The organism is Variovorax humicola (genome assembly GCF_037889915.1).
Taxonomy (GTDB): Bacteria; Pseudomonadota; Gammaproteobacteria; order Burkholderiales; family Burkholderiaceae_C; genus Variovorax; species Variovorax humicola.
Genome location: NZ_JBBKZV010000005.1, coordinates 228,757 through 286,427 on the forward strand (window position 1 = coordinate 228,757; position 57,671 = coordinate 286,427).

Consider the following 57,671-nt stretch of genomic DNA (forward strand, 5'->3'; position numbering starts at 1 on the left):
GTCGCGGTGCCCGTGCCCGGCGTCGAGGCCGCGTTGCAGGACTGCGCCCGCAAGGGCGTGAAGGTGGTGCAGGTCTTCACCGCGGGCTTCGCCGAGGCCGACGCCGCGGGTGCCGAGCTGCAGGCCCGCCTGGTGCGCATTTGTCGCGAGGCCGGCATGCGCATGGTCGGCCCGAATGCGCTGGGGCTGCTCAATCCGGTGGCGAAGTTCTACGCGACCTTCTCGACCGCGCTCAATGGCCTGCGGCCCAAGCCGGGCGTGATCGGCATGGCAACGCAGAGCGGTGCCTTCGGCTCGGCCGCATACGGCATGGCGACCTTGCGTGGCATCGGGCTGAGCCGCGTGATCGCGACCGGCAATGAAGCTGACGTGGACGTGGCCGAATGCATCGACTATCTCGTCGACGACGCCGACACGCGGGTCATCTGCGCCGCGCTGGAAGCCTGCAAGGACGGTGCGCGACTGCGCGCCGCGCTGCGCAAGGCCGCCTCGGCCGGCAAGCCGGTGGTCATCATGAAGATCGGCCGCACCGAGGTCGGCGCTGCCGCTGCCGCGACGCACACCGGTTCACTGGCGGGCAATGACGCGATATACGACGCCGTATTCGCCGAGTGCGGCGCACATCGCGCAGCATCGATCGAGGAGATGCTCGACATCGCGCACCTGTGCGCTGTCACCAACCAGTTGCCGCAGAACGAGCGCATCGGCATCATGACCGGCTCGGGCGGCATCGGCATCCTGATGGCGGACGACGCATCCGACCTGGGCATGGCGCTTCCGCCGCTCACCACCGCATCGGCCGAAGCCCTGCGCGGGTTGCTGCCCTTCGCGGTGCCGGCCAATCCCTACGATACGACCGCGCAGGTGACCTCGGTGCAAGACGGCGTGGCGCGCGTGCTCGATGCGATGCTCTTGCCCGGCTCGCCCTTCGGCACCTTGTTCGCCTACCTGGCCCACGTCGGCCTGTCGCCGTCGCGCTTCGCGTCGACCGAGCGACGGATGATCGAATTGCGCGCGGCACACCCCGACCAGCCCCTGGTGCTGGTAATGCTCTCCGAGCAGGGCGTGACCGAGCGGCTCGAGGCCGCGGGTGTTGTCGTCTTCGCCGACCCGTCTCGCGCGGTCCGTGCGGTCGCCGGTGCGGCACGCATGGCGAGGCTGCGGCGCGAGATGCGCAGCGATGCAGCGCCCGGGAACGGCACGCAGCCCCTGCCGCCAGCCGCGACGGAGGCCGAGGCCAAGGCGCTGCTCGGCGCGGCCGGCATCCCTGTGCTGCCTGAACAGACCTGCACCAGTGCCGAGTCGGCCGTACGCGCTGCGGACGGCATGGGCTATCCGGTGGTCGCGAAAATTGTCTCCGCAGATATACCGCACAAGACCGAGGTCGGCGGCGTCCTGGTCAACCTGCCGGATGCCGGCGCGGTATCTGCGGCCTACGACACGCTGATGTCCCGTGCCGCCGAACGCGCGCCGCAGGCCCGCATCGACGGCGTGCTGATCGCGCCGATGGTGCGCGGTGGCGTGGAGACCATCATCGGCATCCACATGGATCCGGTGTTTGGCCCGATGGTCATGTTCGGCCTGGGCGGCACCGCGGTGGAGCTGTTCAAGGACGTGGCCTTCGCATCCGCGCCGCTCACGCCCGTACAGGCGATGTCGCTGGTCGACGCGGTGCGTTCGTCGGCCCTGCTCAAGGGCTGGCGCGGCGGGCCGGCCTACGACACGCAGGCCCTGGCCGTCGCGCTCAGCCGCCTGTCGGAATTCGCGGTGCGCCATGCCGGTCAACTGGCCGGCATCGACATCAACCCCTTCGTCGTCAATCCCCAGGGGGCGGTTTGTCTGGATGCCCTGATCTCCACGCGCCAAGCCCCCGTCAACCCCAGCCCGAGAGAACACGCATGATGGACCTCAAGACACTTCTCCTGAAGATCGAAGACGGCATCGCCGTCGTCACGCTGAACCGCCCGCCGGTCAATGCGCAGAACGCCGAGATGCGCGCCGAGATCACGGAGCTATTCGACACGCTCAGCGACATGGACGATGTCGCCGCCATCGTTCTGACCGGCACCGGCAAGCTGTTCTCGGCGGGCGCCGACATCCGCGAGCGGCCGAACCTGGCAGCCACGCCGGGCGCTTACGGCCGCCACAACCGGCTGGTGCGCGAGTCCTACTACGCGGTGGTGGAATGCTCCAAGCCCGTGATCGCCGCCATCAACGGTGCCGCGCTCGGCGCGGGCTTCGGGCTCGTGATGGGATCTGACATCTGGGTCGCCTCGGAGGACGCCTATGTCGCCATGCCCGAGATCAACGTGGGCCTGGCCGGCGGCGTCACCTTCCTGCAGAAGTTCTTCAGCCAGTCGCGCGCGCGCCGCATGTTCTACACGGGCATGCAGGTGTCGGGGCAGGAGTTGTACCGACTCGGGCTGGTCGAAGCCTGCGTGCCGGCCGCCGAGCTGATGCCCTATGCGATGGGCATCGCGCGCGAGATTGCTTCCAAGAGCCCGATCGCCGTACGCTTGGCCAAGGAAGCCGCGCGCATGACGCTGACGATGCCGCCGCGCGACGCCTACCGCTACGAACAGGGCAACACGGTGGCACTGTCGAAGACCGAAGACACCAAGGAAGCGCAGCGCGCCTTCTTCGAGAAGCGCAAGCCGGTCTTCACCGGGCGCTGAGCCGAGCGCGCGTCCACTTCCCACAGTCGCATCACCCGCATCGCCATGTCCCCGCGCCGGATTCCTTCATCGCCACCCGCTCGCTCAGTGGCGCCCGGTGTACCGGACACGCGCGAGAACCAGCTGCTGGCGATCGCACGCCGCCTGTTCGCGCGCGACGGCTATGAGCGCACCGCGATGCGGGACATCGCGGAAGCCGCGGAGGTCACCAAGGCCGCGCTGTACTACTACTTCCCGAACAAGGAAGCGCTGTACGAGCGTGTGGTGCTGGAGTCGATGCAGTCCCTGGTGGAGGATGTCTCCGCCGCCGTGGCGGCCGCGGATTCTCCGACGGCACGCATTCGTGCCTTCATGCAGTCCTCGGCCGACGTGTTCGACCTGGCGCGCGACCGTTGGATTGCCGGCTCCCGCGCCTTCCGCGAAGGCGGCAGGGGAGGACAACACCTGGCCGCGATCGCGCTGCGTGACCGCTATGAGAGCCTGTTGCGGCAGTGCATTGCCGAAGGCATCGCCAGCGGCGAAGTGCGCGCCATCGATCCCGCCATCGCGGGCCGCTTCCTGCTCTCCGGCCTAAACCAGATGACCAACTGGCACCGCCCCGATGGGCGCCTGGGCGTCACCGAGGTGATGAAGCAGTTCCTCGACATGGCCCTGCACGGCTTGCTGTCGTCGACGGAGCCGCCGCCGGCCTTGGGCGCGAAGTCGCGCGCGATCTCGCGTCGCCGCGCGGCCGTCCCGACGAGCCCTTGAATCATGAAGATCATGCCCATCATCTCCCGCGGCTTCGATACTGACCGGTCGACAGGTAAGGTGCGTTGCAGCACGGCGTCGACGTGGCGTGCCGCGACCGTGCTGGGTGCTGCCGGCTTGCTGGCCGCGTTGACCGCGCTGTCGCCTCGACCGGCCATGGCGCAAGCCGCGCCGAATGCCCAGAACGCGCCATTTCCCGGCGGGCCTACCACTCTGATCGTCCCCTATGCCGCGGGCGGCCTTACCGACAACCTGGCCCGCGCCTTGGGCCAGCGGCTGGCCGAGCGCTGGGGCCAGCCGGTGGTGGTGGACAACCGCGCAGGCGGCGGCACGGTCATCGGCACGGCGGCCGCGGCCCGCGCGCCGGCGGACGGCCGGACCCTGCTGGTGACCAGCTTCGGCTTCACCACCAACCCGTTCATGATGCCGAACCTGCCCTACAAGCAGAGCGCACTGGCGCCGCTCGCGATGATCGCGGTCGCGCCAGCGATCCTGTTCGTGCATCCCTCCGTGCCCGCCGACGACGTGCCGTCGCTGGTGAAGTACATGAGGACCTCGGGCAAGGCCTTCAGCTTCGCTTCGTCGGGCAACGGATCGAGCCCCCACATCGGTGCGGAACTCTTCGCATCGCAGATCGGCGTCAGCATTGTCCACGTGCCGTATCGCGGCAACGGGCCCGGCCTGAACGACCTGATCGGTGGCCAGGTGCAGGGCATGTTCGATTCGAAGGCCGCGTTGTCCTTCGTGAAGGCCGGCAAGCTCAAGGCGCTCGGCATCAGTTCGCTGAAGCCCTCGTTGCTGGCACCCGAGCTCAAGCCGATCGCGCAATCGGGCGTGCCCGAGCTGGCCAACTTCACGACCGGGAGCTGGTTCGGCGTGCTGGTGCCCGAGGGCACGCCGAAGCCGATCCAGAGCCGGCTCTACGCCGACATCCGCGCCGTGCTCGACACACCGGGCATGCGCGAGGCCATCGACCGCGCGGGCGTCGAGCCGCTGCTCCTGACCCAGGCCGAATTCGCCGCCTACCTGAAGTCGGAGGCCGACCGCTGGGGTCCGGTGATCCGCGACAAGAACATCAAGTCGGATTGACGCCATGCAAGCACACGCACCCCTGGCCCCCGCCGACCTGAAGGTCGACGGACGCCTCAACGGCCGGCGCATCATCGTCACCGGCGGGGCGTCCGGCATCGGCCGCTCGGTGGCAGAAGTGTTCCTGCGCGCCGGTGCCCGCGTCGCGGCGCTGGACCGGCACCGGCCGGCCGACCTGCCCGGCGAGGCGCTGTGCCTCGAGGCGGATGTGACCGATCCCGACGCCGTGGAACGCGCGGTGGCCGAGGCCGTGAACGCCTTCGGCGGCATCGACGGCCTCGTCAACGCCGCCGGCATCGCCAACACCGACTGGGCCGACCAGGTGAGCCTGGCGGACTGGAAGCGGGTGCTGGAGGTCAATCTCACCGGCAGCTTCATCGTCTGCCGCGCCTGCCTGCCCCACCTTCGAGCGGCCGGCAGCGGCACCATCGTCAACTTTGCGTCGGGCCAGGGCCTGGCGCCATTCAAGCAGCGCAGTGCCTACGCGGCCTCGAAGGCCGGAGTGATCTCGCTCACACGCTCGCTCGCGATGGAATGGGCGCCGCAGGTTCGCGTCAACACCGTGTGCCCCGGTGCGGTCGATACGCCGATGGTGCGCGGCGGCTACAGCCCCGAGGTGCTGCGCGAACAGGTCGGACCGCGCTACGCGCTCGGCCGCATCGGCGAGCCCCACGAGATCGCCCTGGCTGCGCTCTACCTGAGCAGCGCCGAATCCTCCTTCGTCACCGGCATCGTGCTGGCGGTGGACGGCGGGCGCAGCTACCACTGAACCGGATCGGACAAAGGACACCCATGAACGGCCTGATGCAACAGCACCCCCTGCTGCTCTCCGGACTCATCGACCATGCCGCCACCTACCACGGCGACCGCGAGATCGTCAGCCACATGGTGGACGGCAGCACCCACCGCAGCGATTGGCGACAGGTGCAGCAACGCGCCAAGCGCCTGGCCAGTGCCCTGACGCGCCTGGGCGTCGGCGCGGGCGACCGGGTCGCCACGTTGGCCTGGAACACGCACCGCCACCTGGAGTTGTACTTCGGCGTGTCGGGCATGCAGGCCATCCTGCACACGGTCAACCCGCGGCTCTTTCCGGAGCAGATCGCCTACATCGTCAATCATGCCGAGGACGGCTATGTCTTCTTCGACACCAGCTTCGCCGCGACCTTGGCCGGGCTGGCGCCGCAGATGGGTCGCGTGAAGGGTTTCGTCGCGCTCTGCGAGCGTTCGCAGATGCCGGACGTCGCGCTGCCCAATCTGCTGTGCTACGAGGAACTGCTGGCCGACGCCTCGCCCGATTTCAATTGGCCGGTGTTTGACGAGAACACCGCCTCGTCGCTGTGCTACACCTCGGGCACCACCGGGAACCCGAAGGGCGTGCTGTACAGCCACCGTTCGACGGTGCTGCATTCCTTCACTGCGTGCACGGCCGACGGCCTGGCCATATCCGCGCGCGACAGCGTGCTCCTGGTGGTGCCGCTGTTTCACGTCAACGCCTGGGGCGTGCCCTATGCGGGCGCAATGTGCGGCGCGAAGCTGGTGCTGCCCGGTCCGCACCTGTCGGGCGAGAACGTCTATCGGCTCCTGCGCGAGGAGCGCTGCAATTTCTCGCTGGGGGTGCCCACGGTCTGGCTGGGCCTGTTCGACTACATCGAGCGCCACCGCGCCTCGCTCGACCTGTCGGAGATCCCGCTCAAGCGGCTGATCGTCGGCGGTTCGGCGGCGCCGCGCGCCATGATCCAGAAGTTCGAGGAGCTGTTCGGCGCCTACGTGATCCATGCCTGGGGCATGTCGGAGACCAGTCCGCTCGCGACCATCGGTACGCTGCTCGACAAGCACCGCGATCTGCCGCTGCCGCAGCGCTACGAGGTGCAGGCCAAACAGGGTCGTGCGATCTATGGTGTGGAGATCGAGATCTTCGGCGAGGACGGTCTGCCGCTGCCGCACGACGGCAAGGCCTTCGGCGACCTGAAGACGCGCGGGCCGTGGGTGGCTTCGGGCTACTACCGCGCCGATGGCGACGCGACCGACGCCGCGGGCTGGTTCCCGACCGGTGACGTGGCCACCCTCGACGCCGACGGCTTCGTGCAGATAACCGACCGTTCGAAGGACGTCATCAAGTCGGGCGGCGAATGGATTTCTTCCATCGACCTCGAGAACGCTGCCATGGGCCATCCCGACGTGCAAGAGGCCGCCGTGATCGGCGTGGCCCACGAGCGCTGGCAGGAGCGGCCGCTGCTGCTGATCGTGCCCAAGCCCGGCACGCACCCCACGCGCGAGGACATCCTGGCCTTCATGGTGGGCAAGGTAGCCAAGTGGTGGATGCCCGACGACGTGGTCTTCGTCGATGCGCTCCCCCATACCGCGACCGGCAAGCTGCAGAAGCTCAAGCTGCGCGAGCAGTTCCGGTCACACCAGCTCCCCACAGTCGAGGCCTCGAACGCCCCCGCCGAGTGAGACGCCCGACTCCTCCGCACCGCCCCAGGACTTCCAACCCATGATGACTCATCTCGACGAAACCCAGACGATGCTGCGCGACAGCGTGCAGGCATTTCATGAGCGACACCCCGGCCCCGCGCGCACGCGCCGCCTTCGCAATGAGGCCATCCCTTTCGACCGGAGCGTCTGGCGCGACATGGCCGAGGCGGGCTGGAGTGGCGTGATGGTGCCCGAATCTCTCGGTGGGCACGGTCTCGGCGCGGCTGAGGCGATGCTGATCGCGTGCGAACTCGGACGGGGTCTCGCACCGGAGCCCTACGTAGCCAGCGGCTTGATGGTGGTGCAGGCCCTCGTACCGATCGCCGCGGACTCGGCGCCCGCCCGTGCATTGCTGGAGCAGGTGCTGGCCGGCCAGACGCTGGTCGCGCTGGCTTGGCAGGAAGCGGCCGGCAAGCTGGCCATCGACGACATCCGCATGCGCGCCGTGCGCAAGGGCGAAGGCTGGCAACTGGAAGGGGCGACCAAGCGCTTCGTGCCCTTGGCCGACGCCGCCGACGGCTTCCTGGTCTATGCGCTGGAAGATGGCAACCCGGTCCTGTTCTGGATCACGCAGTCCGCAGCGATCCGCACGACCCGCACCATCGATGGACTGGACTTCGGCGAGGTGGACTTCGAAGGCCTCACGCTGCCGGCCGACGCCAGGCTCGCGAGCGGCCCGGCCGTACGCGACGCGGTCGCACAGGCCGTCGAACTGGCTCGCATGGCGAGCGCCTTCGAACTCGTGGGCGTGGCCGAACGCGCGCTGGAGGCCACCGTGGCCTACACCTCTCAGCGCGTCCAGTTCGGCAAGCCGATTGCGTCGTTCCAGGCGCTGCAGCACCGCATGGTGGACATGTGGATGCATTGCCAGCTGGCGCGCGCCTCGGCCGAAAACGCGCTACTTGACTGGACGCGCCCGGCTGGCGGCGCCACGTGTACCCAATCACTTCGCGCAGCGCGCGCACGCGCCGGCGCCACGGCGCTGCTGGTCGGCAAGACCTCCATCCACCTGCACGGCGGCATGGGCATCGCCGATGAGACAGACATCGGCCTGTGCTTGAAGCGCGCGCTGGCGTTGTCCGCCTGGCTCGGCAATCCGCTCTGGCAGCGCGGCGAGTTCCTGGACGAACTGATGAAGACCGGCCGCGTGCGCCAGTCCGACGACTCGCCCCTCGTGGTGGCCGACGACGTGGACGTGGCCGAGCTGCCCGACGAGGAGTTCCGCCGCGTGCTGGCGACCTGGATCGCTGCCAACTACCCGCCCGAGAAGCGCTTCATGAAAAAGCGCGCCTACTACGCCGACATTTCCGACTGGTACCAGGCGCTGTCGAGAAAGGGCTGGCTCGCACCCTCCTGGCCCAAGACGGCCGGCGGCATGGGCCTGTCGGCGACCAAGCAGGTGATCTACGCCGAGGAGATCGCGCGCTACGGCTGCGCGCGCATTCCCGACCACGGTCTGGCCATCGGCAAATTGCTGCTCATGCACGGTACGCCCGAGCAGATCGACTATCACCTGCCGCGCGTGCTGAGTGGCGAGATCATGTGGTGCCAGGGCTATTCCGAACCCAACGCGGGCTCCGACCTGGCCAGCCTGCGCACGCGCGCCGAGCGCGACGGCGACTTTCTCGTGGTCAATGGCCAGAAGACCTGGACCACGCTGGGCCCGGGCGCGGACTGGATGTTCGCCCTGGTGCGCACGAGCAAGGTCGACGGCGCCAAGCAGCGTGGCATCACCTTCCTGCTGATCGACCTCAAGACGCCGGGCGTGAAGGTGCGCCCCATCGTCAACCTCAAGGGGGAGGGCGAATTCAGCGAAGTCTTCTTCGATAACGTGCGCGTGCCCGTCTCCAACGTCGTCGGCCGTATCGACGACGGCTGGAGCGTGGCCAACTCCTTCCTTCGCGAGGAGCGCATCTTTTTCGGCACGCCGCGCCAGTGCGAATACGCACTGGCCCAGCTCGATCGGCTGGCCGAGGCCACGAACGCGCTCGCGCGCGGCGATTTCCGCGACCGCTACGCCCAGCTCGTACTCGATGTGCGCGATCTGAAATCCGCGTTCGAGCTTTTCATGGGACGGCTGCGTGGCGGCGAAGAGCTGGGGCCCGAGGTGTCCTACCTCAAGGTCTGGGGCACCGAGACCTACCAGCGCATCACCGACGAACTGGTGCAGCTCGCGGGCGACCACGGCGGCCAGATCGACGACGTGGTCATCGGCGGCATCGCGGTCGACGTGATGAACCAATACCTCGACTCGCGCATGCCCGCCATCTTCGGCGGGTCGAATGAGATCCAGCGCAATATCCTCGCCAAGCAGATCCTCGCGCTGCCTTCGGGCCGTGCCTGATACCCCCGCCAATCCTTTCACGAACGACAGCACAGGAGACACAGCATGAAGTCCTTTCGACACTCCCTCGCGGCCCTGCGTGCCGCGCTCGCCACGGCCGGACTGGCCGCGCTCGCCGGCCTGGCCCAGGCCCAGATCTCGGACGACATGGTGCGCATCGGCCTCATGGGCGACCTGAGCGGACCGTACTCCGGCAACGGCGGGCCCGGCTCGGTGCTCGCCGCCAAAATGGCCATCGAGGACTTCGGCGGCAAAGTCAACGGCAAGCCGGTCGAGTTGCTGACACTGGACGACCAGAACAAGCCCGACGTCGGCCTGAACGGCGCGCGCAAATGGCTGGAGACGGACAAGGTGGACGCGATCGTCGGCGGCTCGGCCTCGTCGATCGCGCTGGGCGTGCAGACCCTGATGAAGGAGAAGCAGAAACCTTACCTGATCGCGGGCACCGTCACGTCCGACCTCACCGGCAAGGCCTGCTCGCCGATGGCCTTCCAGTTCCTGGTCGACACCTATTCGCTGCCCAAGGCCGGCGTGAAGACACTGATCGACAAGGGCATCAAGTCCTTCTTCTTCGTGACCGTGGACTACGCCTTCGGCGCGGCGCTGCAGACCGAGGCCACGCGCTTCATCGAGCAGGCGGGCGGCAAGGTGGTGGGTTCGGTCAAGCATCCGCTGGGCACCACCGACTTCTCGTCCTACCTGCTGCAGGCGCAATCGAGCGGCGCCAAGGCGATCGTGATCCTGAACGCAGGGCTGGACCTGTCCAACTCGCTCAAGCAGGCGGCCGAGTTCCGCATCACCAAGAGCGGCCAGAGCGTGAGCGTGTTCGGCATGACGATCAACAGCGTCGCCGCGATGGGCCTGGAGACTGCGCAGGGCCTGAGCATCACCGTGCCCTTCTACTGGGACCGCGACGAAGCCTCGCGTGCCTGGAGCAAGCGCTTCATGGAGCGTAACAACGGCGTGGTGCCGACCTACATCATGGCGGGTGTCTACAGCGCCGTGACGCACTACCTCAAGAGCGTGCAGGCGGCTGGCACCGACGCGGGCCCGGCGGTGGTGGCGAAGATGAAGGCCACGCCGGTGAACGACTTCATGTCCAAGGACGTGAAGATCCGCGAGGACGGCCAGGTGATGCGCCCGGTCTATCCGGTGGAAGTGAAGACGCCCGCGCAGTCCAAGGGCAAGTACGATTTCTACACGGTCGGCACCGCCATCCCGGGCGAGCAGATCTTCCGTCCGCTGTCCGAAGGCGGCTGCGACTTCGTCAAGAAGTAAGCACGACCGGGGCAGGGTGCCACATGAGCGTACGACACGAGATCATCGGCGACACGCGCGACAGGCTTGGCGAATGCCCGCTGTGGGACGTGCGCGACCAGTCGCTGTACTGGGTCGATTCCAAGGCAAGGCTGGTGCGACGCATGTCGCAGGGCCGGTACAGCGAATGGAGCACGCCGAGCGACGTGGGCTCGATCGCGCTGACGCGCAGCGGTCGGCTCGTGCTGGCGCTGGAGGACGGCTTCCACCTCATGGATCTGTCCACGGGCGCGGTCCGGCGGCTGGCCGAGGTGCGGCACAAGGGCCCGGCCATGCGGATGAACGACGGCCGCACCGACCGGCAGGGCCGCTTCGTCGCCGGCTCGATGGTGATGGGCCGGCACGACACCGATGGCGGCTACTACAGGCTGGAGGCCGACGGCAGCGCGACGCCGCTCTTCGACGGCATCGCGCTGGCCAACGCCACCTGCTTCAGCCCCGACGGCCGACGGCTCTATCACGCGGACAGCCTGAGCGGCAACGTCAGTGTGGTCGACTACGACCCGGTGACCGGCGCTGTCGGGCCGCGCCGCACGCTCTTCAGCACGCGACCGCACGGCTCGGCGCCCGACGGCGCCACGGTGGATGCCGAAGGGTGCCTTTGGATCGCGCTGGTCCAGTGTGGCAAGCTCGCCCGCTTCCTGCCCGACGGCACGCTGCTCACGCTGCTCGACGTGCCGACGCCGTTCCCGACCTGCCCCTGCTTCGGCGGTCCCGACCTGGATGTGCTGTACCTGACCAGCATCCGCAACACCGGCAACCTCCTGCGCAGCGACCATCCGGATGCGGGTGCGCTGTTCGCCTTCCACGGACTGGGCGTGCGCGGCCTGCCCGAGGTTTTCTTCGATGACGGAGGCCTCCAATGACAGTAGAAGCGCGCGCCCCTGATTTCATCCTTCGCACCGAAGGGCTCAGCAAGGAGTTCCTTGGCTTCCATGCCGTGAAAAACGTTTCGCTGAATATCCGCCGCCACAGCATCCATGCGCTGATCGGTCCCAACGGCGCCGGCAAGACCACCTGCTTCAACCTGCTGACCATGTTCATCCCCGCCAGCGCCGGGCGCATCTACTACAACGAGCACGACATCACGAAGAGCGACCCGGCCAGCGTCGCGATCGGCGGCATGGTGCGCTCATTCCAGATCTCCGCGGTGTTCAGCCAAATGAGTGTGCTGGACAACGTGCGTGTGGCGCTGCAGCGCAAGGCGGGCGGGACTTTCGCCTTCTGGCGCAGCGCGCGGGTGCTGGAGCGCTTCACCACGCGCGCGCGCGAGCTGCTGGCCGCGGTCAACCTCGAGCCCTATGCGAACCATGCCGCCGCCGACCTGTCGTACGGCCGCAAGCGCGCGCTGGAGTTGGCGACCACGCTGGCGCTGGAGCCCGAGCTCATCCTGCTCGACGAGCCGATCGCCGGCCTGGGCCACGAGGACATCGGCCCGGTGACGCGCCTGATCGCGCAGGTCGCCAGGGACCGGACCGTGCTGATGGTGGAACACAACATGAAGGTGGTGGCCGAGTTGTGTGACCGCATTACCGTGCTGCAGGCCGGCGAGGTGCTGGCCGAAGGCAGCTACGACGAGGTCTCGAACGACGCGCGGGTGCGCGAAGCCTACGTGGGAGGCGCCCATGCCTGAACAGAACGTGCCCTGCCTGGAGGTGCGCGGCCTCACCGGCTACTACGGCGAGACGCAGGCGCTGCACGGCATCGACTTCGTCGTGCAACCGGGCGAGGCGGTGTGCCTGCTCGGCCGCAACGGTGCCGGCAAGACCACCACGCTGCGTGCGGTGGTAGGCCTTCTCGCCAAGCGCCGGGGCCACATCGCGATCGACGGCCGCTCCACCCAGGGCATGGCGCCCGAGGACATCGCGCGCCTGGGCGTCGCCTATTGTCCCGAGGAGCGCGGCATCTTCGCGAGCCTGGACGTGGAAGAGAACCTGCTGCTGCCCCCGGTGCTGATGCCCGGCGGCATGACGATCGATGAAATCTACACGCTCTTCCCCAACCTCAAGTTGCGTCGCAAGAGCCCCGGCACGCGGCTCTCGGGCGGCGAGCAGCAGATGCTGGCGATCGCCCGCATCCTGCGCACCGGCGCCAAGCTGCTGCTGCTGGACGAGCCCACCGAAGGCCTGGCACCGGTGATCATCGAGAAGATCGGCGAGGCCATCGGCATCCTGCGCCAGCGCGGCTTCACGATCTTGATGGTGGAGCAGAACTTCCGCTTCGCCTCGGGTGTCGGCGACCGGTTCTACGTGGTCGAGGAGGGCAGGGTCGTCGAGCATTTCGACCGGCAGACGCTGGTCACGGACCACGCGCGAATCGAGGCGCTGCTCGGCGTCTGACGCGAACCGACCAAAGAACCAAAGAGAGACACCCTATGCCAGACACCTTGTTTGGATTCCCACTGGCCGCTGTCGCCGGCCAGGTGCTGGTGGGCATGATCAACGGCTCGCTCTACTCGTTGATGAGCCTGGGCCTGGCGATCATCTTCGGGCTGTTGCGCGTGGTGAATTTCGCGCACGGCGCGCAGTACATGCTCGGCGCCTTCGTGGCGTGGGGCCTGCTGGAGTACCTGGGCCTGAACTACTGGTGGGCCCTTGTCCTGGCGCCGCTGGTCGTCGGCCTGAGCGGTGTCGCGCTGGAGCGCACGCTGCTGCGCCGGCTCTATCACATCGACCACGTCTACGCGCTGCTGCTGACCTTCGGCTTCGCGCTGATTCTCGAAGGCGCGTTCCGCTACAAGTTTGGCGCCACCGGCCAGCCCTATCCGAACCCGATCGCGGGCGGGCTGGATACGTCGATGGCCTTCTTCCCGTGGTATCGGCTGTGGGTGATCGCAGCTTCCATGAGCATGTGCATCCTGACCTGGTTCGTCATCGAGCGGACCAAGCTCGGCTCCTACCTGCGTGCCGCCACCGAGAACCCGAACCTGGTGCGGACATTCGGCGTGCGCGTGCCGCGCATGCTGATGCTCACCTACGGCCTGGGCGTGGCGCTGGCGGGATTCAGCGGCGTGATGGCCGCGCCCATCTACCAGGTCAATCCGCTCATGGGCTCGCAGTTGATCATCGTTGTCTTCGCGGTCGTCGTGATCGGCGGCATGGGCTCGATCATGGGCGCGATCGTGGCCGGCTTCGGCTTGGGCGTGATCGAAGGCATCACCAAGCTGGTGTATCCGGACGGTGCCGGCATGGTCGTTTTCGTGGTGATGCTGATCGTGCTTGCCGTGCGTCCGCAGGGCCTGTTCGGCAGTCTGCGCTGAATCGGTCGAAGGAGACAACGTGACCGCAACCCCCTCTTTCTTCGAGCGTCACCGGATGGCCTTGCTGATCGCCGGCGCGCTGGTGCTGCTGCTGGCGCCGGCCGTGGCCTATCCGATCTTCCTGATGAAGCTGATGTGTTTCGCGCTGCTGGCGGCCTCGCTGAACCTGATGATCGGCTACGTCGGGCTGCTGTCCTTCGGCCATGCGATGTTCTTCGGCGCGGCCGGCTATGCGACGGCGCATGCCGTCAAGGTGTGGGGCTTCGAGCCCGCGCTGGGTGTGCTCTTCGGTGCCGCGGTGGCGGCGGCGATTGGCGCCACGACCGGCGTGCTGGCGATCCGTCGCGCGGGCATCGCCTTCTCGATGATCACGTTGGCCTGCGCGCAACTCGTCTACTTCATCGCATTGCGCGTACCTTTCACGGGCGGCGAGGACGGCATCCAGAACGTACCGCGCGGAAAACTGCTCGGCCTGGTGAGCCTGCAGGACAACCTCACGCTCTACTACGTGGTCATGGTCACGGTGGTGGCCGCCTTCTGGCTCATCTGGCGCGTGGTGCATTCGCCCTTCGGCCAGGTGCTGACTGCAATCCGCGACAACGAGCCGCGCGCCATTTCGCTGGGCTACCGGGTCAATCGCTACAAGCTGCTGGCCTTCACGCTCTCCGCCGCGTTGGCCGGATTGGCCGGCGGCATGAAGAGCATCGTGTTCCAGATCGCCACGCTCACCGACGTGAGCTGGGTCACCTCGGGCGAAGCCTTGCTGATGGGCATCGTCGGAGGCCTGCAGACCATGCTTGGCCCGGTGGTGGGCGCGATGGTGGTCGTGACGATGGCCAACCAGCTGTCCGCCTTCGCCGAGGCGGTGCTGATCGTCCAGGGCGCCGTCTTCGTGGTGGTGGTCATGCTCTTCCGCCGCGGCATCGTCGGCGAAATCAACGCCTTCCTGGCCCGACGCGCCAGACTTGTTCAACCTCCAGAAGCGTCGGCGGTGCCTCCTCCGAAACCACGGGCCGGCCAGGACGTTTCCGCGACGGGCCCCAAGGGGATGCCATGACCCTGCGCGCCCCGCGGCATTCATTGGAGCTGCCACTGCCTGAGCGTTCCGTCGGCCCTTTGTTGCAAGGCCGGCTCGCTTTCGTGACCGGCGCCGCCGCCGGCATCGGCCGCGCCATCGCGTTGCGCTATGCACGCGCCGGTGCCCGCGTGGTGCTGGCCGACCTGCGGGCCGAGGATTGCGAGGCCGCCGTGCGCGAGATCATCGAATCGGGCGGCAGCGCCTGGGCCTTCGCGCTGGACATCACCGACGTGCCGGCCTGCGTTGCCCTGGCCGAACGGATCGGCCGCGAGATCGGCGCGGTGGACGTGCTGGTCAACAACGCCGGCATCCTGCTGCGCGAAGGCATCGACACACCCGACGCGCATCGCAAGATCCGCCGCGTATTCGATGTCAACGTGCTGGGCGGCTTCAACGTCCTGCATGCCTTCCTTCCGGCGCTGCGCCAGACGCGGGGCTGCGTCATCAACATCGCCTCGGGCGCCGCGTTCATCGCGCAGGCCGGCTGCATCGGCTACTCGGGCTCCAAGGGCGCGGTCAAGATGCTGACGCAATCGATGGCAGTCGACCTCGCGGCGGATGGCATCCGCGTGAACGCGATCGCACCCGGCGTGATCGAGACGGCAATGACCGATGCCACCCGCGCAGATCCGCAGCGGCTGCACGGCTTCCTGCGCCGCACGCCGCTGGGCCGCGTGGGCCAGCCCGACGAGATCGCCGAGCCGGCGCTGTTCCTGGCCTCTTCGATGGCCAGCTACATCACCGGCGTGACCTTGCCTGTGGATGGCGGCGTGCTGGCCGCATGACGCGAGGACCGATGGACATGACAGCGGTATCTCACGGCATGCGGATCATCCTGACCGGCGCGGCGCGCGGCATCGGGCGGGCGATGGCCGAGCGGCTGGCGCGCGATTCGCTGCAGCGCCATGGCTTGCCGGCACGCATGGTGCTGGCCGATCTTCATCGCGATGAAGTCGAATCGCTGGCCGCGCAGTTGCGCCGGGACGGTGCCGAGGTGCATGCGATCGGCGCCGACATGGCTGACCCGGCGACACCGGCACAGCTGGTTGCGGCCGCGGCGGAATTCGGTGGCCTCGACGCCGTCATCAGCAATGCAGGCGCCGCGATTCCGGCTTCTCTGCTCGAGGCGCGGCTGGAGGACTGGGACAAGGTCTTCGCGTTGCATGTGCGCGCCGCCTGGTTGCTGGGCCGAGCGGCCCATCCCCTGCTCAAGGCCGCGCGGGGCAGCATGGTGGTCACGACGTCGATCTCGGGCAGCCAGCCGACCGCGCCGCTGGCCGCCTACAGCCCGAGCAAGGCCGCGGCGCTCATGCTGGTGCGGCAGATGGCGCTCGAATGGGGACCCGACGGCATCCGCGTGAACGCGCTGTCGCCCGGCATCACCGAAACGCCGGGCACCGCGGCGGTCTACGCGGATGCCCAGTCCCGCGCGCAGCGCGAGGCGTGCGTGCCGCTGCGTCGCATTGCCCGGGCCGAGGACATGGCGAACGCGCTGTCCTTCCTCGTCGGCCCCGACGCCGGCTATGTCAGCGGCACCGACCTGCTGGTCGACGGCGCGCTCTCCAGCGTGCTGATGGGCAGCTTGACCATGTCCGGCTGGAAATCCGGCTGACCCGGCCTCTGCCGGTATGAACCGCCTTGGCGCGGGAACCCTTTTGTTGACCAGAACCTCCATGGAGATGCGCATGAACGTCGAGACATCCAAGAACTCCAACACCGCCCCGGCACCGGCCCGGCCCGGCGCCCGACGCGTAGACGTGCTCGTGGTCGGCGGTGGCTTCGGCGGCATGTATGCCGTCTACCGATTCCGCGAGATGGGCCTCAGGCTTCAGGCTTTCGAGGCCGGCGGCGACGTAGGCGGCGTCTGGTATTGGAACCGCTACCCAGGCGCGCGGGTCGACCTGCCCAGCATCGACTACAGCTACTCCTTCTCGCCCGAGATCGAGCAGGAATGGACTTGGTCCGAGCAGTTCGCGGCCCAGCCCGAACTTCTGCGCTACATCGACTTCGTCGCGAAGAAGCTGAGCCTTCGGCCGCACTTCCAGTTCAACACCCGCGTCAATCGGGCCCATTGGGACGAGGCGCGCTCGCTGTGGGTGCTCGAGACCGATCGCGGCGAGACCTGGGAGGCGCCGTATTGCGTGATGGCGACCGGCCCGCTGTCGATCCCGAAGGAGCCGGACATCCCCGGCGTCCAGCGCTTCAAGGGCCGTCTGCTGCATGCCGCCAAGTGGCCCCACGAACCCGTCAGCTACAAGGGCCAGCGCGTGGGCGTCATTGGGACCGGCTCGACCGGCATCCAGATCGTGCAGGAGGTCGGGCCGAAGGCCGGCGAGCTTTTCGTGTTTCAGCGTACGCCGAGTTTCACCATGCCGATGCGCAACGTCGACCTCGACGCCGAGTACATGGCCGAGGTCAAGCGCAACTACGCGGGTATCCGCGAAGCCGCGCGCAACAGCGCGGTGGGCGGCACGCGGCCGCAATCGACCCGGGCCTTCTTCAGCGTGACCCGGGCACAGCGCCAGGCCTTGCTCGAGGACGCCTGGAAGCAGGGCGGCCTGGCGATGCTGGGCACCTTCTCGGACCTGATGATCAACGAGGAGGCCAACGAGCAGGTGGCCGAATTCGTACGCAACAGGATTCCCGAGATCGTGAAGGACCCGGTGACCGCCGAGAAACTCAAGCCGAAGGGCTACCCGATCTTCGCGCGGCGGCCCTGCCTGGATTCGAGCTATTACGAGACCTACAACCTGCCGAGCGTGCACCTGGTGGATTGCCTCACCGACCCGATTGTCGAGATCACCGAGAAAGGCGTGCGCACCGAATCTGGCGAGATCGAACTCGACATGTTGATCCTGGCCACCGGCTATGACGGACTCACGGGCGCCCTGATGGCCTTTGATGTGATCGGGCGCGACGGCCGCAAGGTCAACGACAAGTGGAAGGACGGCGCGCGTTCGTACCTGGGCCTGATGATGGAAGGCTTCCCGAACCTCTTCATGACCACCGGTCCCAACGGCCCAGCGGCACTCGCCAACATCATCCGCATCAGCGAGCACGACGTGGACTGGATCGCCGGGGCCATCACCCACATGCACAGGAACGGCCTCACAACCATCGAGCCGACCTCCAGGGCCGAGGAGGACTGGATGGGTGTCGTGCGCAACCTGGCCAAGCGTTCGCTGATCAACAAGGCCAAGACGTGGTGGGTGGGCGCCAACGTGAAGGACAAGCCGCAGGGGCTCACGCTCTTCACAGGAGGCTTTCATGCCTATCGCCAGTACTCGGCGGCGGCCGTGCAGGACGGGTATGCCAGCTTCAGCTTCGGACCGCCGAAGGCGCAGCCGCAAGGCGAGCCGCGGTTCGCGGCTGCTGATCCGGTAACGGGAGTCTAGGAACCGATTCCGAAAATGGGTTGCGTGCCCGTACATCCCGACAGCCTCGTTGCTGTGGAGGCCTGCGGTCGCTGGTACAAAAACGGGCCTGCATCAGTCTGATCTCTGGAGAGCCCTGAACCACGTTCTCTGGCTGGGTGCTGCCCGTATGAAATTGCCCCACATCGAGGTGGGTGCGACGCCGGCTACCGGGGCGCACAGCCGCGCAACTTCATAAAGTACGTCTCGCCGGCCGCGTGGTCACATGAGCGACGGCTTCTTTCCATCTGAAGCGTTCCAATCTCCACGCGCGACAGCCTTTGACGTTGCCTCAAGAAAGGACACATATGTTTGCCGACCCCTCCCCCAAGACCCAGGACCTGCTGCAGCGCATGCGGCAGTTCTTCGAGCAGCACATCTACCCCAACGAGGCGCGCTATCACGAGGAGATGGACACGTTCCGCCGCGCCGGCAACGCCTGGCAAGTCTCGCCGTTGATCGAGGAGCTGAAGCCGCTGGCACGCGCGGCCGGCCTGTGGAACATGTTCCTGCCGCATGAGCATCGCGGCGTGCCCGGCATCTCCAACCTCGACTACGCGCCGCTGTGCGAGCTGATGGGTCGGGTGTCATGGTCCGGCGAGGTGTTCAACTGCTCGGCGCCCGACACCGGCAACATGGAGACCATCGAGCGCTACGGCACCGAGGCGCAGAAGGACGAATGGCTCGAGCCCTTGCTGGCCGGCCAGATCCGTTCCGGCTTCCTCATGACCGAGCCGGCCGTCGCGTCGTCGGACGCCACCAACATCCAGTGCACCATCACGCGCGATGGCGACGAGTACGTCATCAACGGCCGCAAGTGGTTCTCCTCGGGCGCCGGCAGCCCGCGCTGCAAGATCTTCATCGTGATGGGCAAGACCGACACCGAGGCGCCGCGCCATGCGCAGCAGTCGATGGTGCTGGTGCCGCGCGACACGCCCGGCGTGAGCGTGCTGCGCCACCTGTCGGTGTTCGGCTATGACGATGCGCCCCATGGCCACATGGAAGTCCTGCTCGAGAACGTGCGCGTTCCGGTGGGCAACATCCTGCTGGGCGAAGGCCGTGGCTTCGAGATCGCGCAAGGCCGCCTTGGCCCGGGGCGCATCCATCATTGCATGCGCTCCATCGGCGCTGCGGAACGTGCGCTCGAACTGATGTGCGACCGCCTGCGTTCGCGCATCGCCTTCGGCAAGCCGCTGGCCGAGCAGTCGGTCTGGCACGAACGCATTGCCGAGTCGCGCTGCATGATCGACCAGGCGCGCCTGCTGACGCTCAACGCGGCCTACAAGATGGACACGGTGGGCAACAAGGAAGCGCGTGCCGAGATCGCGATGATCAAGGTGGTGGCGCCCAACATGTCGTGCAAGGTGGTCGACTGGGCGATCCAGGCGCACGGGGCGGCCGGTGTCAGCCAGGACTTCTGGCTGGCGGAGGCCTATGCGCACCAGCGCACCGTGCGCATCGTCGATGGTCCGGACGAAGTGCACCGCAATGCCATTGCCAAGCTTGAATTGGCCAAGCGGCCTCGAGCGGAACAAGGAAAATGAAGTCAGCCCGAGTCGCGACGATGAACGAGGCGCCTGTGTACTCTTCGTCCCGTAGCAATTAATCTGACCCTTTTGTCGGTGCGATACCCTTAGACCGTTGCATGACCGGCTTGTTGGAGGCTTTCGACGACATCTGCATAGAACGCCGCGCTTGCCGACCTGAAGCAGTCTTCCTACGCCGAGTACGGCTCGTCGCGGTCGCTGTCGCCGGTAGCCTGCAGGAGCAACCAGCGAAAGCGGCGGTCCGAGTCGGGGTCTTCAATGACAGTCCAGGCAAGAGGTGCCAACACCATGGGTCGCCTCAGTGCGTGAGAGGGACAAGTGTGGGAATCGCCAGCAGGTGAGGAGGTGGCGCCAAGCCCGCGCCCGTCACCGAGCCCCCTTGCACGCGCTGCTCACTCCCTGAGGTCTGCGGGCACCTTGCCGCCGTTCGCTGCGACCTTGTTCATCACCTGGCGATGCAGCCAGACGTTCATGGCAGCCGAATCGTTGGTATCGCCGGTGTAGTGGAGTTCCTGCGCCAGTTCCTTGCGGGCGGTGAGCGAACTGTCCAAGCCCAGCAGCTTCATCAGGTCGACGATCGACGTCCTCCAGTTGAGCTTCTCGGGCGACTTCTGCGCCATGTCGTTGAGCAACCTTTCGACGTCGACTTCGGCCATCGGCGTCGGTGCTGCCGCCGACCCCGTAGCGGCGGGAGCTGTGCCCGACCCCGTTCCCCTGGCGGTTTCGGTGGTGGCGGCGGCTACGGCGGTGGTGGCGGCGGCGGTTACGGTGGTGGTCGCAGTGGCGGTGGCGGCAATCGCAGCGGCGGTGGCCGCGGCGGTTACTGAGCGCTTCCGCGCGACCTGACCTTCGCCGAGATCGTCGATGAGGCGGGCCCCCGGCTGCGGCCGCACCAGCCGCGCCGGTAGTCGGCGACACCCGTGCTGGCGGCTCCTCAGGTGGGGCGGTGGCGGCGTGCGGCGTTGATCGCTGCGTGGGTGGGATCGAACCATGCGCCCGCGCGCCGGCGGCCAGGCATGCACGCCAAGCCTATGGCTCGTCGGTGAGGCGCAACACCACGCGACCCTCGATCTCGCCGCGCCGCATGCGATCAAGGATTCCATTGATGTTCTCGATGCGGTCCTCCGTCACAACGGTATGAACTTTGCCCTCTCCCGCGAAGGCCAGCGCTTCCTGCAAGTCCTTCCGCGTGCCGACAATCGACCCGCGAACTGTCTTGGCATTGAGCACCACATCGAAGATCGGAAGTCCGAAATCACCGGGCGGAAGGCCCACCATCGCCATCGTGCCGCGCTTGTGCAGCATGCCTATGGCCTGCGAGAAGGCCGGGCGCGAAGCTGCCGTGACCAGGACACCGTGGGCCCCGCGCAATTCGCGCTGCAGCGTCGCAGCCGGATCCGCCTGGGAAGCGTTGACGACCAGCTCGGCACCTACCTCGGTCGCCAACTTCAGCTTTGCGTCGTCGACATCGATGGCCGCGACATGGAAGCCCATGGCTCTCGCGTACTGAACAGCGAGATGCCCGAGTCCACCGACGCCAGAGATGGCGACCCAGTCGCCCGGCTTGCAATCGAGCACCTTCAGGCCCTTGTAGACCGTGACGCCGGCGCAGAGCACAGGAGCGATCGCGGAGAAGCCGACGTTCGATGGCAGGGTCCCGATATAGCCGGGATCGGCCAGAACATAGTCCGCGTACCCTCCGTCGACCGAATAGCCGGTCATCTGCTGCTGATCGCAGAGGGTCTCCCATCCGGTGATGCAGTGTTCGCAATGACCGCACGCGGTGTGCAGCCAGGGCACACCCACCCGGTCTCCTTCCTTGACGTGTTTCACGCCGGCGCCGACGGCGGCGATATGACCGACGCCCTCGTGGCCCGGTATGAAGGGCAGCGACGGCTTGACAGGCCAGTCACCGTCGGCGGCATGCAGGTCAGTGTGGCATACGCCCGAAGCGGCGATTTTCACCAGCACCTGCCCGGGAACGACCTCGGGCACCGGCACCTCCTCGATCGTCAACGGCTTGCCGAATTCGCGGACCACGGCAGCCTTCATCGTCTTTGTCATCCCAGGCTCCTTTTCGTCGGTTGTGTGGTGACAAGCATGCCGTCGCAAGGACCTGCACTCTCGTGGGTCCGAATCCGACCGGATGACGATCCCGCGCCGTGCTCTCTTCGCAACGATGGCCTTCTTCAGTGTCGGCGCCGGAAAAGATCAAAGATCGAGCTTGTTGATCTTGGTGCCGTCAAGGCTCAGGTTGGCCATCAGGCCGGCATTGCTCAGGGCATAACCTACGACGGGTTGCTGCGCGGTCTGGGTGTCGACGGCTGCGGAGGCGCCGAGCTTGAGCATGGTGACCGAGGCATCGGCGCCGGCGGTCCAGCCGTTGCTCGCGCGAAACTTGTCCAGCGACTCCTGGGTCATGAAGAGCACGTAGACAGCCTTGGAGTCGGCGCCGGCAAGCAAGCCGACCGATGCCGCGGTGGTGCTGTAATAGCCCACGGTCTTGCCGCCGACGCGCAGCGCCCCCTGCCCGTAGGAGCCGCCCACGCCAAGCCCGGCGGAGACCACTGCGGGGAACACCAGCACTCCCTTGGCCTTGCTCGTCATCTCACGCGAGCCCGGCGCCTGAGAGTAGAGCTTGGACAGTGAACTGTCGACGCCAGCGTCAATGCTGGCGCGCTTGGCTGCCGCATCGCCGCCCTTGGTGGAGGTGGTGGTACATGCCGCGGCGAGCACGCCCAGAAGCCCTGCTGACAAGAAAGATCGCTTGTCCATGTCTGCTCTCCTGTAGGTGTTGTCGCACCATTGTGCGCGCCCTACGGAGTTGGCTCAAGCCGCCAGCAGCAAAGTCAATGTACGGCCACTGGCGAGTGGTGCGTCCGTTGGTGGGAAAAAGCAAAACGCGGGACGCACCGCCGCACGCGTCGGTCTGCTGGTCAATCGCAACCCTGAGCGCGATGTCCTACAGCGCCATCACGGTGCGTTCGTAGAGTCGGGACTGAAAGGAGACGAACCATGTCCACCTCATCGGCTCGCAAGCAAAGAAAGTGGTCGCAGCACGTGACGGAAACCAGCGATGCGCTGGACCTTCGCCATGGGGTTTTCAACAAGTCGCCGCAAGCGATTGCGCGCTCGCTCAAGGCCTCTGCCGAGCACAGCCGGCGTCGCAAGAGCGCACCGTTCCGCTCGGCCATGTCGATGCTCAACTTCTACATCAACCGCGCGGGCAAGTCGCTCACGGTCGCCCAGCGCACGCGCTTGGGAAAGGCGAAGAATGCGCTGAGAAAGGCGTTCGGCAAGCCGGCGAAGGCGGCGCACTGAAGCTCACGCGGTCACGGCGCCGCGGAACACCTCGGCCAGCGCGTAGGGCGGCACGACTTCCAGTTGGTCAAAACGACAGTCCTGCGGCCGCTTGTCGATGCGCCAGCGCATGAAGACGGCCGCGTGCCGAAAGCGCCGGCCCTGCAAATGGTCGTAGCGCACCTCGCAGACGCGCCCGATCCGAAGCGGCTCCCATGCCAGGTTCTTGCCGGCGCTCCAGCGGCTTTGCGCGCCGGGGATGCGCTGGCCGCCGCCTTCCGCCTGGAGAGCGCTGCCCCACGACGCCCACGGGTGGCCGGTCGCGGCCTGGTCGTGCAGCGGGGCCAGTTCTTTCGCCAGCGCATGCCGGGTGGCCATCGCAAAGCTGGCGCACGATCCCACATGCTGCAGCACGCCGTCATCGTCATACAGGCCGAGCAACAGCGAGCCGATGGCGTCGTTGCCGCTCTTGTGCCATCGAAATCCAGCCACCACGCAGTCGGCGGTGCGCACGTGCTTCACCTTGAACATGGCGCGTTCGTCGGGGCGGTAGGGCAGGTCGGCATGCTTGGCCATCACGCCGTCCAGGCCCGCGCCTTCGAACTCCTCGAGCCAGCGCTGGGCGGTGGCGCGGTCGGTGGTCATGGGCGTGAGGTGCACGGGCGGGCTGGCCTGCCAGAGCAAGGCTTCGAGCAGCATGCGACGCTCGGCTTGCGGCCTCGCAGTGGTGTCGGCGCCGTCGAGCGCCAGCAGGTCGAAGGCCACGAAGGAGGCAGGCGTCTCGCGCGCGAGCCGCGTCACGCGAGACTCGGCAGGATGCATGCGCTGCTGCAGGGCGTCGAAGTCGAGCCCCTTCGCACCTGCAATCACGATCTCGCCATCGAGCACGCAGCCCTCGGGCAGCAACTGCTCGAAGGCCTCGATCAGTTCCGGGAAGTAGCGGTTCAGCGAACGCAGGTCGCGGCTCTGGATTTGCGCTTCGTCACCGTGCCGGAACACGATCGCGCGGAAGCCGTCCCACTTGGGTTCGAAAAGGAAGTCCCCTTGCTCGGGCAGCGCCGCGGCGACGCGGGAGAGCATGGGGCGGATGGGGGCAGGAGTGGTCAAGGTTCGCATCCCGTGAGGTGGATGCATCGACGGTGCGGCAAGCCGAGGCGTGGCAACGCCAGCAGATGGGACACGCGAACGTAGTCCCAGCCGATGCGGTGGTGTCCGACGCCACGGCCCCCACGGCTCCCACGCGACCTGGCCTGCCGCGACATATCGTGACCCATCCGCACTCCCATTCAAGGACACCCCATGAGCAACAGCAGCATCCTCGGCGGCGAGCACGCGCCGACGCATCCGCGCGGCACGGACGTTGACGCGCTCGGCCCGAGCAACACCAGCGACAGCGGCAGCGACGTGCAGACCGACCGCAACCATTCCGCACTGCCCGACGAGGGCGACGAAGGCGCCTTTCCCATCCCGCACGACAGCAGCAGCGACGCCGGCGGCACTGGCGAGCGCGCCTCGGCCGATGCCAGCGCACCCGCCGCCGATGCCGACATCCTCCCCGACCGCATCGGCATCGTGCCGCAGGATGCGATGGATGCCGCCGTGTCCATCGACGATCCGGAAGCGGCCTCGGTGGAAGAGCTGGCCGCCTCTGAAGACGACGAAGCAGACAACGACGAAGAAGACGCCGATGGGCCGGCCTGAACGCGTGGCCGTCGAAGACGCCAAGTCGGTTCAGCGCGTGCTGCGCAAGGTCTTCGGCCTGCGGCGCCTGCGCCCGGGCCAGCAGGAAGTGATCGCGCGGATCCTCGAAGGGCGCTCCACGCTCGCCGTGATGCCCACCGGCGCCGGCAAGTCGCTGTGCTACCAGCTGCCGGCGATGCTGCTCGAAGGCCGCACCGTGGTCGTGTCACCCCTCATCGCGCTGATGAAGGACCAGTGCGAAAAGCTCCGGGCCTGCGGTGTGGCGGCTGTGCAGCTCAACAGCCAGTGCAGCGCTGCCGAGACCGAGGCGGCTGAAAGTGCCATCGCGAATGGCACGGCGCGCATCGTGCTCACGACCCCCGAACGCCTGGCTGACAAGGACTTCCTGGTGCTGCTCAAGGCCACCCCGAACGCCTTGCTGGTGGTCGACGAGGCGCACTGCATTTCGCAATGGGGCCATGATTTCCGGCCGGCCTTTCTCGAGATCGAGAGCGCATGGCAGGCGCTGGGCAAGCCGACCGTGCTCGCGCTCACGGCCACCGCCGGCGATGCGGTGGCCCGCGACGTGATGGCGCGCCTGGGCATCCCGCGCGCCGGATGGCACGACACCGGTACCTTCCGACCCAACCTGCGCTATGCCGTCGAACAACTGACGAGCGAAGGGCACAAGCGCGAGCGCATGCTGGCGCTGGTGAAGCAGCTCGGGGGCAGCGGCATCGTCTACGCGGCCACGATCAAGGCGGCGCAGGAAGTGCACGATGCATTGCATGCGGCCGGCGAGGCGGTCGCGATCTACCACGGCGGGCGCAACGCCAGCGAGCGGCGCGAAGCGCAAGACGCCTTCATGGCCGGCGGCGTGCGCGTCATGGTCGCGACCAACGCCTTCGGCATGGGCATCGACAAGCAGGACATCCGCTTCGTGGTGCATTACCAGATGCCGGGTGGGCTCGACAGCTACTACCAGGAATCGGGCCGCGCGGGTCGCGACGGCGAACCGGCCGACTGCGTCCTGCTCTACCTGCGGCGCGACAAGGCGGTGCAGCAGTTCTTCATGGCCGGCCGCTACCCGGATGCGAAGGAGCTCGACAGCGTCTTTGCCGCGCTGCGCTCCAAGCCGGCGGGTGCGTCCGGCTGGACCTTGCCCACGCTGCAAGCCGCAGTAGAAGCGCCTCGAGGCAAGGTGCAGGTGGCGCTGGCCTTGCTGCGGCAGCGGCGCATCGTGGGGCAGGGCGTGGACGGATCCCTCAAGCTGTTGCGACCCGCGGTGGGCGCCGAAGCGATGCATGCGATGCTGGACAGCTACCGCGCAAAGCGCGAGCACGACCAGGCCGCGCTGGAGGGCATGGTGTTCTATGCGCAGGCAGGCCTGTGCCGGTGGCAACTGTTGCTCACCCATCTGGAGGGCGAGGCGCCGCGCGAGCGCTGCACCACCTGCGACAACTGCCGGCGAGTCGCCTTGCACGAAGCGCAATCCACCGAGCAGGCCGACGAAAGCGCCGCGCCGACGCCAGCAACAAGCGCTGCGCCGATCTTCGTGCCGCAGGCCTCGGTGCGCGTCAAGCGCTATGGCGTCGGGCAGGTGGTGACGGCGAATGCGCTGGCCGTCGACATCGAGTTTGCCGACGGCAGCAAGCGCTCCTTCCATCCGGACTTCGTGCGGCCGGTGCGAGGCCGCGGCGCGGCCCGGAGCCTGGTGCTCAGTCCTTGAGGTTGGCCGGCACCCTGCCGCCATTGGCCGCGACCTTGTTCATCACCTGGCGGTGCCAGCCGGTGCGTTGGCCGTGCGCGGCGGGGAAGATCTTGCTGAAGATGTTGCTGAGGATGCCCACGGTGATTCCTAGTGATAAGGAGTGCCGCTTCGGGATTGCGTGTCGGCGACCGGTCCAGCATGTTGGAGTTCCCACCGCCCGGCGGTCGGACAGCACCGAAGTGGCATTGCCTTCGTGGTCTCCTGCCTGCCCGAAGGTGGCCGGCACGGGATGGCGGCGCGGCGGTTCAAGCTTGGCGGACTTCGTCCTGCGCACGAAGGAAACGGCCGGTCACGCTTGTGGGCGATACGGCGACGGCGTCCGGCGTGCCTTGCGCCACGATGCGCCCGCCTTCATCGCCCGCACCGGGCCCCATGTCGATCACCCAGTCACTCGCGGCGATCACGCGGATTTCGTGCTCGACCACGACCACGGTGTTGCCGGCCTCGACCAGTCCATCGAGTTGCGTCATGAGCTTGTCGACGTCGGCCGCGTGAAGACCGGTAGTCGGCTCGTCCAGCACATAGAGCGTGTGGCCGCGCTGCACCCTCTGCAACTCCGTCGCGAGCTTGATGCGCTGGGCCTCGCCGCCAGAGAGTTCGGTGGCGGGCTGCCCCAGCCGCAGGTAGCCCAGGCCGATCGCCTCCAGCAGCGCCAGCGGCCTGTGCACGGCCGGCTCCGCGGCGAAGAAGCTCACCGCCTCGCTCACCGTAAGGCCCAGCACCTCGGCGATGTTGCGGCCGTTCCATTGCACTTTCAGCGTGGCCTCGTTGTAGCGGGCGCCGTGGCAAGTGGGGCAGGGTGCATAGACGCTCGGCATGAAGAGCAGCTCGACGCTGACGAAGCCCTCGCCCTCGCAGGTGTCGCACCTGCCCTTGGCCACGTTGAAGGAGAAGCGGCCGGCGTTGTAGCGCAGCCGCCTTGCGGTTGCAGTGCCCGCGAAAAGCTTGCGCACCGCATCGAACAGTCCGGTGTAGGTCGCGAGGTTGGAGCGCGGCGTGCGGCCGATCGGTTTCTGATCGACGCGCACGATGCGCCGAATCGCTTCGACACCACTGGCGATGTGCCCGGACACAGCACCTGGCGGCAAGGCTTCCGCGTCCTCCGCTTCGTCCTCGGCTTCGGGCGGCTCATGGCCGAGATGCGCCGCGACGAGTTCGATGAGGGCTTGGCTGACCAGGCTCGACTTGCCCGAGCCCGAGACACCGGTGACAGTGGTGAACACGCCCAGCGGGAAGGCGGCTTCGAGTTGGTGCAGGTTGTTGCGCGTCACATTGGCGAGGTGCAGCCAGCCGACAGGCTGGCGCGGAGGACGAGCACGCTCCACCGCTGCGGCAAACAGGTAGCGCGCGGTATGCGAGCCAGCGACGCCGCGCAGCCCCGCTGGCGGACCGCTGTACAGCACGCGTCCGCCCAGTTCGCCGGCATCCGGGCCGACATCGACGAGCCAGTCCGCATGCCGCATCACTTCGAGATCGTGTTCCACGACGAAGATCGAATTGCCCGAGCGCTTGAGGCGCTCCAGTGCCACGCGCAAGGCTTCGCCATCGGCCGGGTGCAGCCCGGCGGAGGGTTCGTCGAGCACATACACGACGCCGAACAGGTTGGAGCGGATCTGCGTCGCCAGGCGCAGCCGCTGCAGTTCGCCCGGCGAGAGCGTGGGTGTGCTGCGGTCGAGCGACAGGTAGCCGAGCCCAAGTTCGGTGAGGGTGGTGACGCGTTCCAGCACGTCGTGTGCGATGCGCTGCGCGGCAATGCGCTTTTCTTCCGACAGGTTGGGCGTGCGGCGCACATCGGGCGATGCCTCGTGGCTGGCGCCGCCGGCGGCGATGCGGCGTTCGGTGTCCTTGCGCGAAGCCGCGCGGCTGAGCGTCGACGCTGCTTGAGCGCCCACCAGTTGTCCCTTGGCAGCCGGCTTGAGCACTTCGGCCAGTTGGCTCAGCGGCATGCGCGAAATCTCCCCCATGTCATGGCCCGCAAAGGTCACGCCCAGTGCTTCGCGCTTGAGCCGCTTGCCGTCGCAGGTCGGGCAAGTGGTGCCGATCATGAAGCGCGAAACGCGCTTCTTCATCAACGCACTCTGCGTGCTCGCGAAGGTGTGCAGCACGTAGCGCCTGGCGCCGGTGAAGGTGCCCTGGTAGCTGGGCTCCATCTTGCGGCGCAGGGCAGCGCGGGTCTCCGCGGGCGTGAAGCCGGCGTACACCGGCACCGTCGGCTGCTCCTCTGTGAAGAGGATCCAATTGCGGTCCTTCCGCGGCAGGTCGCGCCACGGCGTGTCCACGTCGTAGCCCAAGCTGACGAGGATGTCGCGCAGGTTTTGTCCTTGCCAGGCCGGCGGCCACGAGGCGATGGCGCGTTCGCGGATCGTCAGCGAGTCGTCGGGCACCATGGTCTTCTCGTTGACCTCGAACACGCGACCAAGGCCGTGGCAGGTCGGGCAGGCGCCCTGCGGCGTGTTCGGAGAGAAGTCTTCGGCATACAGCATGGGCTGCTGCGGCGGGTAGCTGCCGGCGCGCGAATAGAGTATTCGCAGCAGGCTCGACAGGGTCGTCACGCTGCCGACCGACGAGCGTGTGCTCGGCGTGCCGCGTTGCTGTTGCAGGGCCACCGCGGGCGGCAGCCCCTCGATGCTGTCCACATCGGGCACGCCCACCTGGTCGATCAGGCGCCGCGCATAGGGCGCGACCGACTCGAAATAGCGGCGCTGCGCCTCGGCGTAGATCGTGCCGAACGCCAGAGATGACTTGCCCGAGCCCGAGACACCGCTGAAGACGACCAGCGCATCGCGCGGTATGTCGACGTCGACGTCCTTCAGGTTGTGCTCGCGCGCGCCGCGTACGCGCACGTTGCGATCATTTGTCCGGGACAGGTCTGCGCTCATTCGCGAAAGCAGATCGCAATCCGCGCACCGACGCAAGCGGTCGATGCGCCTTGCTGCACGAGCATTGGGGCGCATCGACGTGTCCTCCGGTTCTGTCGCATCGTGGAGCAGGACCAGCGGGCCACCAAGCGCATGGTGCGGCCGATGCTCGGACTCAAGGCCTTTCGGTGCGCGCGCATTCTCATTGCCCGCATTGACGAAGTGACCTCGCCCGTCGACGCCCAGCCGCGACGGGGGCGAGCAGGTTTGCGATTCGCTATACGGACAACAGACGGTTCAGGAACGAGCGATAGCGTCGCATGGCAACTCGCAGGTTCTCGGTGGAATCCGAGTCGGCATGTGCAGCCTGCGTTTCGACCCGGGTATGTTCGAGGGTGAAGGTTTCGCCCAGCCTTCGCAAGACCCCGTTCACAAGTTGATCGGCATCTCGCACTGCCTGCTGTGGGTCGTCGACGAAGGCGATCTGTACCGCATCCCAGCCACGGCGGAAATCTTCCGCCACCTCCAGCGGGAGGACGGGATCGAGGTCATCGAGGTCGCCTTTCTTGGTCCCAGCTCCGGCATCGGTCCCGATGTGGGTGTGCGCCACGGTGCGATCGGGCTCGGGCGTTCCGCGGGTAGCAGATTGGTCGACCGCTGCGTCCGCTCTCCGCTCGATGTCTTGGCGGTCTTCGGGGTAGGCGCCTCGCTCGGCAAGACGGTTCACTACAGCGGGGGGCGGTGTCCGCAATTCGTCAGGGGGAACTGCGCTCGCTTCATAGGGCGCCTTGGCGAGGGTCACCGCCTCATCTTCTTCGGCCTCTTGGGCATGGCGACGCTTGGAATCGAAAATCATGATCGAACCTCCATCGGCCGGGTCGGCCGGATTGACTGCGCGGGCCGGACTCCCGGCCGCTGTTCACGGACCTCCAGCAATTCATCGAACAACGCGCGGTAGTGGACCACTGCCTTGCGCAGTTCTTCTGTCTCGACCTCGCCCTGAAGATTGCGCTGACGAATGAGTTGGGCGGCGCGGTAGTTGCTCACTACGGAGGGGTGGTGGACCGACACATCCGCTGCGCGGTGTTCGAAATCAGCGAGTGGATAGCCTCGCTTGGCCATCAGCTCCCGAACCAGCGCATCGGCCTGATCGACCACGCTGCGAGGGTTGTCGACAAAATCGGCCTGCAAAGCAGTCCAGGCTTCACTGAATCGCGCAGCATCGGCGGGCGTCAGCGGAACGATCGTGAGGTGTTCGACGCGATCCTCTCGGCGCAGCAGTTCGGCTTCTGCCTGGCCTCGGTTCTTGTGCGTCCTTACGGCGCGGTCGTATTCCGAGCCGAAGCGCTCCCGCAACCGCTGCGACTGTCTGCTGCGGTGGATCAGATAGGCGGCCAGCGCAATCAACGCGACTGCCGCCACGATGGCGAGTATGGTCAAGGTCTGCGGAGTCATCGTGTCCATTGGCTGTTCTCCTGGAGTGATGAGACACGCCACGGGGTATGTGGCAAATTCATGCTCTGCCTCGGTACGCGAAAGCCACCGCGGCTCAGGGGAGTTTCGTGCGTGGGAAGCTGCCTACAGCGTTGCCGTTGAGGCCCAGCACTCGTCACTGCGCTGGCGTTTTGCCGCGATTTTTCTCGCGTCCGCGCAGAGTGCCGTCAACCACCCTTCGGCCTGTGAACCTGTCGGAAAAGGACGACGCCTCTGCTGCGATCCGAATGTCACGCGTCCCAATGGCTGCAGCGCATCGTTGACTGCACTGTCGGCTGACCTTCGGGTCATGGCCGGGACTGTGGCTCCGTCTCAGTTCCAGAAAGCTGACCCTCGTCTAAGTGCAATCCCCTACATGGTCTTCTATCTGACCGGTATCCACCATGTCGGATTTGGATGCGGTCGCGTTGCTCAGCAATGCCTATCGACAGTTCTACTTCAAACCCTCGACCCCCGTGAAGGAGAGCGCGCCAAAGTGGGGGCTCACATTCTGAGGCAACTGGCGGGAGACATTCGCCTGGAGGCTGCCATGCAAATGCGTATTGAGCCCGCTTGATCGACGATCTCGGCGAGACCGCGCCTGTTCGCGTGGCAGTGATCGAACGTGAATCCACCGCGAGCCCACTTGGGTTGTCGCTGGCCGAAGTAAAGGAGCTGCTGGCCAGCGCGCAGAGGTACTTCGTTGCAGAGCAGTCGCTTTCCATTGCCGGTGACCATGTCTGGCATACTGCGCCCCGCCGCGGCACAGGTCGATGTCATTGCGATGCATGCGCCGCGGTAACCGAAAGCATCAGCACCATGTCGCCGGCGTCGAGACGATCGTCGTACGCGCCCCGGCGGCGCTCAGGTGCTGGACCACAGCGACCACCCGGAGACAATATTGACGCGCTACCGCCTTCGCACACTCGTCGAGCAACTGCTCCAACCCGTCCACACGACACTGAACTGGCATCACCGGCTCGTCACGCACCCTAACCATCCGCTTCGCCGCACCCGGCTCAATCGCTACCACGCCGCGGGCGTCGAATCGGTATTGCGTCTGATCCGCCAGTATCCGAAGCAGGCCTTCGACTTTGAGCCGATCACCGTCGCCGGCAAGCCTGCACCCATCGTCGAAGAGGTCGCGGTCGAGAAGCCGTTTTGCCAGCTGCGGCGCTTTCATCATGCCAACACCGCCAACGCGCCGAAAGTTCTTTTTGTCGCCGCGATGTCCGGTCACCATGCCACCCTTTCGAAGGACACGCTGCGCGAATTCCTGCCGGACTTCGATGTCTACATCACGGACTGGGTCGATGCCCGGCAAGTGCCTCTGGCGGAAGGGCGTTTCGGCTTTGACGAGTATGTGCAATACGTGCTCGAGTTTCTCGATGCGCTGGGGCCGAACGTGCATCTCGTTGGCCTGTGCCAAGCCGCGGTGCCTGCGCTGTGTGCCGCGGCCTTGATGGCCGAGGACAGGCATCCGCATCGGCCGCGCACGCTTTCGCTGCTCGCCGGTCCCATCGACATCCGTGTCAATCGAAACACCATTACCAAATTCGCGGACCGCGTTCCCCTGGCCGTGATGCGCCTCAACGTGCACAAGGTGCCATCGCGCTATCCAGGCGCAGGGCGTCTCGTCTACCCCGGTTACCTGCAGCTGGGGGCGTTCGTCTCGCTGAATCTGCGCACGCATATCGGCAAGCATGTGCAATTCTTCAAGGATGTGGCGCAGGGCGATCAGGCCGCCGCGCAAAAGCATCGCCTCTTCTACGACGAGTACAACGCCATGATGGACGCCACGGCCGAGTTCTATCTCGAGACGCTGGAGCGCGTGTTCATGGACCAGCAACTCGCCAAGGGCACGCTGGAAGTGCACGGGCGACGTGTCGATTGCACCGCCCTGAAAGACATTGCGCTGCTCACGCTCGAGGGCGCCCAGGATGACCTGGTCGCCGTGGGCGTCACCGAGGCGGCGCAAGGTCTGTGCGCGGGGCTGCCGGCGCGCTTGCGCGAGCATCATGTACAGGAAGGCGTCGGGCACTACGGTGTGTTCAACGGCTCGCTCTACAAAGCTGAAATCGCCCCGCGTATGAAGGCTTTCATGCGCGGTCATGCCGCGGCAGACGCGAAGGACAAGACGGCAAAAACGGGGAGCGCCGTTCGAGTCCGGTGATCCCGCGAGCGGCCCGGGTATCAAATCAAGACTGTGATCGGCGGCGTTTGGCGCTGGACGAGGCGGCCTGCACGTCGTCGGTCATTGTTGACTTCTCCTCGCACATATGGCCGCTAATGGAGAGCATCACTTTCCTGGGGGAGTGCAGAGCAGCAAAGCAAGCTTTGGGGATGGAAGGCGGGTCAACTTTTGGGCAGGAGGTCCCCCAGCTGCGCGCCGTGCTGCGCAGCATTCCCCCTGATCTGGCGGCGCCTTCTGGTGCGTGGGGATACGAGCGTCGCCCGGCTTCACCAGATCCTGAAGGTCGCGTTCGGCCGGAAGGACATGCACCTTCACCACTTCGGGATTCGTGGTCGCGAATACGGGGTCTCAACGCCATCTTGGCCACGAACTGGGCATTCGCACCTGACTTGGTTTCGCTGCGTGCGCTGTACGCCCGTGGACGCACACTGTTCGATCACCAGCAGCAGGCCTGCGAGTGCCTGGGCTTCAAATGGATGACCGAGCACCAGCGCCGCGCCATGGTGCGGGTGCTGCGTGACGAAGTCACGCACTGCACCGACCGCGAGCGGCTGCTTGTCCTTGCCCGCCAGTGGCTGTACGACCACCGGCTTCTCATCGTGCATGACCGCGCCATTCGCGCCATGGTCGCGGCGGCGCTGGTCGAACTCGAAGCAACGACGAGTCAAGGAATCCTGGCCACGGTGCCTGCTGCGACACGCAAGCGCTGGACATCGGCATTGAATGCCCTACGCCCCGATGGTTGGCACTGCCAGAGCTGGCTATGGAGCGCGCCTGCAAGGCATTCCAAACGCGCCAAGATCAGCGAGGTCCGCATCGCGTTCTTGACCGACGCACGGTCGTCACCGCGCGCCGCCGGCGCGAGACACAACTATTACGCACTGAAGTTTCAGCGGTGTAGCCCAGGCAAGTAGAGTCGCGGGTTCATACCCGGCAAGTCGTCGGATCGAAGCCGACCACCGTAACCACATTCGGCGATGCCGCCGGGTGATGTCGAGGCGCCATCTGGCGCCGGGTCAGATCTGACCCACAACAACAAGCTCCAGCCGCCGCCTGCTCAGCGGGCAGCCGAATTCAATCCGATCAATCTATGCACACAAAGCAATCCAGATTTGCGGCATGGCTTGCCCAACAGCCCGACCAGCCGGACCAGCCGGACACCGAGCCAGTTCCCGTACCGCCCCCCATACCTCTGGATGCAGGGCAGAAGGATCGCCTGGCCGCGCTGCGCGAAATGCGCGAGCTTGGGCACGGTATCGACTGAAACAGCGTCGCCTCGGATGGCTCTTGCAAGTGGCCATCCATTCGCCCGCCCTGTGACCACCACGGCGCGGGCGCTTTCTATTTACGTCATTGCGTCGCGACCCACCCTGTTAAAAAGGGTCTGGCCTTGCAACACTTTCACGACGGCAAGAATCCAAGCGGCTTCGCGTCCTCGGCACGAAGCATGTACTGGATGTAGCCAGGCGGCACAAAGAACGTGGGGTACTTCGCCTCTCCGTTCTGTGGCAACCCGGCGGTGCTGCTGGGCGAACACGCCCGCGCTGCTGGCGTCCGGCAGGCGCCGGGCCGGCTGCTGAGCGTTGGCGACATGCCGTTCTTCTTCCACACCGATCCCTACGGCGAGACAGTGGCGCCGCCCGGCACAGAGCGACTGCTGAGCGAAACGACCCCACCCTAGCCGCGCTTCTCAAGGACCTTTGATAGTCGGCCTGTCTCAAGCCAAGAGGCCTCCGCGAATCCCGGGGCGCTTCACTTCCAGCGGGTAGTGCTTCCGCATGATCACCTTGCGCGGCGAATCAATCATGTCTTCGTCCCGTCCTCAGTCTCGCATCACCTTACCAACCGGCTTGCTGCGACAGAACCAGCGAAGGGCTCGCGGGGCTGCCAAGAATCGCCCGATATTCCGCAAAGCATGCGCGATACCTGCTATGCCTCTCTTGCCGGCAGTCCGCTCCTACACTTTTTCGAGAAGGGGTCAACCCGCTCCCGGAGGGCGGCTTCTCAACTACGGAGACAACAGAAATGAATATCAGGTTCCTACTCGGTTCGGCCTTGCTTGCGGCTGCGACTCTTGCCGGTCCGGCACAGGCGCAGGACTTCAAGATCGGCGCCAACTTCCCCCTGAGCGGCCCGCAGGGCTCCTATGGCGATCTGTTCATGGCCGGCACGAACATCGCGGTCGATCACATCAACGCCGACAAGATGCTGCCGGGCAAGTTCTCGATCGTCTACGAGGACAGCCAGGGCACGCCCCAGCGCGGCGTGATCGGCATGAACAAGCTGGTCAACGTGGACAAGGTGCCCTATGTGCTCTCGTCGTTCACCGGCGTGCTGAAGGCGACGGCTCCCATGCGCGCTTAATACATTAAGGCATCCAGCCGGAAAGGGTCAGAAACGTGCGCATCGCTTTCGCCGGTCGGTGAACATGCTGGGCAACGGGCCGTTTGGACCACACCTCGCGTGCCAGGCAATGTCACCGGCGGTTCGCAACGGCCTTGGGCGTGGAGGCGATCGATGGGCCAGTCATGACTCCTGCGCTCGCAGAACGCAGGTGTCTTGATCGGGCGATGCCGCGACGCGAGTGGTCCGCAGTCTGGATCAATGACATGTGACTGCGCGCTCGACGAGGGACGTTCATCAAGATTCGGGAGAAAACACCATGCAGACTGGACTACCGCAACTGATGGCGTCGTCGATTGGGGTCAGTTTCCCGGTCATCGCCGACCTGGCCATGGTGATGATGCTGTCACTGTCTTCGTTGAGGACGAACATCGTGCACCCATTGGGCGAGATCGTGAAATAGCGCGGAGTGCGCCCTTGCGAAGGGACTGCTTCAATGAAGCTCAGCAGTCCGGTTGTTTCGTCGATGGCGAAAACGGCAATACTGTCGAAGCCTCGGTTGGATGCATACAGGAATCGCTGGCTCGGATCGATCTCAATCTCTGACGCCCGGCTATTTCCGGTGTACGTTTGCGGCAGCGTTGACAAGATCTGGCGCGCTTTCAACGTACCAGCGTTACTGTCGAACGCATACGCAGTCACCGTCGAATCAAGTTCATTTACCGCAAAGGCCCAGGGCTTGTTTTTATGGAACGTGATGTGCCGTGGGCCGGAACATTCTCGCGCTTCGACATGCGCGGGCGTTGTCGGGCTCAGGTGACCATCATCGAAGCGGAAGGTGAAGATTCGATCAAGCCCCTTGTCGGGCAGTGCGATGAAACGGCCGCTTGGATCAAACGGATTGAAGTGCGGCTTCGAAAACGGTTGTTCGATTCGATGCGGCCCGGGGGCACCAGGTAGCGGTACAAGTTGCTTGACTGGTCCCAATGAACCATCGCCCAGAACTGGCAGCACAGCGACTGTCCCGCTCAGGTGATTCGATACCACCAGGTCCCGGCCCGCTGGATCGAGGGCCAGGTGAACGGGGTTTTTACCGCCACATCCCTGTGTCGCGAGCAGCATGAGTTCCCCGCTTGCGCGATCCACCCTGAATGCGCTGACCTCTTGCTCGTCACCATGAACGCTGTACAAGCAATCGCCGCGTTCGTTCAAGGCAAGGAACGACGGATTGACCAGGTCCCCCAGCACCTGAACGAGAGTGAGACGTCGTTGCTCTTCGTCAAGCCGATAAACACTGATGCCCGCACCGCGGGCGTTGCGCGCGCGGGTGGTCCTCGAACCTACGTAAGCAAACATGTACCGGCCCTTTTTTCGTGCGACTACCAGCGCGCAGAAAATGTGCTTCGGAGTTCGTCGATCGCCTCAGCTTGCAACGGGCCCGACCTGCGATCGCACAACATCCAAAGGCGTGCTGTTTCTTCAAGCTCTTCCAGGGTTGCCATTGCGGCAGACGGAGAGTCGTGCCACACATTGGGCCCCAGCCGATCAAGCATCACCGCGCGAATGGCGGCGCCCGCGTCGCTGTAGCGCGTGATTGCTTCCCCTACGCGTTGCGCGGTGCCTGCATCGCCGGGCTTTGCGTAAGGAATCAAAGGCACACGGCCGACTTTCATGACGAAATACGGGGTCAATGCAGGCAGCAACTCGGCCTCGGCAGATCCTTCAACGTGCTGCGGCAGCAATGTCAGCGCGACGCAATGTGTGCTGTGCGCGTGGATCACGCAACTCGCAGGCGAAGTCGTCGGCTGGGAGCACTCATAGATCTTGCGGTGAAGGACGATGGTCTTGCTGGCCCGATCACCGCTGACCTGCAATCCGTCCTCATTGATTCGTGCCAGGCGATGCGGTTCAAGAAAACCGACGCAGGCATCGGTGGGGGTTATCAGGTAACCACCACCGCTTTCTTTGGGAAGGCGCACGCTGATGTTCCCCGCCGTCGCGTGCACATAGCCTCGTTCGAAGAGGCTGCGGCCGACACGACAAATCTCCTGGCGTGCCAAGTCTTCAGTCAAACGTTCTCCCCCGTCTTGGTAATGCGCGCTGTGTTGAGATGCTGGCGCAGGAATTGCGAAACCTCCATTCGCTCGCCTTTGACCAGCAGGTCGATCATCACCAGGTGCTCCTCGCACTGGCGATGGAGGCGCGCGCGGTCAAGTCGGGTTCCATATTCAACGACTCGCCGCATCTGGTTCAGCGTGCGCAGCGAATCCAGCAGAAAGCGGTTGTTTGCTCCCGCGATCACCGTTTCGTGGAAATGCACGCCGGCGCGAAAGAGCTCCGTCGGCGTACAACGCTCGATGCCACCTTGCAGCAGTTCGATCTGCTCCCGACGGCACTTCTCCAATTCGGGCAGGTCCACCTGGTAGCCTGGCTCAAGGATCGCCGCAGGCTCGATGATCATGCGGAACCTGTAGCTCTCGCGGTGCGACTCCACGTTGCTCAAGAGCGGCCGAAAAATCCAGCCACGTCCGGGCTTGCGGTCGATCATGCTTTCACGCGACATCCGATTGAGCACCCTCTGAACCTGGAGTCGCGCGAGGCCGTAGCGGTTCATCAGATCTGCTTCGGCGATCTCATCCGGCAGCAGGCCGTGGATGCGATCGTTCGCGATACGCATGTACACCGTCTCCTCCGAGCTCGGATTGGGCGAGAACTCGAGCTCGCCCAGTTCGGATGCCCGCTTGGCAACCTGGTATCCCTTGTTGGGCTCAGAGGTGACGACCCCTGCGGTCTCCAGATACTGCAGGGCCTTGCGAACGGGAGACCGGGACACGGCCAGTTCGTCGCAAAGCGACTGTTCAGTCAACCGAAAGCCGATGGCATAGCCTTCGCGCCGAATCATTTCGACGATCTTGCGCGCCAAGGTAGGCGTCAGCGAGCTGACGTTGGACGAAGAACCTGGGTCGGGCATGGCGAAGGGCATGACGAGTTGCTCGATAAAAGTATCAACTTTATCCGTAGAACAATGTTCCGGAAATCGCCTATTTCAAGATCTGGAATGCCTCTGTGAAAAAGTCGGTGCTGCCGAAATTGCCCGACTTGAGCGCTACATGGACCGAACCCTGATTCGAGTAGAGGGTCGCGGCATGACACCACGGCACCCCAGGCGCGATCTGAGGTCCAATGAGCATGCTCTGGATGCCGAGTGCCTGGATGCAGGCACCAGAGGTTTCGCCGCCGGCAACAACCAGTTGGCCAACGCCGCGCTCAACCAAACCGCGCGCGATGGATGCAAGCGCGTGCTCAACAATTTCGCCGGCCCGGGCAACGCCAAGCCGGGATTGAACAGCACGCACAGATTCGGGCTTCGCGGTCGCGTAGATCAGCACAGGGCCCTTCTGGATGCGCTCTTGCGCCCAGGACAAGGCTTCGGCCGGAAGGTCAATTCCATTGGCCAGCTGCAGCGGGTCGATCGAAAATGCAGCGCCGCCCTTCGATGTGAAGTCCGCGACCTGGGCATTGGTCGCCGTCGAACAACTGCCCGAGACAATGGCACGCATGCCGCGTGCCACGGGAAGCCGACCCGCTTCTCCAACTGCGTGGATTCCGAAGTTCTGCGGCAGGCCGATGGCCACACCGGAGCCGGCCGTCACCAGCGGAAGCGCTTTGAATGCCGGGCCCATGGCGATCAAGTCCGCGTTGCTGGTCGCATCGACGATCGCCATCGCCACACCTTCCGCGCGCAGCGACTGGATCTTCGCTTCGACTGCGCCTGCGCCACCTGCGAGCGTCCGGTAGTCGATGAGGCCCACGCAACGCGTGGTCTGCGACTGCAACACGCGGACGAGGTTCGAATCCGTCATCGGTGTGAGTGGATGATTGCGCATGCCTGATTCATGCAGCAGTTCGTCTCCCACGAACAGGTAGCCCTTGAAAACGGTGCGACCGTTCTCCGGAAACGCGGGACAGGCAATAGTGAAATCGCTCTTTAGCGCATCGAGCAACGCCTCTGTGACGGGGCCGATGTTTCCGTCGGCCGTGGAGTCGAAGGTCGAGCAGTACTTGAAGTAGATCTGGCTCGCGCCTGCGGCCTGCAGCCACTTGAGCGCGTCCAGGGATTGCGCGACCGCCTCGGCCGCGGGGATGGTTCGCGATTTAAGCGCCACCACCACCGCATCGGCTTCATCGGTGAGGGCACCATCGGGCACGCCGATGGTCTGCACCACCCTCATGCCGGCGCGCACGAGATTGTTGGCAAGATCGGTCGCGCCGGTGAAGTCGTCGGCGATACAACCGAGAAACGGCTTGGTCATGGCGTGCTCGGTGGATATCAGGCGGTTGCGACTGCCTTGACGACTTCGGCAGTGAAGTCCTTGCAGCCCATCGTGCCGCCAATGTCGCGGGTACGGGTTTGCGGGTTTTCCAGGGCCTTGTCGACCGCACGCACCATTGCGTCGCCCGCGTCCTGCATCGCCTTGTTCTTCTGTTTGTCGCCGACCCAGCGAACCATCATCGCAACCGACAGGATCATGGAGACCGGGTTCGCCAGGTCCTTGCCGGCGATCGTGGGTGCAGAGCCGTGCTGAGCCTGGGCACAGCAGATGTCATCGCTGGCCATCACCGAACCGGCGAGGCCCAGGCTGCCCGACAGTTCGCTGGCAAGGTCCGAGATGATGTCGCCGTAGAAGTTAGTCGCCACCAGGACGTCGAAGCGCTCGGGCTCCTTGACCAGGTGGGCGGTCGACGCATCGACCAGCAGGTCGTCCAGCGCGACTTCCGGGAAGTCCTTGGCGACGTGGCGCACTGCTTCGAGGAACAGGCCATCGGTCATGTGGAAGCTATTTGCCTTGTGGATGGCAGTCACCTTCTTGCGGCGCGTCATGGCGAGCTCGAAGGCGCGACGCGCGATGCGTTCGCTGCAATGGCGCGTGATCTTGCGGATGGACAGCGCCATGTCCGGGCTCGGCATGACTTCGCCCCAGCCTTTGGACATGTTGCGGTCGGGGTAAAAACCTTCCGTCGCTTCGCGCATGATGACGAGGTCCATCGTGCGGCCCTCGCGCATGTTGGACTGCAGGTAGGGACGGGTGCGTGCCGGTCGCACGTTGGCGTAGAGGTCCAGGCCAATGCGGAAGCCTGCCGAAACGTTTCGTCCACCCTTTTCGGGGACCGGGTAGTCCGCATGCGATTGCGTACCCAGAATGATGCCGTCGTACGTCTTGGCCTTCTCCAGCGTCTCCTGGCGCAGCGTCGTGCCATGTTTATCGAGGCTGGTGAAGCCAGCGTCTTCGTAGTCGTACGAAATCCCGAGGTTGAAGCGCTTGTCTGCCGCCTTGAGCACGTCCACAGACGCGGCAACGATTTCGGGGCCAATGCCGTCGCAAGGCAACACGATGAATTTCATGAGTTCTCCAGTGGTGATGAGTGAGGGTGATTGAAAAGAAAACTACGCGTCAACGAGTGCTTTTTTCAGAAGACGCACCGCGCTATCGGGACTTGTGAGCACTGTTTTTTCAGTCCGTGCAATCACAAGTTGCTGGGCCCGAGCCATCGAAAACTGCCCGAGCATGACGACGTCGCACTGAGCGAGCCGGGCGGCATGCTCGACCACGAGGCGGTCATGTGATGCAGCATCTCCAGCGCTCAATGCCTTGAGTGCGCCATCAGCGCATTCGGTTGAGAGTTCCACGTTCAGCGAACGCGCCTTGGCGAGGCCCATCAGTTCTTCGGCCATTGAAGGCACGGATGGCGCAAAGGTTGACACCAAGCCGATTCGGGTCGCTGCGCGCCCGTTTCCGCTGGTCAGCGCTTCCAAAAACATCGCTTCATTAGGCTTCAGCGTAGGCACTTGAACCGCATTGGCTGCAGCCTCGATCGCAGCGCCGAAGGCAGAGCAGGTGAACAGGATGCCGTGCGCTCCTGCGCGCTCGGCGTATTGGGCGAGATCAACAAAACGCTGCGTCAGTGCTGCATCGAGACCACCCGCCCTGGATAGATCTGCGGACAAGCTGTCGTCCAGCACGTTCATCAGCAGAGCCTCCGGCCAGAGGCGACCAAACGCGTCCGCGATCGGCGACATCGCAACTGGTGTCGCATGTATCAGCGCAATTCTTCGTGCAAGTTTTTCCATGTCTCTCTACCGTTAGGGTTCGCACTGATTGTACTAGACACATCATAGATACAATCAGGGAAAACCCAAGCCTGCACCGCAAGGTGCGTTTTTTTGAACGGAGAGACACCATGAACAGACGATTCCTTCTGCAACGCACCGCCTTCAGGACGGTCTGCCTGGCCGGTGCCATGCTGGCAGCGAGCAGCGCAGCTTTCGCGCAAGCACCGACGGCCGACTATCCAGCCAAGACGATCACGTTCGTCGTTCCTTACGCCGCGGGCGGCAGCTCCGACATCCGTGCGCGTCAGATCGCCCAGAAGCTGTCGATCTACTTCGGCAAGCCTGTCATCGTCGACAACCGGCCAGGTGCAGGCGGGAACATCGGCACGGACTACATCGCCAAGGCAGCACCAGACGGGTACGTCATCGGGCTCGGCAATTTCGCACCTCTGGCCGTCAACAAGGCGCTCTTCGCCAAGCTGCCGTTCAACCCGGCCACGGACCTGGTCCCTGTTGCTTTGATCGAGCGCGGACCCTTGGTCATGTCGGTGAGCAAGAACTCCCCGAGCAAGACGGCGAAGGATGTGATCACGGCCGCGCAGGCGAAGCCGGGCACGATGAGCTACGCGTCTGGCGGTCTGGGCGGCTCGCACCATCTCGCTGGGGAGTTGTTCGAGCAGAACGCAAAGGTCGACATGGTGCACGTGGCCTACAAGGGCGGCGCACCGGCGACCAACGACTTGATCGCCGGCAACGTGGACATCATGTTCGAGTGGATCTACGCGGTCATGCCCTACCTGAAAGGCGACGACGCGAAATTGCGCCCGTTGGCCGTCACCAGCGAGAAGCGCTCACCAATGCTGCCGAATGTCCCGACATTCAAGGAGGTGGGCATTCAGGGCATGGAGATGTCGAACTGGTTCGGCGTGGTGGCACCGAAGGGCACGCCGCCCGCCATCATCGACAAGCTCAACCAGGCCATCAACAAAGCCATTCGTGAGCCGGATGTGGCCGAGAAGATCACATCCCAAGGCAACGAGATCGCGGGCGGTACGCCAGAAGAGTTCGGCGCGTTCATCCGCTCCGAGTCAGACCGGTGGTCGAAGCTCGTCAAGACCCACAACATCAAGCCGGAATGATTGCGGCTCGCCCCTTCCATTCGTCGCCCCCTCCCCCACACACAAGGTTTTTCCTCATGACATCTCTTTCTCATGAGCGCTTCTTCGCTGCCCTGGCCCTCGCGGCGTGCTGCGCGCTGCCGCTCGCGGCCAACGCTCAAAACGCCCCTGCATACCCAACGAAGCCTATCCGGATGATCGTCCCCTTCGCGGTCGGCGGACCCAACGACGTGATGGCCCGGGTGCTCGCAACGCGCTTGAACCAGGATACGGGGCAGCCTGTCATCGTCGACAACAAGGCCGGTGCGGGTGGCGTGATAGGGACAGACCAGGTCGCGAAGGCTGCACCGGACGGCTACACGATCGGGTTCGTCAGCGCGCCTTTCACGATGGTCCCTGCGATTCAGGCAAAGGTGCCGTACGACACGCTGAAGGATTTGGTGGAGGTGTCAAAGGTGGCCGAGTCGCCGATGCTGATGATGGTGCCCGCCGATTCCAAGTTCAAGACCGCGGGCGAGGTGCTCGACTTCGCTCGAAAGAATCCTGGCAAGTTGACGTACGGATCTGGCGGGTCCGGAAGCACGCCGCATCTAACGACTGAACTCCTTGGCTCCGTCACGGGTGCGAAGTTTCTCCATGTGCCTTACAAGGGCGGCGGTGAGTCGATCAGGGCCCTGATGGGCGGCGAGGTCGACATGCTGATCGACAGCATCACCAGCACGGCGACACCGCTGGCGTCCGGCCGCGTCAAGGCGCTTGCCATCGGCCAGGCCGCCCGTTCGCCGAAGCTTCCAAACGTGCCGACCTTCGAAGAGGCAGGCATCAAGAACTTCTCGGTCACGCACTGGGTCGGCGTCGTAGCGCCTGCAAAAACGCCGCCGGCCGTGATCGCCGCGCTGAATGCGCAGATCGTCAAGGCGCTTCGCGCGCCTGAAGTTGTCCAGAAGCTCTCGGAACTGGGCGCGACGCCAACCCCTGGCACGCCAGAGGAATTCCAGAAGTTCGTCGGCGACGAGCTGAAGAGATGGCAACAGGTCGCCAAGTCTTCAAACATCCAGACGCAATAACGCGTAGCGACGTAGCGACAACTCCGATCTTGAAAAAATCTCTACTTCCGCTCGTGGCGGTTCTCAGCGTAAGTGCGGCTTCGGCCCAATCGTCCGTCACGCTGTTCGGTGTGCTGGACGCCTCTATCAGTCACTACAAGGTGGGCTCAGCAACCAGTAGCACCATTTCACCAACCACAGGCCAGCCGGTTTTCAGCGCAACCTCTGAACGTAGGCAGACCGTTCTGGGTAACGGGAACAGCGTCTCGAGCCGATTGGGATTTCGCGGCACCGAAGACCTTGGCGGCGGCTTGGCCGCCGGCTTCTGGCTGGAGGCACCGTTGTCTAATGACGATGGAAGCATCGTGCGACCGCCAAATTTCACGCGGCGTTCAACGGTCAGCCTGATCGGCGGCTTTGGTGAGATCCGGCTGGGTCGCGACTATGTACCATCGTTCTACAACGACAGCATCTTCGATCCGTTCCAGACCAACGGGGTCGGGACCAACATCATCAACCAGACGAGCGGCGTCAATCGGTCGAATAGAACGGTTCTCACGGCCGATCCGAACTACAACCGCGCTCCCAACTCCGTGGGCTATTTTTTGCCGCCAGTACTGGGCGGCGTCTACGGGCAAGCGATGTACTCGTTCAACGAAAACGTCCAGACCGACGCGCCGCTTCCCAACGGCTTGCCGTTCAACACCTCCAGCCAGCGTGGCCGCTATGTCGGCGGGCGGGTCGGATATGCCAAAGGCCCGTTCGACGTTGCCCTTGCATACGGACAAAGCACGCTTGGAAATTTTGGTGGCACGGTCACCGCGCCGTTCGCGGCCGCCAACTTCGCGAACGCCTACGACGCCAACATCAAGACCGCGAATTTTGGCATTGGATATGACTTTGACGTTGTCAAGATCACCGCGGAACTGTCGCAGGTGAAGACCTCTTTTGGGCAGCCCGTCTTCACGAACCCTTTGACAGGCGCCGTCACTCGGCTGCCGGTTTCGGAGTCGGCCAACAGCAAAGGCTTCCTGGTCGGCGCCCAAGTACCTATCGGTCCCCACGTGATCAAGTTTGCATATTCGCGCGTGGCCACGGGCTTGCCTGATTCCACGACCGTCGTCACTGTTGGAGCAGCTCGAGTTCCTTTGGCCACAGATACGCCGGATCCCACCGTCAGCAAGATTGCGCTGGGCTACGTCTACAACCTGTCCAAGCGGACTGCCCTCTACGCCACGGTGGCGAAGATCGACAACAAGAACGGCTCGGCTATCGCGGGGTTCAATGGCAACAACAACTCCGCGACGCCGATCACCGGGTCGCCGAATTCGCACAACTTTGGCTACGACCTGGGGCTGCGACACGCGTTCTGACGCCGAAACTGCGCGAGGTCAAAGGCCGCCCACTTCAGGCGGCCTTTTTTTGGTGTCTCAAGGTCAAGCTTACTCGGCAATATTGTTCCAATTAACTCATGGAAACCAAACGGCTAGCTGACTTCTCCATTGAGTAGTTCTACTATTGTGTATTAATAAATGCGTTAGTACAATCAAACGCGAGACATCTGGGTACCAGTGGCTTTCGCGGCTTCGAATGCGCGAGACGCTGTCCCATCACGCTACCAAAAGGCCATTCGGGGCCTTGGTGGCAATAACCGACGGAACCTGACACGTGCTCAATCGACGCTCCCTCATTGCGGCCATCGGCGCATCCACGGCTTGGACCATGACCTCACCCCTGCTTGCAAAAGAGACGAATCCCATGGCATCGAAACGTGGCGTAGCTCCGCCACACGCGACCGACTGCCACGCGCACATATTCGATCCGACCCGCTTTCCTTACTCCTCGGCGCGGCGCTACACGCCTCCTCCGGCGACTGTGCCGGAACTCCTGCGCATGCACGACAGTATCGGGATCGAACGAGTCGTGCTGGTTCAGCCCAGCGTGTACGGTACGAACAATGAATGCCTGCTGGACGCGTTGAAGCAACTCGGGGAGCGTGCCCGTGGTGTTGCGGTGATCAACAGCACGTTCAGTCGGACTCAGCTGGAGGACATGCATGGCGCAGGTGTTCGCGGCGTGCGCATCAATCTCGAAGTCTCGAAAGACTCCGATACCTCTGACGCCTTGAGACGCTTGCGCGCGACGGTCGACACCCTTGGTGACGCACCCATGCTCATCCAGGTCTACGCTGCATTGCCGGTCATCCTGGCATGTGGTCCGATGCTCCGAGGCATGCGCCAGCAGGTCCTGATCGATCACTTTGGCCTGGCCAAGACGAATCAAGGCACTGGCAATCAGGACTTTGCCGCGCTCCTTGACTTGATGAAGAGTCCAAACGTCTGGATGAAGCTCTCGGGGCCGTACCAAATCTCGGATGCGACGCCCGCCTACGCCGACATTGCACCGATTGCCAAGGCGCTGATCTCGGCATCGCCGCGACGGGTCGTGTGGGGAAGCGATTGGCCGCATACCGGTGGCTCGAACCGCCCGGCGGACTACAAGCCTACGGACCTCGAACCATTCCGCAAGGAAGACGACCAGCGCAATTTCGGACTCGTCTGGGACTGGACCGCTCAGGCAGCAATGCGGCACCGATTGCTCGTCGACAACCCGGAGCGGCTGTACGGCTTCGCCTCGCACTGAAGCGCTCACCCACCGGTCCATTCATCACAAACCAACGACAAGCAGATCATGAAAAGGCATCCCATTCTTGTAGGCAACTGGAAGATGCATGGCTCGCGCTCTTCATCAGTTGAGCTGATGTCCTCCATCGCCTCGGGAGTGAGCATGCGACCTGTCGATGTCGCGCTGTGCGTTCCTTTTCCTCTTCTTCAGTTGGCAGAGGAGACCCTGGGCAGTAGCACCGTGGCGTGGGGAGCGCAGACACTCAGCGAGAACGAAGACGGGGCGCACACAGGGGACGTCTCCGCGCGCATGCTGCGCGAATTTGGCTGTTCCTACGTGATCGTCGGACATTCAGAGCGGCGCAGCGCGCACGGTGAATCAGATGAAGTCGTCGCCGCCAAAACTCGCACCGCCCTCCAAGCCAGGTTGACACCGATCGTCTGCGTCGGCGAAACAGTATTCGATCGCGAAGCAGGGCTCGCCAAGTCCATCATCCTGCGTCAACTGGACGCGGTCATGAGCACCTTGGATGAAGTCGAACGAGAACGCTGCATCGTTGCTTACGAACCGGTCTGGGCCATCGGTACTGGCCTTACCGCCACGCCCGAACAGGCAGCCGAGGCGCACGGTTGGATTCGCAGTCGGATCGCAGAAGGCAGCGCGGTCGCAGCCGAGTCGATTCGCATCCTGTACGGCGGTAGCGTCAAGCCATCGGGGGCGAAGGACCTGTTTTCAATGCCGGGCATCGACGGCGCCCTCGTTGGAGGTGCGTCGCTGATTTCCGAGTCATTTGTGGCGATTGCAGCAGCTGCCGCATAGCCAAACGAATCAGGCGCTTAGCGCGCCGTCACGCCGGCTTGCCCGGCAATACCTGGAGTTTTCATGATCGACCCCAAGTCGCTGAGCAACCTTTTCCCCGTTCTGGAAGAGATCCCCGCAGAGCATCGCCTTGCCGCGCAAATCCATCAGCGCACATACGTGATTGACGGTCAACTTGCTACATGGAGCGGCCCGGTGAAAACGGTGCTCTCGCCAGTGTGCACCAGAGATGCCTCCGGGCGCGTCAGCCAGTTCGAACTCGGAAGCCATCCGGAAATGGGCATCGTCGAAAGCGATGCGATTCTTGCCGCAGCCGTCGCGGCATACGACAGCGGCCGCGGCGAGTGGCCGACTATGTCCGTGGCCGGTCGCATCGAGTGCATGCAAGACTTCGTTCAGCAGATGGCAGCGAAACGCGAACTGGTCGTCAAGCTGATCATGTGGGAGATCGGTAAAAGCCTTGCTGACTCGCGCAAGGAGTTCGATCGCACGATCGAGTACATCCAGGCCACGATCGAAGCGCTCAAGGAACTCGACAACGGCAACTCGCGCTTCGCGGTTGTCGAAGGCACCATCGGACAAGTACGGCGCACGCCGCTTGGCGTCGTGCTCTGCATGGGACCCTACAACTATCCGCTGAACGAAACGTTCTGCACGTTGATCCCGGCCTTGTTGATGGGGAACACCATTGTCTTCAAGCCTCCGCAGTACGGCACGCTGCTTTTCGAGCCCTTGCTGGAGGCGTTCCGGTCCGCCTTCCCCAGGGGCGTCATCAACACCGTCTATGCGCCGGGCGAGTTGGTTGTCCCGCGAATGCTCGCATCGGGTGACATCAACGTACTGGCGTTGATCGGCTCGAGCCGAGTCGCGGATCATCTGAAGAAGCAGCATCCGAAATCGCATCGCCTGCGGGCCGTGCTTGGCTTGGACGCGAAGAATGCTGCAATCGTGCTGCCCGATGCCGACCTGGACCTTGCAGTCAAGGAATGCGTCCTCGGGGCACTTTCGTTCAACGGTCAGCGCTGCACGGCTCTCAAGATGCTCATCGTGCACCGAAGCATCGTTGACAAGTTCCTGAAGCGATTTGCGGCAGCTGTAAATGAGCTGAAGGTCGGCATGCCATGGGAACCCGGTGTGCAGATCACGCCGCTGCCAGGACCACACCGCACGGCTTACATGACCGCGGCCATCGAGGAAGCCGCAGAGAAGGGCGCAACGATCCAGAACGACGGAGGCGGAACCTTCTGCCAGACGTTGTTCCTGCCCGCCGTCGTGTACCCGGTGCGTGAGGGCATGAAGCTGTATCGCGAGGAGCAGTTCGGACCCGTCGTGCCTGTGATGGCTTATGACGATGTCGAAGAAGCACTCCAATACGTGATCACCTCGGACCACGGCCAGCAGGTCAGCGTGTTCGGATCAGACGCCGAACAGATCGGCGCCTTGGTGGACCCCCTCGTCAATCAGGTGTGCCGGGTCAACATCAACTGCCAGTGCCAACGCGGACCTGACGTTTTCCCGTTCGCCGGCAGAAAGGATTCGGCCGAAGGCACGCTCTCGGTCGCCGACGCGTTGAGAGCCTTCTCGATCCGATCCATGGTCGCCACGAAAGCGACCGATCAAAGCAAGAAACTGCTGAACTCCATCGTGCGGGGACATAAGTCAAAGTTCATCAGCACGGACTTCATTCTCTGAAATCAGTCGAAGGCCCGACGACCGGTCTAGCATGCTTTTCTGGCGCTCGTCAGCGATTGGCAACAGACCGCAGAGGGCCCTCAACACCATTTCGCGACGTTAGGAAGCAGCCATTCAAGCCGACGTGGTGCTGGCTGTTGGCAGCAACGGACAGCAAAGGTCAAGTTCCAAAGTAGACCAGCCTGTCGCCGAAGGGAAGCGCGAACGTCAGGAATCCTCGGCCTCCGCCGTCCCTCAGCGAAAGTCGACTGGCTGCAACCAGTCTTTCACCGACTTCCCCGATTGCCAGAAAGCTGGCCCGCGTGGGCTATCACTATTCGTCGAGCTTCCGGCTGGACTTGCTGCTGAACGAACTTTCGGCACGGCAGTAGCCCAATGACCATGGCCACGGGTGGTGCCCTGCACCCGTCGTCGACCTGATGGCGACATCAGGGACATGGTGGAGAGCGAAGCCGTGCGCTGTGCAGGCTGACCGCCCCTAAATTGCCGCATCGGCCCAGCAACACGCGGGCCGCAATCGATTCGGCAAGGTGCTCGCCGCGAGCTTTGAACGCTATCCTCGAAGCGCCGAAGGCACACGCTTCGTGCGTCGGCCCCTCAACGCCAGGTTCACCGGATCACCGCCATGAACGCTTACTTGCAGAAACGCCGCCGGTTCCTTCGCAACTCCGTGTGGAGTGGCCTTGCGGCTTGCGGGCCGCTGGCGCTCGCGGGCTGCGGCAGCGGGGGCGGAGGAGCCAGCAGCGCTGCGCTGGACGCAAGCGGCAACGCGCCGCCGGACGAGGCGAAGGTCCGGGCCGCCATCGACCAGATAGACGCGATGGTGGGCGCCTTGATGCAGAAGTCAGGGCTTCCGGGCATGGCCGTCGCTGTTGTACGCGGGGACCAGACGGTTTACGCCAGGGGCTTCGGCAATCGGGTTGCCGGATCCGCTTCGCCGGTGGATGCCGACACCGTGTTCCAGCTTGCATCGATGTCCAAGTCGATCGGCGCCAGCGCCGTGGCGTACCAGGTCGGGCTGGGCGGCATCGCGTGGGACACACCGGTGCAGAAACACCTTCCGTGGTTCGAACTCAAGGACCCGGCGGTGAACCCGCAACTCACCATCGGCGACCTCTACTCGCACCGCTCCGGCCTGCCCGAGCATGCGGGCGACCGGCTCGAGGACATCGGCTATGACCAGCGACAAGTGCTTGAGCGCTTGCGCTTCCTGCCGCTGGGCCCGTTCCGCAAGTCCTACAACTACACCAACTTCGGCCTCACGGCAGGCGCCGCGGCGGTCGCTGTCGCGGCTGGCACGGACTGGGCGACGCTGTGCGACCGCGCGCTGTACGTGCCCCTGGGCATGACGCGCACCAGCTCGCGCTTCGCCGACTTTCAGACGAGGTCGAACCGCGTGATCGGCCACGTCAAGGCCAATGGCGTGTACGTGCCCGGACCGGTGCGCATGCCCGACGCGCAGGCGCCCGCCGCCAGCGTGAGCTCGTCCGTGAACGACGTGGCCCGATGGTTGTCGATGATGGTGGGGCAGGGCGTATTTGCCGGCAAGACGATCGTCGATGCCTCGGCGCTGGCGCCTGCGGTCTCGCCGCAATACATGACCGCGCCAGCCACCGACGGGCGCGCCGCGAGCTACTACGGCTTTGGCTTCAACGTTGGAACCACGGCCGCCAATCGGGCCTCGTTCGGCCACTCCGGCGCGTTCGCGCTGGGCACTGGGACCGCCTTCACGGTCGTGCCGTCCACCGGCCTCGGCATGGTGGCATTGACCAATGCCGCGCCAATCGGCGTTCCCGAGACTTTGATTGCGCAGTTCTTCGACTTGGTGCAGTTCGGTTCGATCCAGCAGCCCTGGTCGGAGATCTACACGCGTGCGTTCCTGCCTTTCGCCGCCCCCGAAGGGTCGCTGGTTGGCGTGGCGCCGCCCACGCAGCCCGTGCCGGCGAAGGGTTTGTCGGCGTACATCGGCACCTATGGCAACGCGTATCACGGGCCGCTGCGGGTGGTGCAGGAATCGGGTGGACTGATGCTGGTGCTCGGCGCGACGCCGCTGCGGTTGCCGCTCGCGCATTGGGACGGTGACGTCTTCACGTTCACGCTGGTCAGCGAAAACGCGGAGCCGGGCACGATTTCCAAGGCCAGCTTTGCGAGTGATCGCGTGACGCTTGAATACTATGACCGCGACCGACTTGGAACCTTCGTTCGAGCAGGTGCTTAGCGCACTGGCCAGCTTGCGCCGGTCGGGAGGCATTGAGGCATCGCGCTCTGGTCCGATATGGCTGCCCCAAAAGCGAACGAGGTGCGAAGGGCCTGCAGCGGGCAGGGGCAGCTCCGCAGCGGGAGCTGTCTATGAGGGTTGCTCGACCAACTCACACTGTGGAGCCGATTCCCGTCGTCCCAGGCCGAAGAAGACCTCGGCATCAACGCCGGTCTGAAGGTATGCGGTCGTAGCTCCGCGGCATCCTGGCGGCACCCCGATATTGCATATTCGGACGACTGTGGCTACTCCAAAACGGCCAGGCGCTGCTCCTGCGGCGCAAGCCCGCTGAGCGTCACCACTTGCTGCCATCGCGCCAGTTCCGACGCGACCTGCGCCTTGAGCGCGGCCGGCGTACCCGACTCGACATGCGCCCCGTTGCTTTCGAAGCGATCGATCACGGCCGGGTCGGCGAGCACCGTGTTCAGTGCGCGATTGAGTTGGGCGATGACCGCGGGCGGCGTACCGGAGGGTGCAAAGAGTCCGTACCACTGCGTGACGTCGACACCATCGACGCCCGCCTCGGACAACGTGGGAACGCCCGGCAGGTCGTCGAGCCGCCGCGGCCCGGCCACAGCCAACGCGCGCAGTTGACCGCTGCGCAGGTACGGACGCGCCGTGAACAGGCTAGGAAACATCACCTGCGTGCGGCCACCGACGGTGTCGGCAATAGCCGGCGCCGCGCCGTCATAGCTCGTGTTGGCCATCGAAGTGCCGGTATTGAGCTGGAACAACTCCGCCGCAAAATGCGGCGGCGTGCCATCCCCTGCCGAGGCGTAGTCGACGGAAAACGGCGTGGCCTTGAGCCGCGAGATGAGCGCCGACACATCGGTCACATGCAGATTCGGATGCGCCACCATCATCGTCGGCGATGAGCCGACCAGCCCCACCGGCTCGAAATCGTTCACCGGGTCATAGCCGAGCTTCTGCAAGGCCGGGTTCATGGCGTGCGTGCCGATGTAGCCGAACATCAGCGTGTGACCGTCGGGCGGCGCATGCGCAACGTATTCGCTGGCGATCGCGCCGTTGGCGCCGGCACGCGCGTCGACCAGCACTTCCTGCCCCAGCAGCGGGCCGAGCCTGGTGGCAATGATGCGCGCCATGGTGTCGTTGCCGCCGCCGGCGCGGGTCGGCACGATGATCGTGACTGCCTTGCGCGGGAAAGCGGCAGGCGTCGCTGCCGCTGCTTCGGGCCGCGAGAACACATAGTCCGGCAAGTGCAACTCACCCTGCATGATCTTGCGCGCCGTACGCACGAGCGCCGCGCGTGACACCGCCGCGTTTGCGCCTTCACCTTCGATCTCCACCTCGACATCGATCTGCCCGGCTGGATGCAGCACGACCAGGCTGTGCCGCCCCGGCGCGCGTGCGGCGGCGCTCGCCACCGTGCCCGGCAAAGCAAATGCGCTGGCCACGCCGATCGCGCCGGTGACCGCGTGCGACGCATGGCATTTGCGCGGCGTGAAGTAGCGCGAGGTGATGCTGTTCGGCGAGTCGCCGGCGCTCACCAGCACCGGTTTCGGGATCACGCTGTTGGACACATCGCCCAGGCCCATCAAGCGGCCGGCCTGCAGGCGCAGCGTTTCCAGGCGTTCGAGCAACGCTGTGTCGGAATCGAGCGCCGCAGGCTTCTCGCGGCCCGTCACACCCAGATCTGCGGCGCGCACGATCATCAGAGGCATCGCCGCGTCGATGCAACTCACCTCGACGCCGTCAATGGTGTCGATTCGCCTGCCGGTCGGAAACAACTGCCCTGTGACCGCGCCCCATGCATCCAGAAAGTTGAGCAGGATCGGGGCCGCCGTGCCCGCCACGCCGTCGATGCGCGCATCGCCCTCATAGGTGACTCGCCCACCGGGCGTGCGCACCGTCACGTCGATGCGCGAGCGGGTGTTGACGTTGAACACTCGCACCTGCGTCACACCGTCCCGCGCGGCCACCAGGCCCTGCTCGATGGCAAACGGCGCGACACCTGACAGCATGTTGCCGCAGTTGGGCCGCGTGTCGACAGAGCGATGGCCCACGCCAACCTGCGCGAAAAGGTAGTCCAGATCGCAGCCCGGCTCTTTCGAGCGCGAGACGATTGCGACCTTGCTGTTGAGCGTGCTGCCGCCGCCAACGCCATCGAGTTGCAGCGGATCGGATGCGCCGATGGCGCCGATCAACGCCTGGTCGCGCGCCTCGTCGCCTTCGGGCAACCATTCGCGCAGGAAGAATGGGCCGCGCGAAGTGCCGGCGCGCATCAGCACGCAGGGAATGCTTTGGCTCATTGTCAATCCGCAGTGATCTTTGCGGCCTGCACGACCTTCTTCCACTTGAGCTGCTCGTCCGCCACGTAGGTGCGCATCTGGTCGGTGGTCATGGTCGAGACTTCCGCGCCGTGGTCTTCCAGGCGCTTGATGACGCTCTTGTCGACCAGCACCTCGTTCAGCACCTTGTTGAGTTGCTCGATCACCGGCTTGGGCGTCTTCGCCGGCGCGAAGATGCCATACCACTGCGACACATCGACATCGTTGATGCCCTGCTCCTTCAGCGTGGGCACGTCCGGCATCAATGCGGAGCGCTTGCTGCCGGCGATGCCGAGCGCCTTGAGCTTGCCCGCCTTGACATAGGGCATGGCCGTGAACAGGCTCGGAAACATCACCTGCGTCTGGCCGCCGAGCGTGTCGGTGATGGCCGGCGCCGAGCCCTTGTATGGCACGTGCAGCATGCTGGTGCCGGTCGACAGCTTGAACATCTCCGCCGCGAAGTGCGGCGCCGTGCCGTTGCCGGCGGAGGCGTAGCTGATCTTGTCGGGCGCGGCTTTCAGCAGCGCCACCATCTCCTTCGCATTGCCAGCCTTGACGGTGGGATTGACAACCATCACCGTGGCCGAGGAGCCCACCATGCCGACCGGCTCGAAATCCTTCACAGGGTCGTAGCGCAGCTTCTGCAGCGACGGATTCATGGCATGCGTGGCAACGTAGCCGAGCATGATCGTGTAGCCGTCGGGTGCGGCGCGCATGACGAATTCGCTGGCAATCGCGCCGTTGGCGCCGGCCTTGTTGTCGACGATGACCGGCTGCTTGAGGATCGCCGACATCGACTGCCCGATGACGCGCGCCATGGCGTCGTTGGCTCCGCCCGCCGCCGTGGGCACCACGAGCGTGATCGCTTTCTCGGGAAAGGCCGCGGCGGCGCTGCCGCTGGCCAGCGCCGACGCCAGCACGACGGCGCCAGCCAGGGGATGTTTCATGAACTGCATTTGTCTACTCCGGTGGATTCTGGAACGCGGTCTCTGTGGAACTGGTGACCTGGACCGATGCGTGTATGTTCCGCGCCAGGAGAAGTTCTGTGAATTGCATGTTTACGATGGATTGATGCACACTTTGGATCACTGAGACGCATCAACGGAGCACCGCCAGTGGCCATCAACTTCAACCTGAACGACCTGCAAGCCTTCCGTGCCGTGGCCGAACTCAACAGCTTCCGCAAGGCGGCCGAGGCGCTGCATGTGTCACAACCTGCCTTCAGCCGGCGCATTGAAAAACTGGAGGAGGCGCTGGGCGTTCGACTGCTGGAGCGCACCACGCGGCGCGTGAGCCTGACCTCGGTGGGTCGCGAATTCGACCGCAAGGTGCAGCAGCTGCTCGACGACCTCGACCAGACCCTGCTCGGCATCCGTGGCGTCGCGGGGACGCGCATGGGCGAAGTCAGCATCGCCTGCGTGCCGTCGACCGTGTACTACTATCTGTCGCAGGTGATCTCGCGCTACCACGAGCGCTATCCGAAGATCCGGGTCAAGGTGCTCGACGCCGGCGCCAACGACGTCTTGTCTGCCGTATCGAATGGCGATGCCGACTTCGGCCTCAACTTCGTCGGCAGCCAGGAGACCGACATCGACTTCACGCCGCTGCTGGAAGAGCGCTTTGTCGCGGCCTGCCGGCGCGACCACCCGCTGGCGAAGAAGCGTCGCGTCACATGGACCGAACTGGCCGCGTACGACTACATCTCGGTGAGCAAGGTGTCAGGCAATCGCCTGCTGTTGGACCAGGCGCTGTCGAACGTGCCGGGTCGGCCGCAGGCCATCTATGAGACGCAGCACGTCACGACGATGCTGGGGCTGGTGGAGGCGGGGCTGGGCGTGGCTGCGGTGCCATCGATGGCCATGCCCGCGGCAGATCACCCGTTGCTGGTGAGCGTGCCGCTGATCGAACCGCTCATCACGCGCAAGATCGGGCTGATCAGGCGCAAGGGCCGCTCGCTGTCGCCGGCGGCGCAGCAGCTTTACGGATTCTTCCTGGAGATGAAAGCAAAGCGCGGCAAGCCGGCCAGGGGCCGCGCCGCCGCGCAGAATCATGCCGCTGCAAATCAGTGAGCCATGCCGTGCCCCCCGACCGCCGCGGGCTGCCCGTCCCCAACCTCGAGTTCATGCTCGGTATTGGCGTAGTTGGTCGACAGTTCGCGCGTCAGCACTTCATGGTCGCAGGCGTTCTCCCACTTCGACACGACGATGCAGGCGACCGCGTTGCTGATCGTGCTGGTCAGGGCCCGGGCTTCCGACATGAAGCGGTCGACACCGACGATCAGCGCCACACCGGCCACGGGCAGTTCCGGCATCACCGTGAGCGTGGCGACCAGGGCGACGAAGCCGCTGCCCGTGACGCCTGCCGCGCCCTTCGACGTGAGCAACATGATGCCGAGCATTGCCGCGATCTGGCCCCAGGACAGATGGATGTCGCAGGCCTGTGCAATGAACATCGAGGCCAGCGTGAGATAGATCGCGGTGCCGTCGAGGTTGAACGAATAGCCGGTCGGCAGCACCAGGCCCACGACGCCCTTCTTGCAACCCAGCCGCTCCAGCTTCAACAGGAGGCGCGGCAGCACCGGCTCGCTCGATGAAGTGCCCAGCACCACGAGCAGTTCTTCGCGGATGTAGCGCAACAACTGCCAGAGCTTGAACCCGTGCAGGCGGGCCAGCACGCCGAGCACCACGACCACGAAGAAGATGCAGGCCACATAGAACGTACCGATCAACAGGCCGAGCGAGCCGATCGACTTGATGCCGTAGCGGCCTACCGTGAAGGCCATCGCGCCGAACGCACCGATGGGCGCGAGCCGCATGATGATGCTGAAGGCCGCGAACAGCATGTGCGAGAAGCCGTCGATGCCGTCCAGCACCGGCTTGGCCGCCGCGCCGATGCGTGTCAGGCCGAAGCCGCACAACACAGCCAACAGCAGCACCGGCAACACCTCGCCTTCGGCGAACGCGCCGAAGAAGGCGTTGGGGATGATGTGCAGCATGAAGTCGGTGAAGCCATGGATATGGATCTGCTTTGCAAAACTCGTCGCGACGGAGGCATCGAGGTTCTTCGGATCGATGTGCATGCCGGCACCCGGTTGCAGCACGAACACCGCGACGAGCCCGGTGATCAACGCGACGATCGTGAGCGCGTAGAACAGGCCCATTGCCTTCAACAGCGTCTTGCCGATCTCCTTCGAGTCGCCGAGCGAGGTGATGCCCGTCACGATGGTGCAGAACACGACCGGTGCGATCATCATCTTGACCAGCTTGACGAAGCCATCGCCCAGCGGCTTGAGTGCGGCACCGAACTCCGGCCAGTAGTGGCCCACCGTGATGCCGAGGACCAGGCCGATCAGGACCTGGACGTAGAGGAGCTTCAAGAGCTTCTTGATGTTCATGGTGTTGTCTCCTGTTTGGGCGGGTCAGGCGCGCGCGGCAAGCACCCGGTCAACCATCACGCCGGCCTGGCCGAGGTTGTTGGCCGGGTCGCACATGGCATCGAGCTGCGCGCGGGTGACGTGCTTGTTGATCTCCGGGTGCGCGGCGAGGATCTCGATCAGCGGCCGGTTCTCGGTAATCGACTGGCGGCACAGGTCGTAGACCAGGTCGTGCGCGTACTCGCGGCCGATGTACGGGCCGAGGCCCATCATCACGGCCTCCGACATGACCAGGCCATTGGTGATGTCGATGTTGGCGCGCATTCGCGTCGCATCGACTTCGAGGCCCTTGAGCACGAACTTGGTCTGCTTCAACGCGCCCGACATCAGGCAGAAGATCTCCGGCAGCGACACCCATTCGATTTCCCACGGGCCGGTGGAGCGCTCATGGTCCGCCACCATTGCGTCCATCAGCGCAGCGGCATGCTGGCGCGCCACCGAAACATTGGCATGGATGTACAGGCACGAGATCGGATTGCGCTTCTGCGGCATGGTCGACGACGAACCGCGGCCGGGCGCGAAGGGCTCGAACACCTCGGCCACTTCCGTCTGCATCATCAGCTTGACGTCCATTGCGATCTTGCCGAGTGAGCCGCCGACCAGGCCGAGGAAGGCACCGACTTCGGCGATGGTGTCGCGCACCGTGTGCCAGGAGATCAGCGGCTGGGCCAGGCCGAGTTCCTTCATCAAGCCGGCTTGCGTTTCCATTGCGCCC

At 64.9% G+C, this 57,671-nt stretch carries 50 protein-coding genes and 2 pseudogenes (2 of these 52 only partly in view); 34 read left to right on the top strand and 18 right to left on the bottom strand.

All coding sequences use genetic code 11. The features are described 5' to 3' along the window. The 17 genes from WKW80_RS11600 to WKW80_RS11680 all read left to right on the top strand — a co-directional run. Positions 1–1,902 carry the 3' portion of an acetate--CoA ligase family protein gene (locus tag WKW80_RS11600; protein ID WP_340363710.1) on the top strand. Its footprint begins 219 nt before the window's first position, so the window shows 1,902 of its 2,121 coding nt (coding positions 220–2,121); its start codon lies beyond the left edge, outside the window; its stop codon occupies positions 1,900–1,902. Beyond that, entirely contained in the window at positions 1,902–2,675 is a 774-nt protein-coding gene (locus WKW80_RS11605; protein WP_340363830.1) for an enoyl-CoA hydratase/isomerase family protein, read from the top strand. Before WKW80_RS11600 ends, WKW80_RS11605 begins: the two co-directional genes overlap by 1 nt. Before the next feature lie 87 nt (positions 2,676–2,762). After that, positions 2,763–3,425 carry a TetR/AcrR family transcriptional regulator gene (locus WKW80_RS11610; RefSeq protein WP_340363711.1) on the top strand — a complete coding sequence of 221 codons (663 nt, stop codon included), beginning with the start codon at positions 2,763–2,765 and terminating at the stop codon, positions 3,423–3,425. A gap of 3 nt (positions 3,426–3,428) precedes the next feature. Further along, entirely contained in the window at positions 3,429–4,514 is a 1,086-nt protein-coding gene (locus WKW80_RS11615; protein ID WP_340363712.1) for a tripartite tricarboxylate transporter substrate binding protein, read from the top strand. Between the two features lie 4 nt (positions 4,515–4,518). Continuing rightward, the gene (locus WKW80_RS11620; RefSeq protein ID WP_340363713.1) at positions 4,519–5,283 is read left to right on the top strand and encodes an SDR family NAD(P)-dependent oxidoreductase; all 765 of its coding nucleotides are present in this window, start codon (positions 4,519–4,521) and stop codon (positions 5,281–5,283) included. A 23-nt stretch (positions 5,284–5,306) separates the two neighbouring features. Further along, on the top strand, positions 5,307–6,968 hold the full coding sequence (locus tag WKW80_RS11625) for a 3-(methylthio)propionyl-CoA ligase (protein ID WP_340363714.1): 1,662 nt from the start codon (positions 5,307–5,309) through the stop codon (positions 6,966–6,968). A gap of 40 nt (positions 6,969–7,008) precedes the next feature. Next, on the top strand, positions 7,009–9,333 hold the full coding sequence (locus tag WKW80_RS11630) for an acyl-CoA dehydrogenase family protein (RefSeq protein WP_340363715.1): 2,325 nt from the start codon (positions 7,009–7,011) through the stop codon (positions 9,331–9,333). 45 nt (positions 9,334–9,378) lie between these two features. Continuing rightward, positions 9,379–10,611 (top strand): ABC transporter substrate-binding protein, encoded by a 1,233-nt coding sequence (locus WKW80_RS11635; protein WP_340363716.1) that lies wholly within the window; start codon positions 9,379–9,381, stop codon positions 10,609–10,611. Positions 10,612–10,634: 23 nt separating this feature from the next. Then, positions 10,635–11,516, top strand: coding sequence for an SMP-30/gluconolactonase/LRE family protein (locus WKW80_RS11640; RefSeq protein ID WP_340363717.1), 882 nt, complete (start codon positions 10,635–10,637; stop codon positions 11,514–11,516). Continuing rightward, entirely contained in the window at positions 11,513–12,283 is a 771-nt protein-coding gene (locus tag WKW80_RS11645; RefSeq protein WP_340363718.1) for an ABC transporter ATP-binding protein, read from the top strand. Before WKW80_RS11640 ends, WKW80_RS11645 begins: the two co-directional genes overlap by 4 nt. Next, the gene (locus WKW80_RS11650) at positions 12,276–12,989 is read left to right on the top strand and encodes an ABC transporter ATP-binding protein (protein ID WP_340363719.1); all 714 of its coding nucleotides are present in this window, start codon (positions 12,276–12,278) and stop codon (positions 12,987–12,989) included. The genes WKW80_RS11645 and WKW80_RS11650 overlap by 8 nt, the downstream gene beginning before the upstream one ends. 35 nt (positions 12,990–13,024) lie before the next feature. After that, a complete protein-coding gene (locus WKW80_RS11655; RefSeq protein WP_340363720.1) occupies positions 13,025–13,909 on the top strand; it encodes a branched-chain amino acid ABC transporter permease in 885 nt (294 codons plus the stop codon). Positions 13,910–13,964: 55 nt separating this feature from the next. After that, complete coding sequence (locus WKW80_RS11660) at positions 13,965–14,966, top strand: branched-chain amino acid ABC transporter permease (protein WP_340363831.1); 1,002 nt, start codon at positions 13,965–13,967, stop codon at positions 14,964–14,966. Beyond that, a complete protein-coding gene (locus WKW80_RS11665; RefSeq protein WP_340363721.1) occupies positions 14,963–15,772 on the top strand; it encodes an SDR family NAD(P)-dependent oxidoreductase in 810 nt (269 codons plus the stop codon). The genes WKW80_RS11660 and WKW80_RS11665 overlap by 4 nt, the downstream gene beginning before the upstream one ends. Before the next feature lie 17 nt (positions 15,773–15,789). Continuing rightward, complete coding sequence (locus WKW80_RS11670) at positions 15,790–16,599, top strand: SDR family NAD(P)-dependent oxidoreductase (RefSeq protein WP_340363722.1); 810 nt, start codon at positions 15,790–15,792, stop codon at positions 16,597–16,599. A gap of 73 nt (positions 16,600–16,672) precedes the next feature. Beyond that, on the top strand, positions 16,673–18,382 hold the full coding sequence (locus WKW80_RS11675) for a flavin-containing monooxygenase (protein ID WP_340363723.1): 1,710 nt from the start codon (positions 16,673–16,675) through the stop codon (positions 18,380–18,382). 326 nt (positions 18,383–18,708) lie between these two features. Beyond that, complete coding sequence (locus WKW80_RS11680) at positions 18,709–19,944, top strand: acyl-CoA dehydrogenase family protein (RefSeq protein ID WP_340363724.1); 1,236 nt, start codon at positions 18,709–18,711, stop codon at positions 19,942–19,944. Between the two features lie 395 nt (positions 19,945–20,339). Here the strand turns inward: WKW80_RS11680 and WKW80_RS11685 are convergent, their stop codons facing one another. The 3 genes from WKW80_RS11685 to WKW80_RS11695 form a co-directional block, all read right to left on the bottom strand. Then, on the bottom strand, positions 20,340–20,744 hold the full coding sequence (locus WKW80_RS11685; protein WP_340363832.1) for a DUF3597 domain-containing protein: 405 nt from the start codon (positions 20,742–20,744) through the stop codon (positions 20,340–20,342). 232 nt (positions 20,745–20,976) lie between these two features. Then, entirely contained in the window at positions 20,977–22,011 is a 1,035-nt protein-coding gene (gene adhP, locus WKW80_RS11690) for an alcohol dehydrogenase AdhP (protein WP_340363725.1), read from the bottom strand. Positions 22,012–22,158: 147 nt separating this feature from the next. Then, entirely contained in the window at positions 22,159–22,722 is a 564-nt protein-coding gene (locus WKW80_RS11695) for a BPSL1445 family SYLF domain-containing lipoprotein (RefSeq protein WP_340363726.1), read from the bottom strand. 240 nt (positions 22,723–22,962) lie between these two features. Here WKW80_RS11695 and WKW80_RS11700 point away from each other — a divergent pair, with 240 nt between their 5' ends. Beyond that, positions 22,963–23,268 carry a DUF3175 domain-containing protein gene (locus tag WKW80_RS11700; RefSeq protein WP_340363727.1) on the top strand — a complete coding sequence of 102 codons (306 nt, stop codon included), beginning with the start codon at positions 22,963–22,965 and terminating at the stop codon, positions 23,266–23,268. 3 nt (positions 23,269–23,271) lie between these two features. Here WKW80_RS11700 and WKW80_RS11705 read toward each other — a convergent pair whose 3' ends face one another. Continuing rightward, a complete protein-coding gene (locus tag WKW80_RS11705; RefSeq protein WP_340363728.1) occupies positions 23,272–24,381 on the bottom strand; it encodes an ATP-dependent DNA ligase in 1,110 nt (369 codons plus the stop codon). A 165-nt stretch (positions 24,382–24,546) separates the two neighbouring features. Here WKW80_RS11705 and WKW80_RS11710 point away from each other — a divergent pair, with 165 nt between their 5' ends. Next, the gene (locus WKW80_RS11710) at positions 24,547–24,948 is read left to right on the top strand and encodes a hypothetical protein (protein ID WP_340363729.1); all 402 of its coding nucleotides are present in this window, start codon (positions 24,547–24,549) and stop codon (positions 24,946–24,948) included. Further along, on the top strand, positions 24,935–26,656 hold the full coding sequence (locus WKW80_RS11715) for a RecQ family ATP-dependent DNA helicase (RefSeq protein ID WP_340363730.1): 1,722 nt from the start codon (positions 24,935–24,937) through the stop codon (positions 26,654–26,656). The genes WKW80_RS11710 and WKW80_RS11715 overlap by 14 nt, the downstream gene beginning before the upstream one ends. On the opposite strand, the gene WKW80_RS11720 is transcribed toward WKW80_RS11715, so the two are convergent. The 4 genes from WKW80_RS11720 to WKW80_RS11740 form a co-directional block, all read right to left on the bottom strand. Beyond that, on the bottom strand, positions 26,646–26,777 hold the full coding sequence (locus WKW80_RS11720) for a hypothetical protein (RefSeq protein WP_340363731.1): 132 nt from the start codon (positions 26,775–26,777) through the stop codon (positions 26,646–26,648). The genes WKW80_RS11715 and WKW80_RS11720 overlap by 11 nt on opposite strands. A 166-nt stretch (positions 26,778–26,943) precedes the next feature. Further along, positions 26,944–29,577, bottom strand: a complete 2,634-nt coding sequence (locus WKW80_RS11725; protein WP_340363732.1) for an excinuclease ABC subunit UvrA — start codon at positions 29,575–29,577, stop codon at positions 26,944–26,946. A 256-nt stretch (positions 29,578–29,833) separates the two neighbouring features. Continuing rightward, on the bottom strand, positions 29,834–30,412 hold the full coding sequence (locus WKW80_RS11735; protein WP_340363733.1) for a hypothetical protein: 579 nt from the start codon (positions 30,410–30,412) through the stop codon (positions 29,834–29,836). Continuing rightward, complete coding sequence (locus tag WKW80_RS11740; protein ID WP_340363734.1) at positions 30,409–31,020, bottom strand: hypothetical protein; 612 nt, start codon at positions 31,018–31,020, stop codon at positions 30,409–30,411. The genes WKW80_RS11735 and WKW80_RS11740 overlap by 4 nt, the downstream gene beginning before the upstream one ends. A 910-nt stretch (positions 31,021–31,930) precedes the next feature. Here WKW80_RS11740 and phaZ point away from each other — a divergent pair. The 6 genes and pseudogenes from phaZ (at position 31,931) to WKW80_RS11765 (ending at position 35,587) form a co-directional block, all read left to right on the top strand. Then, on the top strand, positions 31,931–33,202 hold the full coding sequence (phaZ, locus tag WKW80_RS11745) for a polyhydroxyalkanoate depolymerase (RefSeq protein WP_340363735.1): 1,272 nt from the start codon (positions 31,931–31,933) through the stop codon (positions 33,200–33,202). 258 nt (positions 33,203–33,460) lie between these two features. Further along, positions 33,461–33,523 (top strand): annotated as a pseudogene (locus WKW80_RS37315) (hypothetical protein); the annotation flags it as partial. Positions 33,524–33,575: 52 nt separating this feature from the next. Beyond that, positions 33,576–34,035, top strand: a pseudogene (locus tag WKW80_RS11750) (DUF4158 domain-containing protein); the annotation flags it as partial. Between the two features lie 278 nt (positions 34,036–34,313). Further along, complete coding sequence (locus WKW80_RS11755; protein WP_340363736.1) at positions 34,314–34,487, top strand: hypothetical protein; 174 nt, start codon at positions 34,314–34,316, stop codon at positions 34,485–34,487. 216 nt (positions 34,488–34,703) lie between these two features. Further along, on the top strand, positions 34,704–34,904 hold the full coding sequence (locus WKW80_RS11760) for a hypothetical protein (RefSeq protein ID WP_340363737.1): 201 nt from the start codon (positions 34,704–34,706) through the stop codon (positions 34,902–34,904). A gap of 344 nt (positions 34,905–35,248) precedes the next feature. Next, the gene (locus WKW80_RS11765) at positions 35,249–35,587 is read left to right on the top strand and encodes an ABC transporter substrate-binding protein (protein ID WP_340363738.1); all 339 of its coding nucleotides are present in this window, start codon (positions 35,249–35,251) and stop codon (positions 35,585–35,587) included. A 276-nt stretch (positions 35,588–35,863) separates the two neighbouring features. On the opposite strand, the gene WKW80_RS11770 is transcribed toward WKW80_RS11765, so the two are convergent. From WKW80_RS11770 to WKW80_RS11795, 6 genes are read right to left on the bottom strand one after another with little or no spacing between them, the layout of a single operon-like run. Continuing rightward, positions 35,864–36,922, bottom strand: a complete 1,059-nt coding sequence (locus WKW80_RS11770) for a lactonase family protein (protein WP_340363739.1) — start codon at positions 36,920–36,922, stop codon at positions 35,864–35,866. Between the two features lie 23 nt (positions 36,923–36,945). Further along, positions 36,946–37,638, bottom strand: coding sequence for a class II aldolase/adducin family protein (locus tag WKW80_RS11775; protein WP_340363740.1), 693 nt, complete (start codon positions 37,636–37,638; stop codon positions 36,946–36,948). After that, the gene (locus WKW80_RS11780) at positions 37,635–38,549 is read right to left on the bottom strand and encodes a GntR family transcriptional regulator (RefSeq protein ID WP_340363741.1); all 915 of its coding nucleotides are present in this window, start codon (positions 38,547–38,549) and stop codon (positions 37,635–37,637) included. Before WKW80_RS11780 ends, WKW80_RS11775 begins: the two co-directional genes overlap by 4 nt. 58 nt (positions 38,550–38,607) lie before the next feature. Then, positions 38,608–39,879: a 3-oxo-tetronate kinase gene (gene otnK, locus WKW80_RS11785; protein WP_340363742.1), complete on the bottom strand. Its 1,272-nt coding sequence runs from the start codon at positions 39,877–39,879 to the stop codon at positions 38,608–38,610. A 17-nt stretch (positions 39,880–39,896) separates the two neighbouring features. Next, the gene (locus WKW80_RS11790; protein WP_340363743.1) at positions 39,897–40,970 is read right to left on the bottom strand and encodes an isocitrate/isopropylmalate dehydrogenase family protein; all 1,074 of its coding nucleotides are present in this window, start codon (positions 40,968–40,970) and stop codon (positions 39,897–39,899) included. Positions 40,971–41,012: 42 nt separating this feature from the next. Further along, positions 41,013–41,696, bottom strand: a complete 684-nt coding sequence (locus WKW80_RS11795) for an aspartate/glutamate racemase family protein (RefSeq protein ID WP_340363744.1) — start codon at positions 41,694–41,696, stop codon at positions 41,013–41,015. Positions 41,697–41,806: 110 nt separating this feature from the next. Between WKW80_RS11795 and WKW80_RS11800 the strand changes: the two genes are divergently transcribed. The 7 genes from WKW80_RS11800 (at position 41,807) to WKW80_RS11830 (ending at position 51,196) form a co-directional block, all read left to right on the top strand. Further along, positions 41,807–42,817: a Bug family tripartite tricarboxylate transporter substrate binding protein gene (locus WKW80_RS11800; RefSeq protein ID WP_340363745.1), complete on the top strand. Its 1,011-nt coding sequence runs from the start codon at positions 41,807–41,809 to the stop codon at positions 42,815–42,817. 173 nt (positions 42,818–42,990) lie between these two features. Further along, positions 42,991–43,863 carry a tripartite tricarboxylate transporter substrate binding protein gene (locus tag WKW80_RS11805; RefSeq protein WP_340363746.1) on the top strand — a complete coding sequence of 291 codons (873 nt, stop codon included), beginning with the start codon at positions 42,991–42,993 and terminating at the stop codon, positions 43,861–43,863. Between the two features lie 29 nt (positions 43,864–43,892). Continuing rightward, a complete protein-coding gene (locus WKW80_RS11810; protein ID WP_340363747.1) occupies positions 43,893–45,215 on the top strand; it encodes a porin in 1,323 nt (440 codons plus the stop codon). A gap of 349 nt (positions 45,216–45,564) precedes the next feature. Further along, positions 45,565–46,485 (top strand): amidohydrolase family protein, encoded by a 921-nt coding sequence (locus WKW80_RS11815; protein ID WP_340363748.1) that lies wholly within the window; start codon positions 45,565–45,567, stop codon positions 46,483–46,485. Between the two features lie 48 nt (positions 46,486–46,533). Further along, the gene (tpiA, locus tag WKW80_RS11820) at positions 46,534–47,286 is read left to right on the top strand and encodes a triose-phosphate isomerase (protein WP_340363749.1); all 753 of its coding nucleotides are present in this window, start codon (positions 46,534–46,536) and stop codon (positions 47,284–47,286) included. 63 nt (positions 47,287–47,349) lie between these two features. After that, a complete protein-coding gene (locus WKW80_RS11825; RefSeq protein ID WP_340363750.1) occupies positions 47,350–48,978 on the top strand; it encodes an NADP-dependent glyceraldehyde-3-phosphate dehydrogenase in 1,629 nt (542 codons plus the stop codon). A gap of 625 nt (positions 48,979–49,603) precedes the next feature. Next, the gene (locus WKW80_RS11830) at positions 49,604–51,196 is read left to right on the top strand and encodes a serine hydrolase (RefSeq protein ID WP_340363751.1); all 1,593 of its coding nucleotides are present in this window, start codon (positions 49,604–49,606) and stop codon (positions 51,194–51,196) included. 284 nt (positions 51,197–51,480) lie between these two features. Here WKW80_RS11830 and WKW80_RS11835 read toward each other — a convergent pair whose 3' ends face one another. Further along, positions 51,481–53,505, bottom strand: a complete 2,025-nt coding sequence (locus tag WKW80_RS11835) for a 4-oxalomesaconate tautomerase (RefSeq protein ID WP_340363752.1) — start codon at positions 53,503–53,505, stop codon at positions 51,481–51,483. A gap of 2 nt (positions 53,506–53,507) precedes the next feature. Continuing rightward, a complete protein-coding gene (locus WKW80_RS11840) occupies positions 53,508–54,470 on the bottom strand; it encodes a Bug family tripartite tricarboxylate transporter substrate binding protein (protein ID WP_340363833.1) in 963 nt (320 codons plus the stop codon). A 168-nt stretch (positions 54,471–54,638) separates the two neighbouring features. Between WKW80_RS11840 and WKW80_RS11845 the strand changes: the two genes are divergently transcribed. Next, positions 54,639–55,592, top strand: a complete 954-nt coding sequence (locus tag WKW80_RS11845; protein WP_340363753.1) for a LysR family transcriptional regulator — start codon at positions 54,639–54,641, stop codon at positions 55,590–55,592. Here WKW80_RS11845 and dctA read toward each other — a convergent pair. After that, entirely contained in the window at positions 55,586–56,917 is a 1,332-nt protein-coding gene (gene dctA / locus WKW80_RS11850; RefSeq protein ID WP_340363754.1) for a C4-dicarboxylate transporter DctA, read from the bottom strand. The two genes, WKW80_RS11845 and dctA, sit on opposite strands and share 7 nt — an antisense overlap. 24 nt (positions 56,918–56,941) lie before the next feature. Next, positions 56,942–57,671, bottom strand: partial view of a class-II fumarase/aspartase family protein gene (locus tag WKW80_RS11855; RefSeq protein WP_340363755.1) — the 3' portion only. The gene runs 617 nt beyond the window's last position; 730 of the gene's 1,347 nt are visible here — the last part of the coding sequence; its start codon lies off the right edge, out of view — the gene reads right to left on this strand; its stop codon occupies positions 56,942–56,944.

Coding starts and splice junctions, on each gene's coding strand:
- WKW80_RS11645 (WP_340363718.1), top strand. CDS start 11,513: ATGACAGTAGAAGCGCGCGCCCCTGATTTCATCCTTCGCACCGAAGGG.
- dctA (WP_340363754.1), bottom strand. CDS start 56,917: ATGAACATCAAGAAGCTCTTGAAGCTCCTCTACGTCCAGGTCCTGATC.
- WKW80_RS11700 (WP_340363727.1), top strand. CDS start 22,963: ATGTCCACCTCATCGGCTCGCAAGCAAAGAAAGTGGTCGCAGCACGTG.
- WKW80_RS11650 (WP_340363719.1), top strand. CDS start 12,276: ATGCCTGAACAGAACGTGCCCTGCCTGGAGGTGCGCGGCCTCACCGGC.
- WKW80_RS11630 (WP_340363715.1), top strand. CDS start 7,009: ATGATGACTCATCTCGACGAAACCCAGACGATGCTGCGCGACAGCGTG.
- WKW80_RS11815 (WP_340363748.1), top strand. CDS start 45,565: ATGACCTCACCCCTGCTTGCAAAAGAGACGAATCCCATGGCATCGAAA.
- WKW80_RS11765 (WP_340363738.1), top strand. CDS start 35,249: ATGAATATCAGGTTCCTACTCGGTTCGGCCTTGCTTGCGGCTGCGACT.
- WKW80_RS11680 (WP_340363724.1), top strand. CDS start 18,709: ATGTTTGCCGACCCCTCCCCCAAGACCCAGGACCTGCTGCAGCGCATG.
- WKW80_RS11625 (WP_340363714.1), top strand. CDS start 5,307: ATGAACGGCCTGATGCAACAGCACCCCCTGCTGCTCTCCGGACTCATC.
- WKW80_RS11635 (WP_340363716.1), top strand. CDS start 9,379: ATGAAGTCCTTTCGACACTCCCTCGCGGCCCTGCGTGCCGCGCTCGCC.
- tpiA (WP_340363749.1), top strand. CDS start 46,534: ATGAAAAGGCATCCCATTCTTGTAGGCAACTGGAAGATGCATGGCTCG.
- WKW80_RS11805 (WP_340363746.1), top strand. CDS start 42,991: ATGATCGTCCCCTTCGCGGTCGGCGGACCCAACGACGTGATGGCCCGG.
- WKW80_RS11615 (WP_340363712.1), top strand. CDS start 3,429: ATGAAGATCATGCCCATCATCTCCCGCGGCTTCGATACTGACCGGTCG.
- WKW80_RS11640 (WP_340363717.1), top strand. CDS start 10,635: ATGAGCGTACGACACGAGATCATCGGCGACACGCGCGACAGGCTTGGC.
- WKW80_RS11735 (WP_340363733.1), bottom strand. CDS start 30,412: ATGATTTTCGATTCCAAGCGTCGCCATGCCCAAGAGGCCGAAGAAGAT.
- WKW80_RS11675 (WP_340363723.1), top strand. CDS start 16,673: ATGAACGTCGAGACATCCAAGAACTCCAACACCGCCCCGGCACCGGCC.
- WKW80_RS11695 (WP_340363726.1), bottom strand. CDS start 22,722: ATGGACAAGCGATCTTTCTTGTCAGCAGGGCTTCTGGGCGTGCTCGCC.
- WKW80_RS11800 (WP_340363745.1), top strand. CDS start 41,807: ATGAACAGACGATTCCTTCTGCAACGCACCGCCTTCAGGACGGTCTGC.
- WKW80_RS11755 (WP_340363736.1), top strand. CDS start 34,314: ATGCACACAAAGCAATCCAGATTTGCGGCATGGCTTGCCCAACAGCCC.
- WKW80_RS11620 (WP_340363713.1), top strand. CDS start 4,519: ATGCAAGCACACGCACCCCTGGCCCCCGCCGACCTGAAGGTCGACGGA.
- WKW80_RS11830 (WP_340363751.1), top strand. CDS start 49,604: ATGAACGCTTACTTGCAGAAACGCCGCCGGTTCCTTCGCAACTCCGTG.
- WKW80_RS11725 (WP_340363732.1), bottom strand. CDS start 29,577: ATGAGCGCAGACCTGTCCCGGACAAATGATCGCAACGTGCGCGTACGC.
- WKW80_RS11795 (WP_340363744.1), bottom strand. CDS start 41,696: ATGGAAAAACTTGCACGAAGAATTGCGCTGATACATGCGACACCAGTT.
- WKW80_RS11835 (WP_340363752.1), bottom strand. CDS start 53,505: ATGAGCCAAAGCATTCCCTGCGTGCTGATGCGCGCCGGCACTTCGCGC.
- WKW80_RS11825 (WP_340363750.1), top strand. CDS start 47,350: ATGATCGACCCCAAGTCGCTGAGCAACCTTTTCCCCGTTCTGGAAGAG.
- WKW80_RS11705 (WP_340363728.1), bottom strand. CDS start 24,381: ATGCATCCACCTCACGGGATGCGAACCTTGACCACTCCTGCCCCCATC.
- WKW80_RS11655 (WP_340363720.1), top strand. CDS start 13,025: ATGCCAGACACCTTGTTTGGATTCCCACTGGCCGCTGTCGCCGGCCAG.
- WKW80_RS11740 (WP_340363734.1), bottom strand. CDS start 31,020: ATGGACACGATGACTCCGCAGACCTTGACCATACTCGCCATCGTGGCG.
- WKW80_RS11780 (WP_340363741.1), bottom strand. CDS start 38,549: ATGCCCTTCGCCATGCCCGACCCAGGTTCTTCGTCCAACGTCAGCTCG.
- WKW80_RS11790 (WP_340363743.1), bottom strand. CDS start 40,970: ATGAAATTCATCGTGTTGCCTTGCGACGGCATTGGCCCCGAAATCGTT.
- WKW80_RS11710 (WP_340363729.1), top strand. CDS start 24,547: ATGAGCAACAGCAGCATCCTCGGCGGCGAGCACGCGCCGACGCATCCG.
- WKW80_RS11605 (WP_340363830.1), top strand. CDS start 1,902: ATGGACCTCAAGACACTTCTCCTGAAGATCGAAGACGGCATCGCCGTC.
- WKW80_RS11660 (WP_340363831.1), top strand. CDS start 13,965: ATGGCCTTGCTGATCGCCGGCGCGCTGGTGCTGCTGCTGGCGCCGGCC.
- WKW80_RS11840 (WP_340363833.1), bottom strand. CDS start 54,470: ATGAAACATCCCCTGGCTGGCGCCGTCGTGCTGGCGTCGGCGCTGGCC.
- WKW80_RS11770 (WP_340363739.1), bottom strand. CDS start 36,922: ATGTTTGCTTACGTAGGTTCGAGGACCACCCGCGCGCGCAACGCCCGC.
- WKW80_RS11715 (WP_340363730.1), top strand. CDS start 24,935: ATGGGCCGGCCTGAACGCGTGGCCGTCGAAGACGCCAAGTCGGTTCAG.
- WKW80_RS11670 (WP_340363722.1), top strand. CDS start 15,790: ATGACAGCGGTATCTCACGGCATGCGGATCATCCTGACCGGCGCGGCG.
- adhP (WP_340363725.1), bottom strand. CDS start 22,011: ATGACAAAGACGATGAAGGCTGCCGTGGTCCGCGAATTCGGCAAGCCG.
- otnK (WP_340363742.1), bottom strand. CDS start 39,879: ATGACCAAGCCGTTTCTCGGTTGTATCGCCGACGACTTCACCGGCGCG.
- WKW80_RS11665 (WP_340363721.1), top strand. CDS start 14,963: ATGACCCTGCGCGCCCCGCGGCATTCATTGGAGCTGCCACTGCCTGAG.